We start from the raw sequence: 57,639 nt of genomic DNA, 5'->3' as shown, positions 1-57,639 counted from the left end.
TAAAGTTGATCCAGACACTGGCAAAATCACAATCCCAGCTGACAAAATAGAAGACGGCTCAGAAGTTACAGCTAAAACAGAAGACAAAGCTGGTAACGTTTCAGATGAGGGTAAAGTAGTAGCAGGTAGTGGCATAGAATTTAGCCCAGCTATCACAAGCGTGGTTGATGATGTCAATACAAATGCAAAAGACTCAACTGGCGATGTTAAAGGTGCTAAGACAAACGACAATAAACCTGAAATTAAAGGCAATATCGGCGTTGAAAAATCTGGCGTTGAAGTAACAATCTACGACAACGGCAAAGAGCTAGGCAAAGCCACTACAAACGACAAAGGCGAGTTTAGCTTTACACCAAGCACAGCTTTAACAGACGGCAAACACGAATTCGTAGCAAAAGCTACCGATGAGAAAGGCGAGAAGTCATCATCTGCTGTTAGCGTAGATGTAGATACACAAGTCATCAGCGACTTAGCAGTAAATGGCATTTCAGGCGACAACACCCTAAATCAAGTTGAAGCTATGTTTGACCAAGTCGTATCAGGCAAAATTTCAGGCGAGTTCAAAGCTGGCGATAAAGTTGAAGTTACAACAGCAAACGGCAAAACATTCTCATCAGCTCTTGATAAAGATGGCAATTTCGCTATCAAAATTCCGGGCGCTGACCTAATCGGCTTACAAAACGGCGAAAAACTACCACTTACACAAGACAAGAATGACATAGCCGTAAATGTAAAAGTAACCGCTCACGACGACGCTGGTAACGAAAAAGTAGTAACAAAAGTTCATAACTTTAACTACGACTTCTACGACCTAGAAGCACCAAAAATTACAGCTATCGTAGATAACGTAGCAGGCGGTAAAACTGGCGAGTTAGCAAATAACGACCTAACAAACGACAGCACGCCAACAATCAAAGGCACTATTTCAGACCAAGTCCTAAATGCGACAAAAGAGATGCAAATTTTTGACGGCGATAAGCTAATCGGCACAGCAACAGCAGTTGAAAAAACTGATACTAACGGCAAACGTTACGGCGAGTTTGAATTCACAAGTCCAGCCCTAAAAGATGGCACTCACAATATCAGCGTAAAAGCTGTTGATGTAAGTGGTAACACTTCAAACGCTTCAAATACATTTACAATTAATGTAGATACAAAAGTAGGCGTAGAAGTAAAACCAGATGGACAGATCATCATCACAAACGCAGAAAACGGTATCAAGCCAACAATCTCAATCGGCGGCAAAGATGTCAGCGTAGTTGAGAAAAATGGTAAATTCTACATACCGACAGAGAGCCTAGCTAATGGTAAAAACGTTATTAACGTAAGCGTAACTGACAAAGCTGGTAATACTGCAAGTGTAGCAACAGAAGCTGACTTTACAAAACACTCTATTGAAATTCCAAGCAATCAGGTTGGATTTACAGGTCATATGTGGTCGTGGGCTGGTGCAGTAAATCAGAGTGATTTTAGAACATTTAACACTGATGTTGAAGCTATTAAGGCAAGTCCAAGTCAAAAGGGCAAATACAATCACGCTGTAAATTTACAAGGTGCTTATGCTATTACAGGTGATCCTCTTGGGACTACGCATAAGTATTTTAAACAAGAAACTAATACGACTTGGAATGATGGTTTAAATCATCAACAGGTCTATTCGTTTAAGGCTACTACATTAATTCAGGGTGCAAAAGTAGTCAATGGCAAAACTAAACTTGTAGCACAGCCTACCCAGTCATTTACTGATGAAAATTATAAATTTGATGCTGGTGATCAAGGTAAGATTAGAGTTGCTATTAAGGTTGATGGACAGCTTCTATACAATAGCGACTGGATATATAAAAAGACATATATTGATTTGCCTATTGATTTAAATGGCAAACATAATGTTGAGATTATTATCGGATTGGATAACTCTGACCTTAGAGGTGCTGTCGGTATAGCAAATGAAAAAGGCGAATACTCAATCTTTGGTAAAGATAACGGCTCACTAGACTTTAATACTTATACAAAAGATTTCAGTCAAAATAGTGGCGTAGTCTATGATAGCACTTCAAATACATTTGTAAAAGAAGTATCTTCACAAAGTGCATTCAAAGCCGTTTCAAGCAAAACTGCTCACGACATTGACGGCACAGACGGCGTTGAAACAATCAACGGCACAAACGATGGCGACTACATTGACGCAAAAGGCGGTGCTGATACAATCAACGCTGGTAAAGGCGATGATGTCGTTGTATTTGATACAAAAGATGTCAAAGTTGATGGCGGAGATGGTAGAGATACGCTTCTTGTTAAAGAGAGCATTGACTTTACAAAAATCCAAAATCTTGACAGCAAGGTTGAGAATTTTGAAGTCATCTCACTTGGCGAAAAAGCGACTGATAGCGTAAGTATCACGCTTGATAAGGTAAATGTAGCCGACATACTTGATAATCAAGTAGTAAATGGCAAACCAACAAACAATGTCCTTGAAATCATCGGCGACAGCAACGATAAAGTAACGCTAAAAGGCTTTACAGAAGTTACTGATAGCCTAAAAACTGGCGTCAATGGCTTTGAAAAAGTAACTGATGCTAGTGGCAGGACAAACGACACAGCAGACGGCGCAAATGTAAGTGCTGAGCCAGTTGGTGCGTTAAATAACCAAGCTGACAAGCTAAGCAAACTGCTTGATACCGAAACAAATCGTGTCTTTAAAACCACTACAAGTGATGGACAAGACCTATATGTTGAAGTTAATAAGCTAATTGATGTCAAACTAGAAGACAATCAATAACACACAAAGGCGGGGGCAACCCCGTCTTTTAAAATCCCCCATAAAATGCTATAATCCCCAAAAGGATAAAAATGTCAAAATTAGATGAAGCAAAAGAGCGGTTACTTACGTTAAGGTTTTGGCTTAGTATCGCTGTTGGTTCTTTTCTTGCTATTGTAGGTTGGATAGCAAATAACTATAAAGAAGCCGAAAATATATTGATTATTTCAGCATTTTGTTCTCTGGCACTTTTGATAATTGCAATTTTGATTATTAACAGAGCCATTGATAAGAAAAGCACAGATATAGGCAAACTCAAAAAATAAGGATAAAAAATGGATACTTTCGTAATTATAGGTTTGATTTTGTGTTTCATAGGTTTTGCTTACGCTATGATTGATGGCATTATCACAAACTCAAAATTTGACATAAAATAATCCTAGTGATTATGCCCTAAATGTCCGTTGCTATCGCCCTTTAAATCGCAAATTAGCTCATCTTTGCAGTCATTTTGTGCGGTTTCAAGCTGTATCGTTTGGTGCGTGATATTTAGCTTTTTTAGTGCATTTTCAATGTTTTTTACTATCTCTTGCCCATCTTTTATGCTTAAAGTGCTATCAACGACCACGTGAGCACAAAGCGCATTTATCCCACTGCTAATGCTCCAAATATGTAAGTCGTGGATTGATTTTACCCCATTTACGCCTAAAATCGCCGTTAAAATTTCATCGCTATTTACATTTACTGGCGATCCCTCCATTAAGATATGAAAAGTCGCTTTTAACAGCTCCCAGCCACTCTTTGCGACCAAAATCGCAACCAAAACACTCACGATAGCATCAGCGATAAAAAGATTAAAAAATATCATCAAAAGTCCAGTCACAACAGCCCCAGCCGAGCCAAGCAGGTCGCTTAAAACGTGCAAATACGCACCTTTTAAATTCACATTTTCGCTCACATCTGCCTTTTTTAGCATATAAAATGCCACGACTAAATTAACCAAAAGTCCGACAAAACTCACCGCTAACATACCAAAAGTGGCAATCTCTGGCGGATTTTTAAAGCGACTAATCGCCTCAAAAACTATCCAAACAGCAATCGCTAAAAGCGTGATAGAGTTTAAAAACGCCACTAAAATTTCAACCCTTTTATAGCCAAATGTGTGGCGTAACGTGCCGTTTTTCTCGCCGATTTTAAACGCTAAAAGTGCCAGCGCTAGGGCTAGGGCGTCTGAGAGCATATGGGTTGCGTCCGAGAGCAGGGCTAGGGAGTTTGTTACAAATCCGCCGATAACTTCAACCACCATAAACAAAAATATAATGAAAAATGAAATTTTTAGCACCCTTTTGTTGCTCGTGTGAGCGTGGCTATGGTCGCATTCGGCGTGGTTGGCGTGTTGTTTGTGTTCGTGGCTGTGCGAATTTTTAGCGTGATTTTTGCAATTTAAACCATTAAAATTTTCGTTTTCACGCTCGGTTTGGTCGTGTGCTTCGTGATTTTTGTCGTGTGCGTGATTTTTTATTTCGTGGTCGGCGTGTAAATTTTCATCGTGGCTGTTCATTTCGCACTCGCCGTGTGCGTGATTTTGTGTTTCGTGGTCGTTTGCGTGGTCGTGAGTGTGTGAATTTTCGCCTTTATCGTGTAGGTTTATGCCTGAAAATTCGCATTTTTCGTTTTTGTCGTGGCTGTTTGTTTTGTTGTCGCCGTGTAAATTTTTATCGTGTCCGTGTCCGCAATCGGCGTGGTCGCCGTGAGTGTGTGAATTTTCACGCTCAAAGTTTTCATTTTCGTGCAAATTTTTATCCGCATTTTTGCCTAAAACAAACGCAAAATCATCTAAAAATTCTCTATTTTTCATCAAAATCCTTACAAATCATCGCTAATTTCGGTGCTAACTCTGCTACTTATATCTTTAAGTTGCGAGAAGTGTTGAAGCAGTCTAGGCACGTCATCAAGGCTAATGCAAAGCGTCCAAAGGTAGGTCATCACAGAGTAGATATGCCCTGCGTTTGCATTTTGGCTTGAAAGTGTGATGATAGCCACGCCAAAGAGCAAAAACGCAAAAATGCCGATGATTAGGTATCCAAGTGCCTCTTTGTTTGAGATAGCAATACGAAATAGCGAGGTCAGCTCATAGTGGCGTTTTGTGCCGTTCTCATCGTGATTTTCTATCACAAAGACGTCCTTTTCAAGGCGGTTATTTAGCCTAAAATACAGCCTATCGTTGGCACGGATAAACCCACGTAAATTTAGCCATAAAATCAAAATTCCAACAAACGAAGCCACGCCCACAACTGGCTCAATCACTAAAAGCATACAAAATGAGCCGACAATAGAAACAGTCGTGGTAAAAAGCGTCGGCAGGTGCTCTTCAAAAAAGCTAATTAGCTCACGAGATAGAGCCACTCTGGCTGAAATTTTTGACGTGTCGGTGGATTTTTTTCGCTCGCTCATTATCACTTTTACGCATAAATTCGCATAAATCGTGGCAAAAACCTGCGTGTCAATCTTACGCCTAGCCGCACCTAAAACCCAGCCAAGAAGCACGATTATTGCGTAGCTTAGGGCTAAGAGCGTCTCGCCACTAATTATCTTATTAATCGCCCAACCAGCAATGAGCGGATAGAGCGTAAAAAGCACGTTTTCGGCTAAAACCAGCCAGAACGTGCCAAGTAGCTTTTTGTAGTTTTGCGTGGCAATTTTTTTAATGGCGTAAAATGCGTTTTTATTCATCAAAATCCTTAAAAATTTGCAATTTTAGCCAGTTTTTGTAAATGAACGGATTTAAAAATTCATCTCATTTAGCCGTTTTATCCGCTCATTCGTGCTTGGGTGCGTGCGAAATAGCGATGAGAGCGTGTCCTTAACTCCACTAAATGGGCTAATGATGAAAAGATGAGCGGTTTGGGCGTTTGCGTTTTGTAAATTTTGTGAGTAATTTTGCAGTTTTGCCAGGGCAGAAGCCAGATGATGAGGTTTTTTTGTCATCATTGCTGCGCCCTTGTCGGCTTTGTATTCACGCTCACGCGAGATTGCCATTTGAATGATTAGTGCAACCACTGGCATTATGATACTTGCTATTAAAATTAGTGCTGTATTTTTTCTATTTTGGCTAGAAATGGCGCTAAATTTGGCAAAATTTGCAATCATCGCAATCGCACCAGCAAACACGGCAACAATTGAGCCAGTTAAAATATCGTAGTGGCGGACGTGGCTTAGCTCGTGAGCGATGACGCCCTCTATCTCATCTGGTGTAAGCAGATCTAAAAGCCCCTCGGTTACGGCGACGGCTGAATTTTTGGGGTTTCTGCCAGTGGCAAAGGCGTTTGGCGTCTTATCAGGTATGATATAAACGGCTGGGAGTGGGGTGTTTGAACGCTCACAAAGGCTTTTTACGATATCTAAAAGCCCCTTTGCGTTACTCTCATCAACTCGCACGGCGTTGTAGTGTTTTAGCACGAGCGTGTCGCTAAAAAAGTAGCTAAAAAAGTTAGTGGCAAGCGCGATTAAAAGCGCGATAAAAACGCCCTGTGTGCCACCTATCATCGCTCCAAAAAATACAAAAATCAGGGCTAGGGTCGCCATTAAAAAGGCGCTTTTAAAAATCTCCACGAATTGCCTCCCTAAAAATCGCAACATCAACACCAAGATAGGCTAAAATCGCAATCTCCGCCTCATCATCAATCACACAAGCGATTTTGCTATCAAACAGATAAAACTCAGCCATTTTTGCAAAATTTTTTGCGTTTTTAATATCGCAGATGATAAATTTAGCACCGCTAGCGTTTGCTAAAATTGCCTTAGTTAAATCATCGCAAACTACGCTAAACTGGGCGTTTTGCTCTTTTGCTTTTTTGATTAATGCTTTGTCAAACTCAAAAAAGCAGTTTTCATAAATTTCATCTTTTGTGAAAATTAACGGCTCGTAAGCGATCAAATCGTGTCCTAAAATTTGCATTCTAACCCCTTAAACAATCACGGCAAAAGTGCTTGCCGTTGCTTAAAATCGTGCTTTTTAAAGGCACGAAAGTCCCGCATTTTTCGCACTCAACGAAATTTTCAATCTCCTTTTCATCTTTTGGTTTATCTAGCTTTTTAAACTTAAAAAAGATGAGATAAACGACTGCTAAAATCGCAATTAGAGTTAAAATTTTGCCTAGCATAATCCGTCCATTAAAATGTAATTTCTATTTTTTTTGTTAAAAATTTCAGCCCTAAAATCGCCAAGCTCATCTTTAACACTACTGCCTTTATAAAGCAGAAATTTCGTGCTTTTATCATAAAATCCACTGCAAATTTTCACAAAATCAGGGATTTTCATCAACGCCCTTGATGTGATTAAATCGGCTTTAAATTTAGGACAAAGCTCAATTTTTTGGCTGTGAATTTTTATGTTTTCTAAACCAAGCTCAACTTTGATGAAATTTAAAAACGCCGATTTTTTGGTATTTGGCTCAAAAAGATACCACGAAATTTCAGGCGTTTTAAGTGCTAAAAAAATCGCTGGAAACCCAGCTCCACTGCCAACGTCAATCGCCGTTTTAAACCTGCTAAAATCTAAAAATTCAAGCGGAGCAAGGCTATCAATGACCTGTTCGTTGATATTTTTATAATTTGTTAGGCTATGGATTTGATTAAATTTAGCCAAAATTTCAGCAAATTTTGCCACATTTGTTTCAAAACTACTCATCGTTTAGCATATGCCCCATTTGCTCTTTTTTGACCTTTAAATACTCTTTGTTAAACTCATTTGCTTTTGTTTGTATTGGCACACGAGATACGATCTCTACGCACTTTAAGCCACTTAATTTTTCTGGATTATTTGTTAAAAGATTGATTTTTTTAATGCCAAAATGACTTAAAATTTCATCAACGATTTCGTAAGTTCGCTCATCAGCCTTAAAGCCAAGCTGATGATTTGCCTTAATCGTATCAAAGCCCTGATCTTGCAGGCTGTAAGCGTTTATTTTGTTTAAAAGCCCGATATTTCGCCCCTCTTGGCGAAGATAAATAACCATACCGCCGTGATTTTCAATGTATTTTAAACTCGCTTCAAGCTGATCCCTGCAATCGCATTTTAAGCTGCCAATGGCATCGCCAGTTAGGCACTCTGAGTGGATTCGCACATTTACGACCTCGCCAAACGGCTCTTTATAGACCGCTAAATGCTCCTTTTCGCCCTCTTTAAACGCCTTTAATTTATAGCTCCCAAAGCGAGAGGGCAAATTTGCTACGTTTGAAATTTCAATTTTCATTTTAAATTTACTCCGATTGTGTTAAACTTAGGGCATTTTAACAGATTAAAGGCAAAATTATGTTTAAACGATTTAGACGACTTAGAACGAGCGAAAATTTAAGGGCGATGATGAGAGAGACTACGCTTAGCGTTGATGATTTTATCTATCCGCTTTTTGTGGTTGAGGGTGTTGGCATTAGGCGTGAGATCGCTTCAATGCCGGGCGTTTTTCAGCTTAGCGTTGATGAAATTTTAAAAGAGTGCGAAGAGATCATAAATCTAGGCATAAAATCAATCATCTTGTTTGGAATTCCAAGCGTCAAAGATAGTATCGGCTCTGACGCCCTAAGCGATGACGGCATAATAGCAACGGCGTTAAGGGCGATAAAGGCGAAATTCCCAAGCCTTTTTGTGGTAACCGACCTTTGCTTTTGCGAATACACCGACCACGGACACTGCGGGATACTTGATCACGTTTGCGGTTCGGTGGATAACGACGCCACGCTTGAAATTTCAGCCAAACAAGCCTTAATCCACGCCAAAAACGGCGCTGATATGATAGCACCAAGCGGTATGATGGACGGCATAATCGCCACTTTAAGAAACGCGCTTGATGAAAACGGCTATGAGAATTTACCGATAATGGCGTATTCAACCAAATTTGCCTCGGCTTACTACGGGCCATTTCGCGATGTAGCCGAGAGCACTCCGAGTTTTGGCGATAGAAAGAGCTATCAAATGGACTTTGCAAATCGCCTTGAAGCGATAAATGAGAGCCTTGAAGATGAGAGGCAGGGTGCTGATATTTTAATGGTAAAACCAGCTCTTGCCTATCTTGACGTGGTGCGTGAGATTAAAAATTTAACGCTCACACCGCTTTGCGTTTATAATGTAAGTGGCGAATACGCTATGCTAAAAGCAGCCGCCAAAGCCGGTGTGATTGATTACGAAAAAGTGATGCTTGAAACGCTTTTAGCGTTTAAAAGAGCGGGTGCGAGTTTAATCATAACCTATCACGCAAAAGAGGCAGCGAAAATTTTGCGTGGTTAAACGGCTTGTCTCGCGAGTGTCTTTTGCGGAGCTTGAAATTTTAAGTCGGCGATAGGCTGTGTGCCTTATCTTGACTTAAAATTTCTACGCAACCACAAAATCATCTTGCGATACTACGCCTTTTTTGTTTGAAATTTAAAATAAGGAGCAAAAATGCGACATTTTTTGACATTAAACGATTTTAGTAAAGATGAAATTCTTGAAATTCTAGACCTTGCAAAAAAGATAAAGGCAAAGGCAAAGGCTGGTAAATTTAAAAAGTATCTAAAAAATCAAAAACTAGCGATGATTTTTGAGAAAAGCTCGACTAGGACGCGAGTTAGCTTTGATGTGGGTATGAATGAGCTTGGCGGACACGCTCTGTTTTTAAGCTCAAACGACATACAAATCGGACGCGGAGAGCCGATAAAGGACACCGCAAGGGTTTTAAGCCGAATGTGCGATATGATAATGGCTCGTGTAAATAGCCACGAAACGCTAAATGAACTAGCCAAATTTTCATCGGTGCCAGTGATAAACGGACTAAGCGATATGTTTCATCCAGTGCAGATTATGGCGGACTTTTTAACGATGATGGAGCATAATAAACTAGGCGCGGTCGCTTACGTTGGGGACGCAAATAACATTACAAATTCGTGGCTAATGCTAGCTTCTAAGCTCGGCTTTGAGCTAAGAATCGCCACGCCAAAGGACTACGCTCCGCTAAAAAGCGTGCTTGATTTAGCCTATGAAAACGCCAAAATCTCAGGCGCTAAAATCATCATCACAAACGACATAAAAGAGGCGGTAAAAGACGCAAAGGTCGTAACCACCGACACTTGGGTATCAATGGGGCAAGAGAGCGAGAAAGAAAAACGCATTAAGGATTTTGCTGGATTTTGCGTAGATGAGAGCGTGATGAGCCTAGCAGACAAGGACGCTATGTTTTTACACTGCTTGCCGGCTTACAGGGGTTATGAAGTGAGCGAAGCGGTCTTTGAAGCGCACGCTGATGAAATTTTTGATGAAGCCGAAAACCGCCTACACGCACAAAAAGCGATAATGGTTTGGCTTGATAGAAAAAGGACACGCACGTGAGAGAGATAAGCATAAAAACGGACATCAGCGATGAGGTCTTAGAAATTTTAAAAGCCGTCGTGCTAGTTTCTGACCCAAATGCGGTGTTTAGTTGCAACGAACAGAGCATTAGCGATGATGATGAGCGTGATTTTGCTCAAATTTTAAAGCAAAGAGATGAGGGCAAACTTGATTTTATCGCCTTTGATGATATGCAAAAATACCTAAATAGCGTTATTGAAGGCGTTAAGTGAATATAAAAATTTTGGCAATTTACAGCAAAAATAGGGACAATGATGAGTAACAAAAAAGACGCTTTGGCACAAATAGAGCAAATCAGCCAAGATTTTGGCATTAAAGATGATGAGCGGACGATTTTTGAGATTGTGCCGACGGAGAATAAAAACGAGAAATTTTTAAACCTAAAAAGTGGCTCGTGGGACGGCGTGGAGCCGTGGTTTGGCATTGATGAGAAGCAAAATCTACACACTATGGTATCCATTAAATCGCTCTCGGCGTTAATTGAGGCGTTTAGGCGACTTCAAAAGGAGAATTTTGAGCTTCGGCTTGAAAAGGCGATTTGGCAAAATGTGCCGATTGATTTTGGCGATGTTTGGGCAGTTGCGATGAGCGAGATAAGGTCGCAAAAGCAGGGCGGCGACATTGATTTGGATAAAATTTTACGCAAAATCAAAAAGGCGCACCCAAATTTATTTGTAGATATTAAAGAGATGATGAGAATAAGAGGTAATGCAAATGATTGATTTTGACGCATATGTTAAGTATTCGCGCCCTGGTCCAAGATATACAAGCTATCCGACGGCGCTTGAATTTAGCGGTGATTTTAGCTACGAAAGCTACATAAACGAGCTAAAAAACCGCGATAAAACTCGCCCTTTATCGCTTTATTTTCACTTGCCGTTTTGTCGCTCCGCCTGTTATTTTTGCGGCTGTAACGTGATTTACACGAGCAAAGAGGATAAAAAAGAGCGTTATATCGGCTACTTAGAGCGTGAGCTTGAAATTTTAAGCTCTCATCTTGACACGACCTCGCCTGTTTTACAGCTTCATTTTGGCGGCGGCACTCCGACATTTTTTAGCGCCGCCCAGCTTGATAAAATCATAAAATTAATCAAAGCCAAATTTACAAATTTCAGCGAAGACGCCGAAATTTCGTGCGAGATTGACCCGAGATTTTTAAATGAAGATCAGATAAAAGTGTTGACCTCTCACGGCTTTAACCGCATAAGCTACGGCGTTCAGGATTTTGATGAAAAAGTCCAAGCCGAAATTCACCGCATTCAGCCTTATGAAATCACGCAAAATGCGGTAAATTTAGCAAGGCGTTACGGCATAAAATCCATAAATATGGACTTAATTTACGGCTTGCCATATCAGAGTTTAGAGAGTTTTAAAAACACCCTAAAAATGGCACTCACTCTTAGCCCAGACCGCTTAGCGATTTTTAACTACGCACACGTGCCGTGGATAAAAAAATCAATGCGAAAATTTGATGAAACGACCTTGCCAAGCCCAAAAACAAAGCTTGAAATTTTAAAATTTACAGCCGGGTTTTTAACCCAAAACGGCTATAAAATGATAGGAATGGATCACTTTGCAAAGCCAGATGATGAGCTGTTTAAAGCCCTAAACGACGGCACTTTGCACCGAAATTTTCAAGGCTATACGACAAAGGGCGGCGCTGATTTAATCGGCGTTGGGGTTACAAGTATCGGCGAGTTAAAACGTCACTACGCGCAAAATTTCAAAGATTTAGACGAATACGAAAACGCCATTGACGCTGGGCGTTTGCCATATTCTAGGGGCGTTTATCTAAGTGATGAAGACCTGCTTAGAAAGGCGGTGATTATGAGCTTAATGGCAAATTTCACGCTTGATATTAAAGCCATTGAGCGTGAGTTTGGCGTGAGCTTTAAAGAGCATTTTAAAGCCGAGTTAGATGAGCTTAAAAATTTAAGCGAATTCGTTCAAATCACCGATGACAGGCTTATCGTAAATGAAACCGGCGCAATGCTAATTCGCAACATTGCAATGTGTTTTGATGAGTATATGGTTAAATTTAAAGACAGCAAAAATAGCTTTTCAAAGACGATATGATGATAAATTTAAAAGAAATTTCAGATAAATGCGTAAAGTGTGGCAAGTGCATTCAGGTTTGCACGATTTATGATATAAACCGCGATGAAACGACCAGCCCACGTGGATTTTTAGACCTTGTGGGCGCTTATGAAAGGGGCGAGTTAAAGCTTGATAAAACGGCAAAAAACATCTTTGAGAGCTGTTTTTTATGCACGAACTGCGTAAGCGTCTGCCCATCTTCGCTTAGGGTTGATAGCGCCATTGAGCAGGTTCGCTACGATATCGCCCAAAAATACGGCATTGCGTGGTATAAAAAGGCGTTTTTTTACCTGCTTAGACACCGCAAGATTATGGATTTTTGTGCCAAAATGGGCTACGTTTTTCAAAGTTGTGCCTTTAAGATAAAGGACAGGGCGATGAGCCCTAGATTTAGCCTACCGCTCGTAAAAAAAGAGCGACTTTTGCCCACAGCTAGTAAGAGCAGTTTTTTAAACGCAAATGCCGAATTTATAGACAACGGCGGCGAAAAATCGGTGGGAATTTTCATCGGCTGTATGGCAAATTACGCCTACACCGAGATTGGCGATGGGCTTTTAAAAATTTTAAAGACGCTAAAAATCAACGCCCATTTGATGAAAAAACAAGCCTGTTGCGGCGCTCCGGCGTATTTTACCGGCGATTTTAGCAACGTTGAAGCTTTGGCTAAAAAAAATATAGTTTATTTTGAAAAAATGCTTGAAAGCTTAGATGCCATAATCATCCCAGAAGCGACCTGTTCGGCGATGATAAAGGTTGATTATGAGCATTTTTTCGCACAAGATAAGGAGTGGCAAGAAAGGGCAAAAAATGTCAGTAAAAGGATATTTTTAGCCACCGAATATTTTGAGAAATTTACGAATTTAAAAGAAATTTTAGCCAAAAACGCCAAAAATCAAACGCTTGTAACCTACCACGACCCCTGCCACGCTAGAAAAATGCAGGGCGTTTTTAAAGAACCGCGAAATTTATTGGCTCAAAATTTCACGCTCGTTGAGATGAGCGATCCGAATGCTTGTTGCGGTTTTGGCGGAGTTACGATGCAAAGCGAGAAGTATCATCTAAGCCGAAAAGTCGGGCAAAATAAAGCCGTGATGATAGAAAATAGCGGCGCAAATATCGTAAGTGCGGAGTGTAGCGCGTGCAAAATGCAACTCTCAAACGCACTTCACATTAAAAATTCCAAAATCGCTGTAAAAAATCCGATTGAGTTAATCGCAAATTCATTGTAAAAATCCACAAAAATGGGGAAGATAGCGCGTTAAATTTGATTTTTAAACAATTTTTGGTTAAAATCGCAACATTTTTTATTCTATTTAAGAAGGAATTTTGTTATGAAAAAGATTGTTTCTGCTAGTATTTTAGCAGCTTTAAGCATTGCAAGTGCAAATGCCGAAGGGTTTAATTACCGAATTTTTGTCGGCACATTTGGAGAGGGCAGAAGCGATACTTCTGTTAATAAAGTAGCTCAAAAACTTCAAAACGATATTGAAGGTATTGCAAATTTAATTGAGGTTGATAGCTACATTTCTGATAAAAAAGAGAAGGTACTTTTTATTGACACCAAGCCAATTTCAAGAGCAGAAGCGGACTCTCTTTTAGCCAAGGTTAAACAGATAAAGGGTCATAGCGACTCATTTATGAAGCTAAAAACCGAGCAAGACTATCTAATTGTAACTGAAAATCAAAAGGCAAGAGCAAGTGGCAAAATGGCTCCGCTAAATATTGAGCAGGTTTTAGCAGGCGATGAGGTCCCTGAAATGCCAAAACAAGACCCAGTCGTGCCAGCTAGTGAGACACAAGCCACTGGCAACGCTCTAACACTTGAAAGCGTCGTAAAGAGCATTTTAAGCGAAAATCCAAACATAAAACAGGCAGAATTTACATATTTACAAGTCGGCAAAGACCTAAATATCGCTAAAAACGCCTACTATCCGACACTTGATGCAAGTGGCTATGTCGGCTATGAGAAAAAACGCCTAGATGACGGCGTATCAACAAGAACTGGCGACGGCAGAATTTCAGGTGCAAACCTAACTCTAACTGAAAATTTATACAACGGCGGCGCTGATAAACACCGCATAAATTCACAAAGCGCTAGACTTGACTCAACAGCCTACACCCTAGCACAAACAGCCGATAGGCTCGTTTTACAGGCTGTAAATGCCTATTTAGAGCTTATTAAAACTAAGAAAATTCTTGACATTGAGGCTGATTCTGTTAAGAGCCACGAGCAAATTTATAATCAAATCAAAGACCGAGCGCAAGCTGGTTTTGGCGTAGCCTCAGAAGAACGCCAAGCTGGTTCAAGATACACCCTAGCCCAGTCAAATCTAATCGCAGCTGAAAACAATTACGAAGACGCTATCTCTACATTTGAAAAGCTTTATGGACGTAGAGTGACAGCGGCTGATTTGGTTATGCCAGAGTTTGGCTTAGCACTACCAAATTCTGAAAAAGAGGTTTATGATAAAGCTATGCTTTGTAACCCATCTTTGCTAGTGCAAAGGGCAAATATCGCAATGGCTGAGTCTGTCGTAAAAGAGAAAGACGCTCCATTTAGACCAAAGCTAGACCTTGAAGTTTCAGGTAATTACGAGCATACAAATGTCCTTTATGATAACTACGAAGAGGCGACATTTGATACGCTTTTAAGATTACGATATAACCTTTATAACAAAGGCACAGATAAGCTAGAAAAAGAGAAAAGCCAGCTAGCCACATCAGCCGAGCAACAAACTCTTGATGTTTTAACAAGAGATTTAACAGAGAGCCTAAAATTTTCGTGGCAAAACTACACACTTGAACAGAAAAAAATGGCTTATCTAAATGAGCACGTTGAGTTTGCAAAAGCGACACTTGACTCATATCAAGATGAATTTAGAATCGGCAGAAGAGATCTAATCAACCTACTTGACGCCGAGAACGAATACAACACAGCGTTAAAAGAGATTATCAACACCGAAACAGCACTTTTATACGCAAAATATAGACTGCTTGATAATATGGGTATGATCTCAGATAGCTTTGAGCCGGGATTTGCTAAGAAGTATATCCAAGGTGCTTGTAGCATAGCAAACGATTTAAGGTAAAATTTTAAATATGCCCACAAATAAGGGTAATTTTATATTTAGGGCGATCACTCTCGCCCTTTTGTTTTTTTTAGCTCTTTATGGAGTTGATTATATTAAATCTTCTACAATCGCACAACTTGAAAAAAGATATGGCGAGGGTGCTAGAAGACGAGCAGTAGCCTTAAATGCTCTAATGGTTTCACTGCAAAATGCGAGCGAACAAGAAAAACTTATAAAGGTAAATAACTTCTTTAACTCGCTAAGGTGGGCTGATGATATGGAGGTTTGGGGCAAGAAAGATTATTGGGCGACTAGAATGGAATTTTTAGGCAAGGGTGCTGGCGACTGCGAAGATTATGTCACAGCAAAATACTTCACGCTAAAACAACTCGGCGTTTCCACTGATAAGCTTTATTTTACTTATGTAAAGGCATTAAGATATAATCAAGCCCATATGGTGCTTTCATATTATGAAACGCCAAAATCAATTCCACTTGTTTTAGATAATATTAACGGAAATATCAAAATCGCCACACAAAGGACAGATTTGGTGCCTGTTTATAGTTTTAACGGCGATTCACTTTATTTAGCCAAGCAAGAGGGGTTAGGGCAAGTCGTGCCGGGCGGAAATAAAAAACAAAATCCAAAATGGATTGAGTTAATTGATAGAATGCAAAAAGAGGGATTATGACACTTTTTCAACGTATTATGGGAGCTATTATAGCTTTTGGTATTTTGATTTTTATCGCAGTTGGTTATTTAAATTTTAACAGCCTAAATAGCTACATAAACGACCAGTTAGGCATAAATGCAAGGCACACGGCAAATTCACTAGGGCTTTCGCTTAAATCTGTCGTTGATACAGAGGATTTATCAATGGCTCAAACGATGATAAATTCTATGTTTGATAGCGGTTATTATCAGATGATTAGACTTGATGATGTTGATGGCAAAGTGCTTATTGAGAGCAGAGAAAAGCTCGTGGTTGATGATGTCCCAGAGTGGTTTTTTAAAGTTGCAAAGCTTAACGCTCCGATTGAAAATAGCGAGATTATGACTGGCTGGACAAAATTTGGCACACTTTACGTTCAAAGTAGCACTGGACGTGCATATTACGAGCTTTATACTGGTATGATAGGTATTTTAGGCACCCTTGTTTCAATATTTTTAGTGATGATTTTATGTGTTTATCTTGTGGTAAAATTAATATTATCTGAGCCACTTGATAAAATGCAAAAACAAGCCGAAGCGATACTTGAACATAAATTTATAACCCAAGATAAAATCCCGTCTGCAACCGACCTAAAACAGATGGCTTTGGCGATGAATGCGATGGTTAAAAAGGTTGAAGATATCTTTGAACAAGAGAAAAAAACGCTTAATAAAAACCAAGAGCTACTTTATAAAGACAGCGATAGCGGACTTTATAACAGGCGGTATTTTCAGACAAAATTTGAGGAGTATGTCGCTAGCGAGGAGTATTCAAGCGGTGCTATCGTGCTTGTTAGCTTTACTGATCTTATCTCGCTTAAAAAGACACTCGGCTTTGAACGCCTTCAAAGCTTGATTACCAAAATTTCACAAACCCTGCAAGATAGCGTCAATCAAAGCAAGGTTACATCCTTTGTTGCAAGGCTAAATGACAACGACTTCGTGCTTTTACACACCGGCGTTTTATCTGAAAATTTAAGGGGCGAGATTGAAAAAATCAATGAAAATCTGCGTGAAATTTTTAGCTCATTTGATATAACTGATCAGTGTGGCTTAAACATTGCCGTGGTTGATTATGATCACCAGAGCGATTTAAAAACAACACTCACACGCGCCGATGTTACGCTAGTTTCAGCTAGAAGTGCTGGTAATTTTGAGTATAAAATTTTCACTGAGGGCTCACAAGCAATAGTGCTTGGCAAAGAGCAATACAGGGATTTAATCACAAAATCAATGCAAAATGATATGTTTAAATTTGCTGCCCAAAGGGTCGTTAGCGATGATAGCGATTTAGAGCATAGAGAGCTTTATTTAAGGCTAGTTGATGATGGTGGCAAATGGCAAATGGCAAGCTATTTTATGCCTATGGTAAATGAGCTTTCGCTAAGTGCCTCGCTTGATATTTACGTGCTTGAAAGGGTCTTAAATATGCTTTTAAACGGCAGTTTAATCAACGACACCCTAGCCATAAATTTAAGTAAAGATGTCATAAACGAAGATGAAAATTTCACTCGTTTAACGGCGATTTTAAAGAAAATCAGCACTGCTTCAAAGCATAAAATTTACATTGAAATTCCAGACAGAGATGATATAAGCGTGGCTAATACAGCAAAACTCATTGATACGCTTAAAAAACACGGCTTTGGCTTTGGTTTTGACCACTTTGAGTTTAATCAAAACAGTATTGAAAAGCTTAAAGAAATTTCACCAAATTACGTTAAAATCAGGGCTGCAAACATTACTGATTTCTTTAAAGACAAAGATGTTGATGAGAGCAGAAAGTCGCTTGATGTGATTATGAATTCAAAAGGCATTAAAATCATCGGCATTGGCGTTGAAAACGAGGAGCAAAAACGCCGATTGATTGAGCTTGGCATAACAAGTATGCAAGGAATTTACATTGATGATACTAAAAATATTGGATAAATTATGGCACAAGTAGATAAAAAAGACCAACTCTTAGAGTGTTTAGTAATCTTTACTAAACTTCACAATAACCCCTACACAGCGGACGCTTTAACGATTGGTTTGCCTGTTGAAGAGGGCGAGAGCGTTGAGCTGTTTTCGCTTAATGGCTCAAAGTCGCTATTTTCACGAGCGGCGATGAGAGCTGGATTTGCATCCACTCTTATTAAAAAGCAGATTGATGAAATTTCGCCTCTTGTTTTGCCCTGCATTTTGATGCTTCGTGGCAAAAGGGCTTGTATTTTACAAAGCATAAGTAGCGACGGCAAAAGTGCAAATATCATCACGCCAGAAATTCCAAATGGCGAGAGCGTGATTGATATTGAGAAGCTAAAAGATGAGTATCTAGGCTACGCTTACTATTTAAAGCGTGAGTTTGCGCCCGATGAGCAAAACGCCTCTCATCTGCTTGAAAATACAAAAGAGCATTGGTTTTGGGGCACACTTAAAAAATCAAAGAAAATTTACATTGATGTTGTTTTAGCGAGTTTGATTATAAATTTATTCGTTTTAGCAAGTCCGCTTTTTACGATGAATGTCTATGACAGGGTCGTGCCAAACAACTCCGTTGAAACGCTCTGGGTCTTAGCCATTGGCGTTTTAGTCGTTTATTTGATTGACTTTTTCTTAAAATTTGTCCGCTCATATTTTCTTGAAATTGCTGGCAAAAAGAGCGATATCATAATGAGCTCAATGATTTTTGAGCGTGTTATGGATATGAAGTTATCAAACAAGCCAAAATCAGTAGGCTCATTTGCAAGTAATTTAAAAGAGTTTGACACGATTAGAAATTTCTTCTCATCAGCCTCGCTTGCTGCCATTGTGGATCTGCCATTTGCCGTGATTTTCCTACTCACCGTTTATTTTATCGGTAGCTACCTAGTTTTTGCTCCGATTGTGATAATGTTTATAATCTTAATCTATACATTTTCAATCAAAAATCCACTTCAAAACGCCATAAAAAGCACCTTTGAAGCAAGTGCAGCAAAGAATGGAATTTTAATTGAGAGCCTAAACGCCCTTGAAACGATAAAGACAATGGGTGCTAGCGGGCACGTCCAGTGGAGCTGGGAGGAGGCGACTGGCGAGATTTCAAACAGAAGCATAAAATCAAAGATGATAACGACCTCAATAAACACCGTTACAGCCTTTTTAATCCAGCTAAACACAATCGCTATCGTCGTAGCTGGTGTTTATATGATAAAAGATACAGAGCTTACAATGGGTGGGCTTATTGCAGTTGTTATTCTTTCAAGTCGTGCTATTGCACCAATGGGACAGGTTGCAGCCCTAATCTCAAACTACGAACAGACAAAAACAGCCTATCAAAGCGTGGATAACATAATGAATATGTCGGTTGAACGCCCAGATGGCAAGAAATTCGTGCGTAGAAATTCATTCTTAGGCAAGATTGAGTTTAAAAACGTGAGCTTTACCTACCCAGAAACCGTTAAAGGCTCGCTTGATAGGGTAAATTTCACGATAAACGCTGGCGAAAAAGTAGGCATTATTGGCAGAAATGGCTCTGGCAAAACGACGATTCAAAAGCTAATCCTAGGGCTTTATGCCCCAACCGAAGGCTCGGTTTTAATTGATGGTATTGATATAAATCAGATTGACCCAGCCGACTTACGCCGAAATATCGGCTACGTGCCACAAGATATCTTGCTTTTTAAAGGCACCGTGCGTGAAAATATCGTGCAAAAAGCACCATATGCTGATGATATGCAAATCATTCGTGCCTCAAAGATTAGCGGTGTAGATGAGTATGTCAATATGCACCCGCTTGGCTTTGATATGCCGGTTTTAGAGCGTGGGGACGGCATTAGTGGCGGTCAAAGGCAGAGCATAGCGCTTGCTAGGGCGTTTTTGCTTGATAGTCCGATTATTTTGCTTGATGAGCCGACAAACTCGCTTGATAACACCGTTGAAAACAGGCTAAAAGCGAATTTAAAGGCAAATTTAGGCGGTAAAACGATGATTTTAGTTACTCACAAGACCTCAATGCTTGATTTGGTTGATAGGCTAATTGTCGTTGATAACGGCAAAATTTTAATTGACGGCGAGAAAAACGAAGTCCTTAAAAAACTAGGGGGCAATTAATGCAAAACAACACAGAAAATTTAGAAAAAACCCCACTTGATATCAGCACCCAAGAGAGCGTGAGTAATGAAATTTACGCTAACACAAAAAATATACGAACGGCGTTAAAAAACAAAAACTACGACGCTTACGACATTCGCTTTATGTCAAGCCTTTCAGAAGCGGTTTTGGCAAAAGCCCCTTCAAATTCGCGTAAAATTTTATACGCCATTGTCGTAACCGTGGCTTGGCTTTTGGTTTGGGCAAGTTTTGCTCAGATTGATGAGATTACTCGTGGTAGCGGTAAGATTATCCCCTCTGGCAAAAACCAAGCCGTGCAAAATTTAGAAGGCGGTATTGTTGAGCAAATTTTAGTAAAAGAGGGCGATGAGGTCAAAAAAGACCAAGTCATTTTAAAGATAGATAATAAGAATTTTTCAAGTAGCTACGGCGAGTCACAGCTAAGACTTGAAGAGCTTCAAGCAAAATTCCTACGCCTAAATGCCGAAGCCAACGATGAACCGTTTGCCTTTGATGAAAAGCGCGATTCAAACAACAGCAAAGCCATAATGTATGAGCTAAGCCTACACAACTCAAACATTGCCCAGCTTGATGAGCAAGTGAGAATTTTAAACGAGCAACTTCGCCAAAGAGAGAGCGAGCTAAACGAGCTTAGAAGTAAAATTTCACAAACTCAGGGCAGCTACTCACTAGCCCTAAAAGAGCGTGATATTATGGAGCCACTCTTTAAAAAAGGGCTTGTAAGCGAGGTTGAGTTTTTACAGCTTCAAAGGCGACTAAACGACCTAAAAGGCGAGCTTGACGCTGCTAGGCTATCGGTGCCAAGGATTGACTCAACCATAAAAGAGGTAAAAAATAAAATTTCAGAGACAAAACTCGCCTTTAAAAATAACGCAAAACGTGAGCTAAACGAAGTTTCAGGCGAGATGGCTCGTATAAACGAATCTCAAATAAATCTAAGCGACAGGGTTGAGCGGACATTTGTTAGAAGCCCAGTAAATGGTATTGTTAGCAAGCTTATGGTGCATACAATCTCTGGCGTTATTAAGCCTGGCGAGAGCATAGCTGAGATCGTCCCGCTTGAAGATAAGCTAGTTGCCGAAGTTAAGGTAAAACCAGCCGATGTTGCCTTTTTACGCCCCGGACTTGACGCTGTTGTGAAATTTACAGCTTACGATTTTAGCATTTATGGCGGACTTCACGGCAAGGTTACGCAAATTTCAGCCGATACTCAAACCGATGAGAAAACTGGCGAGAGCTACTATCTAATCAGGGTTGAAACCGATAAAAACTATCTTGGCAACGAGCAAAAACCGCTTCGTATCAAGGTCGGTATGATAGTAAGTGCCGACATTATCACTGGCAAAAAGACAATTTTAGATTATCTTTTAAAGCCGATTTTAAAGGCAAAAAACAACGCCTTAACGGAGCGATAATGAGTAGTGTTGCAACGTATAGCAAAAATTTTGACGCATATTTCATCAAAAAACTTGATGATTATGATATGATTTTAGTTGATGATGGAATTTGTTCTGACGTGCTAAATAGCGACATAAAGGAGCTTATTTTTAGCGACACGACTAAGAATTTTCACGAGCTTTTAGGGGCGAATGAAGATAAAAATACGCTAATTATTGATGAAAATTTTAGCCATTTAGCAGACATTAGTGTTATTAGGCTCATCGTTCGTGGATATGATGAGAGCCTTGATAGGCTGAGTTTTGACGCTGGACTTTTAAATTTATCAAAGCCATATAAATACTCAATCTCAGACGGCGGGATTGAGATTAGGCTTGATATTATCGCAAAAGATAGCGACATTAACGGATTTTTATCCACGATAAAATATGAGTATTTTAGCACCGAATTTAGCAGTGATAGGACGATTTTTGTCTACGCCGATGCGGATTTGGTATTTACAAAAAGGCTTAAAGTAAGCAAAAAGGATCAAATATGAAAACGATTTTATTTACTCAAAACAACTCACTTTATAATTTGTGGCTAAGCTACAAGCTAGATGACGTGCAAATTTTAACAAACAAGAGCGAATTTTTTAAGCTTTTACGAAACACAAAGGAGTGTATCGTAGGCGTTGAATTAAGCGTCGTTAGCGAGCTTAGTGCTACAATTAGTGCCATTTTTAACGAAAATGCAAATGCTAAAATTTTAATCCTTTCAAACGAGCCAAATTTCAACGAGGGTAAGTTTGCGTTAGCACTTGGCATTAAAGGCTATGCCAACTCACATATGCAAGAGATTCACTTCAAAGACGCCCTAAAAACAATCAAAAGCGGTCAGGTTTGGCTCTATCCAGAGTTTATCCAGCAGATGATTAGCCAGATTACACAAAATAGCGAAAATTTAGCCGAGCAGAGCAGTGCTTTTGGCGAGCTAAGCAACAGAGAAAAAGAGATCGCAAACCTTATAAAAAAGGGCTACACAAATAAAGAAATAGCCGAAATTTCAGGTATTACGCTACGCACCGTTAAGGCTCACACAACGGCGATTTACAACAAGGTCGGGGTAAAAGACAGGATAGGCTTGGTGCTTTTAATGCAACAAAATGGTTAGAATTCTCATCTACCTTTTTTTGCTCGTGGTGGCGTTAAACTCAGCCACCTATGAGCTTTCAAATGAAAATTTAGCGAGGTGCGGGAGTAATGAAATTTGCAAAAATGTCCTAAATCACTACGCAAATTTTATGAAAAAAACGCAAACCCAGAGCGACTGGCGTAAGATTGAGCTTGTAAATTCTTACATTAATACAATCAAACCAAGATACGATGATTTTTATAACAAAAACGTTGATGTTTGGAGCACGAGAGGCGAGTTTTTACGGAGTGCTGGTGGCGACTGCGAAGAGTATGCAATCAGCAAAAAAGAGAGCCTAAAAGATTTAGGTGTAAATAGCAAAACCTGCCTTTTGGTGGTAAAAGAGAAGCTAATTAGTAAGGGCGGATACCATATGGTCTTAGCCCTTTGGCAAAGGCAGGGCGATGAGCCAGTCATCCTTGATAATCTTAGCTTTCGTGTCCTGCCGCTATCAAAACGATACGATTTAGAGCCACTTTACTGCCTAATGGACGCAAAATATTACAAACTAAAAAATAATGGCAAAATTTTAGAGCCACTAAATATCAGAATGCAAACCTACGAAAGCCTACTTCAAAAAGAAAAAGTAGAGAAATTTTGGCGTTAATCCTCTAAATCAACATCAATTTTCGTTAAATTTTGAGTATTTTTTTCAATACTTAGCTTGTTTTTCTCAATCAAACTGCGATTTTGCTCAATGAGTTTTCTATTTTCTTGGATATTTTCGCTGTTTGTTTCGATGATTTTTGTGATTTTTTCAATCTTTTTTTCGTATCTTATCATCAAAGAGTAGATGACAAAAACGAGCAAAATGATGACTATCCACGGCAAAATTCCCATTTTAAAATCCCTTGTGAGTTAAATTTAGCTGTAATTATAAAACTCAAAATTTTAAAACAAAATAAAATTAAGAAATTTTATAAAAAACCTTGACATTTATTTTTATTTGAGATATAATCGCACTTTCAATTATCGGTGCTGGTGTAGCTCAGATGGTAGAGCTACTGCCTTGTAAGCAGTAGGTCGGCGGTTCGATTCCGTTCACCAGCTCCATTTTTTGTAACAGTGTTTGACCAGAAATACCAAGCAATATTTTTAATGTTAAAAGGGTGAGATACTCAAGCGGCCAACGAGGGCAGACTGTAAATCTGCTGACTATGTCTTCCGTGGTTCGAATCCACGTCTCACCACCAGCTATTGCGGGAGTAGCTCAGTTGGCTAGAGCATCAGCCTTCCAAGCTGAGGGTCGCGGGTTCGAGCCCCGTTTCCCGCTCCAAAAAAGGTTTTGGATACTAAACTGGGAGCTGTATGGTATGTTTTATCTGCATTTCAGTTTTATCCGTAATTAGTTGAATTTGTATTGTTATCGCTATATATCGTCTCTGCCAAGAGTTGTTATGCTCATATGGCTCAGAGGTAGAGCACTTCCTTGGTAAGGAAGAGGTCGCGGGTTCAAGTCCCGCTATGAGCTCCACTGGTTTATACGATTAAAGTCATAAAAATACAAATTTTTTAGTTTAAGTCACATATTATAATGGAGGACAAGATGGCTAAAGAAAAATTTTCACGCAACAAGCCACACGTAAATATCGGAACCATTGGTCACGTTGACCACGGTAAAACTACTTTGACAGCTGCTATTTCTGCTGTTCTTTCAAGAAAAGGTCTTGCTGAGCTTAAAGACTATGACAACATAGACAACGCACCAGAAGAGAAAGAGCGCGGTATTACTATCGCTACTTCACACATTGAGTATGAAACAGAAAATCGCCACTATGCACACGTGGATTGCCCAGGTCACGCAGACTACGTTAAAAATATGATTACTGGTGCTGCTCAAATGGACGGTGCTATCCTAGTTGTTTCAGCAGCTGACGGCCCAATGCCACAAACAAGAGAGCACATTCTACTATCTCGCCAAGTTGGCGTCCCATACATCGTTGTATTTATGAACAAAGCTGATATGGTTGATGACGCTGAGCTTTTAGAGCTAGTTGAAATGGAAATCAGAGAGCTTTTAAGCACTTATGACTTCCCAGGCGATGACACACCTATTATTTCAGGTTCAGCTCTTCAAGCACTTAACGAAGCAAAAGCCGGCACAGACGGCGAATGGTCAGCAAAAGTTCTTGACCTTATGGCTGCTGTTGATAGCTATATCCCAACACCAGTTCGTGCTACTGATAAAGACCTTCTTATGCCAATTGAGGACGTTTTCTCAATCTCTGGTCGTGGAACGGTTGTTACAGGTAGAATTGAAAAAGGCGTTGTAAAAGTTGGTGACACAATTGAGATCGTAGGTATCAGAGATACTCAAACAACAACAGTTACTGGCGTTGAGATGTTTAGAAAAGAGATGGATCAAGGCGAAGCTGGCGACAACGTTGGTGTTCTTTTAAGAGGCACTAAAAAAGAAGACGTTGAGCGTGGTATGGTTCTTGCTAAGCCAAAATCAATCACGCCTCACACAAAATTTGAGGGCGAAGTGTATATTCTAACAAAAGACGAAGGCGGTCGCCATACTCCGTTCTTTAACAATTATAGACCACAATTCTATGTTAGAACAACAGACGTTACAGGCTCAATCACATTGCCAGAGGGCACAGAGATGGTTATGCCTGGCGATAACCTAAAAATCACCGTTGAGCTAATCGCTCCAATCGCTCTTGAAGAAGGCACACGTTTTGCGATCCGTGAGGGTGGTAGAACAGTTGGTTCAGGCGTTGTTTCTAAGATACTAGCGTAATTAAAATTTTGGCGGGGCAACCCGCCTTTTTACAAGGAAATTTATGGCAAAAAGTAATAGTAGAGTTAAAGTAGGGCTAAAATGTGCTGAGTGTGGCGATATAAACTACACTACAACAAAAAATAGCAAGACTACGACAGAAAAATTAGAGTTAAACAAATATTGTCCAAGACTTAAAAAGCACACCGTGCATAAAGAAGTTAAGCTAAAAAGCTAGTGGGCTAATACCATTAGGGCAATAGCTCCAACGGTAGAGCGCTGGATTCCAAATCCAATGGTTGGGGGTTCGAATCCCTCTTGCCCTGCCACGATTAAGGTTAAAAATGGAAAAATTTATAAATTATTTAAGGCTTTCTAAGGTTGAAATTTTAAAGGTTATCTTTCCTACAAAAGAGCAGATTAGAAATGCTTTTATTACCGTTTTTATAGTTGTTTTGGTCGTATCGTTGTTTTTAGCTTTGGTTGATGCTATTATGTCTTTTAGTCTTTCAAAGTTGATATAAGGGGTAGATATGGCACATAAATGGTATGCTATTCAAACCTATGCTGGTAGCGAGATGGCAGTTAAAAGAGCCATTGAAAATTTGGTTAAAGACCACGGCATAGAAGAGCAGCTAAAAGAGGTTATAGTCCCTACCGAAGATGTTATTGAGATAAAAAACGGAAAACAAAAGATAAACGAGAGAACTCTTTATCCCGGTTACGCTTTTGCTAATCTTGATCTTGACACAGCTTTATGGCATAAAATTCAGTCTTTGCCAAAGGTTGGTAGATTTATTGGCGAGTCAAAAAAGCCGACGCCTTTAACGGATAAAGATATAAACACGATTTTAGAGAAGGTGCAAAAACGTGCCGCTCCTAAGCCGAAAATTTACTTTGAGGATGGCGAGAGCGTGCGTATAATAGATGGTCCTTTTGCGAACTTTACTGGTATCGTAGAGGAGTATGATATGGTTCATGGTAAGCTTAGACTAAATGTTTCAATCTTTGGTAGAAGCACGCCTGTTGATATTTTGTATTCACAAGTTGAGAAGATAATTTAAGGAGATAGTTTATGGCTAAGAAAGTTATAGGCGAAATAAAATTGCAAATTGCTGCAACAAAAGCAAATCCAAGCCCACCTGTTGGTCCAGCTCTTGGTCAGCAAGGCGTTAATATTATGGAATTTTGTAAAGCATTTAACGAGAGAACAAAAGATATGGCAGGTTTTAATATTCCTGTTGTTATCACTGTTTATGCCGATAGAAGCTTTACATTTATCACAAAGCAACCACCAGCGACTGATTTAATCAAAAAGGCAGCTGGAATTTCAAAAGGCACTGATAATCCTTTGAAAAACAAGGTTGGCAAAATCACAAAAGCTCAAATTTTAGAGATAGTTGAGAGAAAAATCGTTGATTTAAACACAACTGATAAAGAGCAGGCTGCTAAGATTATAGCTGGTTCTGCTCGTTCAATGGGTGTCGAAGTTATAGACTAATGCCCTTACCGCCGGGCTGAATTTCAGAAGGCGGAAGCACTTTATATGCGGAGATATTGATGGGAAAAACTACTAAAAGATTTCAAGAGTTATTAAAAAAGATAGATGAGAATAAAATTTACAGCATTAGCGAAGGCATTGATGCGGTAAAAACATTAAAGTCAGCAAAATTTGACGAAACCGTTGAGATAGCACTTAAACTTAACGTTGATCCAAGACACGCTGACCAAATGGTTCGTGGCTCTGTTATTTTACCAGCTGGCACAGGCAAGAAGGTTCGTGTTGCTGTTATAGCAAAGGACGCAAAGGCTGATGAGGCTAAAAATGCTGGTGCTGATATTGTTGGTAGCGATGATTTGGTTGATGATATTGCAAAGGGCGTTATAAATTTTGATGTTTTAATTGCCACTCCAAATTTAATGGGTCTAGTTGGTAAAGTTGGTCGTATCCTTGGTCCAAAAGGCTTAATGCCAAACCCAAAAACTGGCACCGTTACAATGGATGTTGCACAAGCGGTAAATAACGCAAAAAGCGGTCAGGTAAATTTCAGGGTTGATAAACAGGGCAATATCCACGCTGGACTTGGCAAGGTAAGTTTTAGCAAAGAGCAGTTGAGCGAAAACATCTCAGCCTTTATCAAAGCCATAAACAAGCACAAACCAGCTGCTGCAAAGGGCAGATATGTAAAAAATGCGGCTTTATCTTTGACAATGAGCCCTTCTGTGTCACTTGATACACAAGAAGTTATGGATTTAAAATAAAAATTTTGAGCCTAAAAATGGCTCAAAATTTAAATTCTAAGGTAAAAGTTTGAGCTTAGCGGAGCTTAAAATTTTATCTTAGATTAGAGATAGCGGAGGTCTTTTGACTTAATTGAGCCGACTCGCTCTGCTTGAAATCACTGGTCGGAAAGGAGAGAAATTGACACGTAACGAAAAATCAGAAGTTATAGCCAAACTACAAGCCGAGTTTAAAGAAGCACAAGCTATTGTTGTTTGTGATTATCGTGGTCTTAGCGTGAAAAAACTTGAAGTTTTAAGAAACGCAGCAAGAGAACAAGGTGTTAAAGTTCAAGTTGTTAAAAACACTTTGGCTAAAATCGCTCTTAAAAACGTTGAAAAAGAGGGTATGGATCTTAAAGATACAAACATCTACGTTTGGGGCGAAGATCAGTTAAATGTAACAAAAGTTGTTGCTAAATTTGAAGAGACAAATCAAGATTTCTTTAAAATCAAAACAGCTTACATTGACGGCGAAGTTGCGAGCGTTGAGAAGGTTAAAGCTCTATCTAAAATGCCAAGTCGCGATGAGCTTATTGCAATGCTTTTGCAGGTTTGGAATGCGCCAATTCAAAATTTCACAATTGGATTAAATGCGCTTAAAGAGAAAAAAGAACAATCAGCATAATAAAAGGATAATAAAATGGCAATTACAAAAGCAGATGTATTAGAGTTTATCTCTAATCTTTCAGTATTAGAACTTTCAGAACTTGTAAAAGAGTTTGAAGAGAAATTTGGCGTTAGTGCAGCTCCTGTAATGGTAGCTGGTGTTGGCGGTGGTGCAGCGGCTGAGGCAGCTGAGGAGAAGACTGAATTTAACGTTGTGCTACTTGATGGTGGCGATAAGAAAATCAACGTTATTAAAGTTGTTAGAGCTCTTACTGGTCTTGGTCTTAAAGAGGCAAAAGATGCAGTTGAGCAAACTCCTTCTGTTCTTAAAGAGGGCATTAGCAAAGACGAAGCAGAAGCAGCTAAAAAAGAGCTTGAAGAAGCTGGTGCAAAAGTCGAGCTTAAATAATTTCATTTTTATGAAATTTGTAGAGAGGGCTGGTGTCCTCTCTTTTTTAAATTTAGATGCCTTTAATAAGGCTCAATACTTTTCTTTCAAAATTACCACGAGGTAGATGCAATGTTAAATAGCTTATACTCGGGAAATCGCCTAAGAGTTGATTTCTCAAATGTTGTTAAAGAGATAGACGTCCCAAATTTATTACAATTACAAAAAAAGAGCTTTGATAACTTCTTAAATTTAGATAATTCACAATCAGAGAGTGGCATAGAAAAAGTTTTTAAATCAATATTTCCCATTCACGATGCCCAAAACCGCCTAAGCTTAGAGTATGTCAGCTCAGAGATTGGTAAGCCAAAATACACAATCAGAGAGTGCATTGAGCGGGGTCTTACTTACTCTGTAAATTTAAAGATGAAAATTCGCCTAATAGTTCACGAAAAAGATGAAAAAACTGGCGAAAAAATCGGCGTAAAAGATATAAAAGAACAAGAAATTTTCATCCGTGAAATTCCACTTATGACGGATAGAATTTCATTTATAATAAACGGCGTTGAGCGTGTTGTCGTAAATCAACTTCACAGAAGTCCGGGCGTTATTTTCAAACAAGAAGAGAGTGCAACGGTCGTAAATAAACTAATCTACACCGCTCAAATTATACCAGATCGTGGCTCTTGGCTATACTTTGAATACGACACAAAAGATGTGCTTTATGTGCGTATTAATAAACGCCGAAAAGTGCCAGTAACGATACTTTTTAGAGCATTAGGATATAAAAAACAAGATATTATTAAACTATTTTATCCTATCCAAACGATATATGTCAAAAACAATAAATTCTTAACCGCCTTTAATCCAGATGATTATATCGGCAGGGTTGAGTATGATATCAAAGATGAAAACGGCAACGTAATCCACCAAGCTGGAAAACGCCTTACTAAGAAAAAAGCGGATAAATTTATAGAAGATGGCGTAAGTATGGTTGAATACCCAGCCGAAGCACTCGTAAATCGCTATCTAGCAAGTCCATTAATAGACAATGAAAGTGGCGAGGTCGTTTATGACACCCTTGCTCAGCTTGATGAGAATCGCTTGGTTAAAATTCTAAACGACTACAAAGAGATTGAGATTATAAACAACTCGGCACTTGGCGTTGATGATGCGATTATTAACTCATTTATTGCCGACGCTGAACCGCTAAAAATTTTAAAGCAAACCGAGGGCATTGATGATGAAAATGACCTATCTGCTATTAGAATTTACAAGGTTATGCGTCCGGGCGAGCCAGTCGTTAAAGAGGCGGCAAAGGCGTTTGTAAATGACATTTTCTTTAACCCAGAAAGATACGATTTAACAAACGTAGGTCGTATGAAAATGAATCACAAACTAGCCCTTGAAATCCCTGAATATGTAAGCGTTCTTACAAATGAAGATATTATTAAAACTGCAAAATATCTAATTAAAGTTAAAAATGGACAGGGGCATATTGATGATAGAGATCACTTAGGCAACCGCCGAATTCGCTCTATTGGCGAACTTTTAGCAAACGAACTTCACCTTGGCTTTGTTAAAATGCAAAAGGCGATTCGTGATAAATTCACAGCCCTAAGTAACAACATTGATGAAGTTATGCCTTACGATTTAATCAATCCAAAGATGATAACAGCGACAATAATGGAATTTTTCACCGGCGGCCAGCTAAGTCAGTTTATGGACCAAACTAATCCGTTAAGCGAAGTTACTCACAAACGCCGCCTTTCAGCACTTGGCGACGGCGGTTTGGTTAAAGAAAGGGCTGGTTTTGAGGTGCGTGACGTCCATCCTACTCACTACGGACGAATTTGCCCAGTTGAGACGCCAGAGGGTCAAAATATCGGTCTTATCAACACCCTTTCAACCTACGCAAAGGTAAATGATTTAGGTTTTGTTGAAGCGCCTTATAAAAAGGTCGTTGAGGGCAAGGTGACAAACGAAATCGTCTATCTAACCGCAACACAAGAAGAAAACAACGTCATCGCCCCAGCCTCAACCAAGCTTGATGAGAAGGGTTATATCGTTGAGGATTTGCTAGAAGTTAGGCGTGAGGGCGAAATGGTTCTTGCGCGCCGTGAAGACGTTACATTAATTGACCTTTGTTCTGGTATGATAGCTGGTGTTGCAGCCTCTCTTATCCCGTTTTTAGAGCACGATGACGCAAACCGCGCTTTAATGGGCTCAAATATGCAACGCCAAGCCGTGCCGCTACTACAAGCCACAGCACCGATTGTAGGCACTGGTATGGAGAGTGTTATCGCTCGCGATGCTTGGGAGAGTGTTAAGGCAAAGCGTGCTGGTATGGTTGAAAAGGTAGATAATAAAAATATATTCATTCTTGGCGAAGATGAAGCTGGTCCATTTATAGACCACTACTCGTTGGAGAAAAATTTACGCACAAACCAAAACACCACATTCTCTCAACATCCTATCGTTAGAAAGGGAGAATTTGTAGAAAAAAATCAGATTATCGCTGATGGTCCAAGTATGGAGCGTGGCGAGTTAGCAATCGGCAAAAACGCCCTAATCGCATTTATGCCGTGGAATGGCTATAACTACGAGGACGCCATTGTAATTAACGAAAAGATGATCCGTGAAGACGCATTTACTAGCGTTCATATTTATGAAAAAGAGATTGAAGCGCGTGAGCTAAAAGACGGCGTTGAAGAGATTACAAAAGATATACCAAATGTCAAAGAAGAGGAGCTTATGCACCTTGATGAGAGCGGTATTATTAAGATTGGCACAGAAGTAAAACCTGGTATGATCTTAGTCGGTAAGGTTTCGCCAAAAGGCGAGGTTAAGCCTACGCCAGAAGAGCGTCTTTTACGTGCTATTTTTGGCGAAAAAGCCGGACACGTGGTAAATAAATCACTCTACGCCACAGCTTCGTTAGAAGGCGTTGTTGTTGATGTTAAAATTTTCACCAAAAAGGGCTATGAGAAAGATAATAGAACACATAAAGCCTACGAAGAGGAGAAGGCAGAGCTTGAAAAAGAGCACCACGACAGGCTTTTAATGCTAGATCGTGAAGAGATGCTAAAAGTTACTGCACTTTTATCTAAAAACCCGCTAAGCACAGCCCAAACAATCGGTAAAAACGAATACAAAAAAGGCTCATTTATTGATAAAGATGAGTTTGAAAACATCAACCGCTTTACGCTAAATTCTATCGCAAAGGGCTTCTCAAAAGATATCCAAAAAAGATACGATGAGATAAAAAACCACTTTCAAAACGAAAAGAAAAAGCTAAAAGAAGAGCACGATGTTAAGATTGAAATTTTAGGCAAAGATGACATTTTACCAAGCGGTGTTGTAAAGCTTGTTAAGGTCTATATCGCCACAAAACGCAAATTAAAAGTCGGCGATAAAATGGCTGGTCGCCACGGCAATAAAGGCATCGTTTCAAACATCGTCCCAGAGGTTGATATGCCTTATTTGCCAAGCGGACAGATTGTTGATATCGTTTTAAATCCGCTAGGCGTGCCAAGCCGTATGAATATCGGTCAAATTTTAGAGAGCCACCTTGGACTTGTTGGCTATCGTTTGGGCGAGCAAATCGCTGAAATTTTTGAGAGCAAAAAGGGCGAGTGGGTTAAAAATTTACGCACTAAGATGATAGAAATTGCAAGCGTTTCAAAGCTAATGGACGCAAAAAAAGCCCTAAAAGATATGAGCGATGAGAAGCTTATTGAATACGCAAGGGATTGGAGCAAGGGCGTTAGGTTTGCCACGCCGATTTTTGAGGGCGTTAAACCAGATGAGTTTGCAAAGCTATTTGAAATGGCTAAGATTGACAGCGACGGCAAAACAGAGCTTTATGACGGCAGGACTGGCTCAAAAATAAGAGAGAGAGTAAATGTTGGTTGTATGTATATGCTTAAACTTCACCACCTTGTTGATGAAAAAGTCCACGCCCGCTCAACCGGCCCATACAGTCTTGTAACACAACAGCCAGTCGGCGGTAAGGCACTATTTGGTGGTCAGAGATTTGGAGAGATGGAGGTTTGGGCATTAGAGGCTTATGGTGCTGCCCACACGCTTCGTGAGATGCTTACCGTTAAATCAGATGATGTTGAGGGACGTTTATCGGCTTATAAAGCCCTAACTCGTGGCGAAAACGTGCCAGAGACCGGAATTCCAGAAACCTTCTTTGTTTTAACAAACGAGCTAAAATCACTAGCACTTGATGTTGAGATATACGATGAGGACGAAACAAATGAATAATTTAAAACCTATTGAGATAAAAGAAGAGCAAAGACCTCGTGATTTTGAAGCATTTCAGCTTCGTTTAGCTAGTCCAGAGCGGATAAAGTCGTGGAGTTATGGCGAGGTTAAAAAGCCTGAAACCATAAACTACCGCACCTTAAAGCCAGAGCGTGACGGACTATTTTGTGCTAAAATTTTTGGTCCAGTTAGGGATTATGAGTGCCTTTGTGGTAAATACAAAAAAATGCGTTATAAAGGCATTAAGTGCGAGAAATGCGGTGTTGAAGTTACTAGCTCAAAGGTTCGCCGCTCACGTATGGGGCATATTGAGCTTGTTACGCCAGTAGCTCACATTTGGTATGTAAATTCTATGCCTTCACGTATCGGCACACTTCTTGGTATAAAAATGAAAGATTTAGAGCGTGTGCTTTATTACGAGGCGTATATTGTTGAGAGCCCGGGCGAAGCGTTTTATGATAATGAAAACTCAAAAAAGGTTGAAAAATATGATGTTTTGAACGAGGAGCAGTATCAGCTTTTAGCATCAAGATACGAAAATAACGGATTTGTGGCAAAAATGGGTGGCGAGGTCATTCACGATATGCTTGCAGAGCTTGATTTGACTGAAATTTTAGTAACGCTAAAAGATGAAATGGCATCAACAAATTCAGAAGCAAAGAAAAAAACTATCGTAAAACGCCTAAAAATCATTGAGAGTTTCTTAAATTCAGGTAACCGCCCTGAGTGGATGATGATTACAAACCTGCCAGTTTTACCACCAGATTTAAGACCGCTTGTTAGCCTTGACGGCGGTAAATTTGCAGTTTCTGATGTTAATGACTTGTATCGCCGTGTGATAAACAGAAATAGTCGTTTAAAAAGGCTAATGGAGCTTGACGCGCCAGAGATTATTATTAGAAATGAAAAGCGTATGCTTCAAGAAGCCGTTGATGCGTTGTTTGACAATGGTCGCCGTGCCAATGCCGTAAAAGGTGCAAACAAACGCCCGCTTAAATCACTTTCAGAGATTATTAAAGGTAAGCAGGGTCGCTTCCGCCAAAACCTACTAGGTAAGCGTGTGGATTTCTCTGGTCGTTCGGTTATCGTTGTTGGCCCAAGACTTAGAATGGATCAGTGCGGTCTGCCTAAAAAAATGGCGTTAGAGCTATTTAAACCGCACCTTTTAGCACGTCTTGAAGAGAAAGGTTACGCAACGACCGTTAAACAAGCTAAAAAGATGATTGAAGATAAAACAAACGAAGTTTGGGAGTGTCTTGAAGAGGTGGTTAAGGATCACCCAGTTATGCTAAACCGCGCCCCAACGCTTCACAAGCTTTCAATCCAAGCCTTTCACCCAGTGCTAGTTGAAGGTAAGGCAATACAACTTCATCCGCTAGTTTGTGCCGCATTTAACGCCGACTTTGACGGCGACCAAATGGCTGTTCACGTGCCACTATCACAAGAGGCTATTGCTGAGTGTAAAATTTTAATGCTTAGCTCGATGAATATCCTTTTACCAGCAAGTGGTAAAGCTATAACCGTGCCTAGCCAGGATATGGTTTTAGGAATTTACTACCTAAGCTTGGAGCGAACAGATGAGATTGGTGCAAATAAAATTTTTGCATCAGTTGATGAGGTTATGATAGCAGAAGAGGCACACTCGCTAGGACTTCACGCTAAGATTAAGACGATAGTTGATGGTCACACGATATTTACGACTGCTGGACGCTTGATTTTACGCTCAATCATACCTGATTTTGTCCCTGAAAATTTATGGAATAAGGTTATGAAGAAAAAGGACATTTCAGCACTTGTTGATTACGTTTATAAAAATGGCGGACTTGAAGTTACGGCTGAATTTTTAGATAAGCTTAAAAATTTAGGCTTCCGCTACGCTACAAAGGCTGGAATTTCAATATCAATCGCCGATATTATCGTGCCTGAAAACAAGCAAAAGTACATTGATGAAGCAAAGAAAAAGGTGCGTGAAATTCAAAAACAATATGGCGGCGGTTTGCTAACAGATAGCGAAAGATACAACAAAATCGTTGATATTTGGACAGATACAAACAACACCGTTGCTAGTGAGATGATGAAGCTTGTTCAAAACGACAAGGGCGGATTTAACTCAATTTATATGATGGCTGACTCTGGTGCTAGGGGCTCGGCTGCTCAAATTAGACAGCTAGCCGGTATGCGTGGTCTTATGGCAAAACCAGATGGCTCAATCATTGAAACCCCAATCGTTTCAAACTTCCGCGAGGGGCTAAATATGATGGAGTATTTCATCTCAACTCACGGCGCTAGAAAGGGTCTTGCTGATACGGCTTTAAAAACGGCAAACGCTGGTTATCTAACACGTAAATTAATTGATGTCGCACAAAACGTTAAGGTTACAATGCACGATTGTGGCACTCACGAGGGCGTTGAGATTACCGAGATTACAGAAAACGGCGAGTTGATTGAGAGCCTTGAAGAGCGAGTTTTAGGCAGGGTTTTAGCCGATGATGTGATTGACCCGATTACAAATGAAATTTTATTTAGCGAAGGCACACTAATTGATGAAGAAAAGGCAAGAGTGCTAAGCGAGAGTGGCATAAAAGCCGTAAGCATTAGAACGCCAATTACCTGCAAGGCTGCAAAGGGCGTTTGTGCTAAGTGCTATGGCATAAACCTTGGCGAGGGCAAACTTGTTAAGCCGGGCGAGGCTGTTGGTATCATCTCAGCCCAGTCAATTGGCGAGCCGGGCACCCAGCTAACGCTAAGAACGTTTCACATCGGTGGCACCGCTTCAACAGAGCAACAAGACCGCCAAGTTGTAGCCACAAAAGAGGGTTTTATACGCTATTACAACCTAAACACCTACGAAAATGGTGGCAAGATGATTGTAGCAAACCGAAGAAGTGCAGCCGTGCTTTTAGTTGAGCCAAAAATCAAAGCACCATTTAGCGGCAAAATTGAGATTGAGATCGCTCACGAGGATATAAATATCGTAATTAAGGGCAAAAAAGATGAAGCCAAATACACTCTTAGACGTGGCGATTTAGCCAAGCCAAACGAACTAGCTGGTGTTAGCGGTAAGATTGAGGGCAAACTTTATATACCTTATGCAAGTGGCGATAGCGTTAGCGAAAATGAGAGTATCGTTGAAGTGATAAAAGAGGGCTGGAATGTGCCAAATCGTATCCCATTTGCAAGTGAGCTTAAAATCACAGACGGCGAGCCAGTAACGCAAAAAATTACAGCAAATGCCGAGGGTGTGATAAAATTCTTTATCCTAAAAGGCGACTATTTAGAGCGTATTAAAGAGATTAAAAAGGGCTACAAAGTAGAGCAAAAGGGCTTATTTGTCGTGGTTTCAGACAAGGATGGCAGAGAGGCTATCCGCCACTACATACCTAGAAATTCTATAATCCAGCTTGATGATAACGAGAGCGTAACTGCAAAATCAGTCATTGCCCTACCAGAAAGTAGCGATAAACTAGTCATCGCAGAGTGGGATCCATACTCAACCCCAATCATAGCCGAAGAGGCTGGCGTGGTTAGCTTTGAAGATGTTGAGCCCGGTTATAGCGCCTCTGAGCAGTTTGATGAGGCGACTGGTCAGAGCCGTTTGGTTATTAATGAATACCTGCCAAGCGGTGTTAAACCAACAATCATCGTTGCCACTCCAAACGGCGGACTTATCCGTTATCAGCTTGACCCAAAAACGGCGATTTTCGTTAATGATGGAGCGAGCGTGGCACAGGCTGATATTTTGGCTAAAACTCCAAAAGCGGTCGCAAAATCAAAAGATATCACCGGCGGTCTGCCACGAGTTTCTGAGCTATTTGAGGCTAGACGCCCTAAAAATACGGCTATTGTAGCTGAGATTGACGGCGTTGTTAGATTTGATAAGCCACTTCGTGCAAAAGAGAGAATCATTATTGAAGCAGAAGATGGCACAAGTGCTGAGTATCTAATTGATAAAACACGCCAAATTCAGGTAAGAAACGGCGAGTTTGTCCACGCTGGTGAGAAGCTAACAGACGGACTTATTTCAAGCCACGATATTTTAAGAATTCTAGGCGAGAAAGCACTTCACTACTACCTAATCAGTGAAATTCAGCAAGTTTATCGCCGCCAAGGCGTTGCCATTGCTGATAAGCACATTGAGATTATCGTATCTCAAATGCTAAGACAGGTTAAAATCGTTGATAGCGGTAATACAAATTTCATCGTTGGCGATATGATTTCACGTGCGAAATTTAAAGAAGAAAACGAGAAAATTATGCGAATTGGTGGCGAGCCAGCCATTGCTGAGCCGATACTCTTAGGCGTTACTCGTGCTGCTATTGGCTCTGATAGCGTCATCTCAGCAGCATCGTTTCAAGAAACGACAAAGGTTCTAACCGAAGCATCAATCGCTGCTAAATTTGACTACCTAGAAGATCTAAAAGAAAACGTGATTTTAGGTCGTATGATACCTGTTGGCACTGGACTTTACAAAGATCACGAGGTTAAGATTAAATCACTTTAAGGGGTATTTACCCCTTTTTTGATTTTAAAATAAAAATCAAACCTTAGATTAATTAAAATTTTGCTACCATAGCTCATTTTTAGAAAAAGGGGTTAAAAATGAGCTTTTTAGATGAGTATAAAATTCACGTAGATGAGCGAAAAGCACTTGGTGTGCCGCCACTTGCGTTAAATGAAACACAGACAAAAGAGCTAGTAAATCTACTAAAACAAAACGATAAAAACCAAGATGAGCTTATTAAAATTCTAGCCACTCGCATAAATCCGGGCATTGATGAGAGTGCGAAAATCAAGGCTGAGTTTTTAAACGAAATTATAAACCACGAGTTAAAAATTTCTGGTATTGATAAAATCACAGCCATTAAAATGTTATCAACTATGCTTGGCGGATACAATGTCATCGTGCTAATCTCAGCCCTGCAAAATGCCGATAAAAACGTAGCAAGCGAGGCTTGCAACGCACTTAAAAACACCATTTTTGTCCATAGCTATTTTGATGAAATTTTAGAGCTTTCAAAGCACAATGAATTCGCACTTGAAATTTTAAAATCGTGGGCAAATGCCGATTGGTTTAAGGCTAAAAAACCGCTAAATGAGCGTATAAAAGCCGTTGTTTTTAAGGTCAGTGGCGAAACAAACACCGATGATTTAAGCCCAGCAGGCGACGCCTTTACTCGCTCAGACATACCACTTCACGCAAATGCAATGCTTAAAAATCGCCTCCCAGACGCTCTTAGCAAAATCAAAGAGCTTAAAGAGCGTGGTTTAGCACTTGTTTATGTTGGCGATGTCGTTGGCACTGGTTCAAGCAGAAAAAGTGGCATAAACTCAATCCAGTGGCATTTTGGCGATGAGATAAATGGTGTGCCAAATAAAAAAACCGGTGGCGTGGTCATTGGCACGACTATCGCTCCGATATTTTTTAACACAGCACAAGATAGCGGTGCCTTGCCGATTGTGGCTGATGTTAGTTTGCTTAATATGGGCGATGAGATTGAAATTTTGCCTTTTAGGGGCGAAATTTTAAAGGACGGCAAGGTCGTTAGCACCTTTAAACTCACGCCAAATACGATAACTGATGAGCTAAGAGCTGGTGGCAGGACGACTTTGATGATAGGCAAGGCTCTTACACAAAAGGCAAGAGAGGCGCTAAATTTAGAGCCTGTAAGTGATATTTTTATAAAAAATGCCGACGTTTTGGCTGACGATGAGAGCGGATTTACCTTGGCTCAAAAAATGGTCGGCAAGGCGTGTGGCGTAAGTGGCATTAGGGCTGGGCAGTATTGTGAGCCTTTAACTCTAACCGTTGGCAGCCAAGATACCACTGGCCCAATGACAAGGGACGAGATAAAAGAGCTTGCTAGTCTTGGATTTGGTGCTGATTTTGTGCTTCAAAGCTTTTGCCACACCGCTGCTTATCCAAAGCCAAGCGATGCGATTTTACACAAAACTCTGCCAAAATTTATAAACTCACGTGGTGGCGTTAGCTTAAAGCCGGGGGATGGCGTCATACACTCGTGGCTAAATCGTATGGTTTTACCAGACTCCGTTGGCACTGGTGGCGATAGCCACACACGCTTTCCTATTGGCATTAGCTTCCCAGCTGGCAGTGGTCTTGTGGCGTTTGCAGCGGTGCTTGGGTCTATGCCACTAAATATGCCAGAATCCGTGCTGGTGCGTTTTAGTGGGAATTTAAAAGAGGGCATAACACTTAGGGATTTGGTAAATGCCATACCTTACTACGCCATAAAACAGGGGCTTTTATCGGTTGATAAAAAGGGTAAAAAAAATGTCTTTGCAGGGCGAATTTTAGAGATTGAAGGGCTTAGTGATTTAAAAGTAGAACAAGCTTTTGAGCTTAGTGATGCAAGTGCCGAGCGTTCGGCTGCTGCTTGTGCCATTGCCTTAAATACCGAACCAGTTATTGAATACATAAAATCAAATATCACGCTAATTGATGAGATGATAAAGGCTGGTTATAACGACGCAAACACGCTAAAAAGACGCCGTGAAAAGATGAGCGAGTGGCTTAAAAATCCGACCCTTTTAAAGGCTGATAAAAACGCAAAATACGCCTATACAATTGAGATAAATCTAGATGATATAACCGAGCCAATCCTAGCCTGTCCAAACGACCCTGACGATGTTGCAACGCTATCTGAAATTTTAAGCGATGATGGGCGTCCTAAAAACATTGATGAGGTCTTTGTGGGTAGCTGTATGACAAATATCGGGCATTACAGGGCGCTTGGCGAGGTGCTTCGTGATAAGGGTCAGCTAAAAACTCGCCTCTGGGTCGTGCCACCAACGAAAATGGATAAAGATAAGCTAACTAGCGAGGGCTACTACTCGGTGTTTGGGGCGGCTGGGGCTAGGATTGAGGTGCCGGGCTGTTCGCTTTGTATGGGTAATCAAGCGAGAGTTGCCGATAACGCCGTGGTCTTTTCAACTTCAACAAGGAATTTTGACAACCGAATGGGTATGGGCGCAAAGGTCTATCTAGGCAGCGCCGAACTTGCCGCTGTTTGTGCGATTTTGGGGCGAATTCCAAGTGCTAGTGAGTATTTTGAGATTATTAAAAATACAATAAATAATAAAACGGATAAAATTTATCAGTATCTAAATTTTAACGAACTAAGCGAGTTTTCGTTATAAATTTGTTAAAATATCAGTTTTAAAAGGAGGCAAACGTGAAAAAGTTACTTTTTGTTGTTTTTTTGTTTGCAAATTTTGCCTTTGCTAGTTGCGATTTAGACAAGCTTAGCCCAAAAGAAATTTTAAACTGCGATGATACGATTTTAGCTATCGCCCCCATAAAAAGCCTACTTGAAGTTAGCAGACAAATTAGGGGCGAGAGCGTGAGTTGCGTTGGCAACGCCCAAGTTAGCACTAGTTTTAAGCAATTTTTATCCGTGCTAATAAACGCCTCTTATGAGCCAAATTCATACGCCAAAACCCTACCTGACGCCCAAAGTGCCGATGAGTTAAGGGAGGCACAGCGTGGATATTTTCGCTACTGGGCGTATAGTGCGTTTTATAATTTTAATAAATTTCGCGAATTTTGGGGCTTTTTTAATGAAGCACAAACTCCGCTTGTGAAATTTTATGAAAAAAAGGGCTATGAAACACTTGAAGCCGCCTACTACGCAACAGCCGTTTTAAACGAGTTTTTAAACTACGCCGTTGGTGGATACGCCGAGCTTTTAAGGATAAAGCCAGATATTAGCGAGGCACAAAAAATTCTTAGCTCAAATGCCACTTTTGAGCAGGTTATGTCGCTACTTTACTCTAAAAATTTAAGCAAATTTGAGCTAAGTGCGATTTTAAACACGGCACTTTTGTTCAACAAAGATGAGGCGATTTTAAACGAAATTTTAAAACGTGGAGCAGACTTGGAATTTGGCGATGAAACGGCTATCTTTTTTGCCTTAAAAAGCCAAAAAAACGTGGAGTTTTTAATCAAAAACGGCTCAAACGTAAATCACAAAAATGCCTTTGGTAAGAGTGCGATTTTTTATGCCGTTGAACTAAAAGACACGGAGCTTGTTAAAATTTTATTAAAAAATGGTGCAAATGTAAATGACAGCTACATTGATCAAAATACAAAGACAGCGCTTTTAAATTTAGGGCAAAATTTGCCGTTTTACCTTGATATGTGCGGTTTAGAGCACACCAAACGCACACTTTTTATGCACGCAGCCGCTCACGCTACGCCTGAAATTTTAAAGCTCCTGGTACAAAATGGGGCGAAAATAGACGCTGTTGATGAGATTGGCTTTAATGCAGTTGATTATGCAAATATGACACAAAACGCCCAAAACGTGAAATTTTTAGAAAATTTAGGGCTAAATGCAAATACATTTTTAGGGGTTGATGATGAAAAATAGTGCTTTTATCACCGGTGCGACATCTGGTTTTGGCAGGGCGATCGCTAAGAAATTATCGCTTGAAGGGTATAAAATTATCGCGCTTGGACGCCGAGAAGATAGGCTAAAAAGCCTTGCCGATGAGCTTGGCAATACGCATATAATCGCTTGTGATATCAGGGATAAAGACGCCGTTTTTAACGCCGTAAAAAACCTGCCAGAAAATTTTAAAGACATTGAAATTTTGGTAAATAACGCCGGACTTGCACTTGGGGTTGATGGCTTTAACGAGGCTAGTTTAGATGATTTTGAAGTGATGATTGATACGAATATTAAGGGGCTAATTTACGCTACAAAGGCGATTTTGCCGATTATGAAAGAGCGAAAATCTGGCTATATTTTAAACATCGGCTCGGTCGCTGGGTCGTGGCCTTATGCTGGCGGCAACGTTTATGGCGGCACGAAAGCGTTTGTAAAACAGCTTAGTTTTAATTTAAGAAACGACGTTAGAGGGCTAAATATCAGGGTTACTGACATTGAGCCGGGGCTTTGTAAGACCGAGTTTAGCGAGGTTAGATTTAAGGGCGATAAGGCAAAAGCCGACGCCGTTTATGAGGGCACAAAGTATCTAAGCGCCGATGATATCGCACAAGTCGTGCTAAACTGCATAAGCTTGCCAAAGCACGTAAATATCAACCGCCTTGAAGTTATGCCAGTTACGCAGAGCTGGGGCGGACTTTATGTTTTAAAAGATTAATTTAAGGGGATTTAATGAGTAGAAAATTTCTGTTTTCGTTGTTAGTTTTGCCGATTATGGCGTTTAGCGACCCTGCTAAAAATGCCGAAATTTTCGGTCTTTGGACGCTTTTACCGCCAGCTATTTCAATTATTTTGGCGTTTATTACAAAAGATGTGATTTTATCGCTTTTTATCGGCGTTTTTAGCGGGACGTTTCTTATAAATATCGTAAATGAAAACGTCTTCGTATCCGTAGTAAAGGGCTTTACCGGCATTGTTTCAAGGGTGGTTAGCTCTATGGCTGATAGCTGGAATGCTGGCATTATGCTTCAAGTGCTTTGTATCGGTGGCGTGGTGGCACTTGTTACAAAAATGGGCGGCACGAAGGCAGTTGCGCTTTGGCTTAGCAAAAGGGCGAAAACTGGCATCGGAGCGCAAATTTCAACGTGGTTTATGGGGCTTTTAGTCTTTTTTGACGATTACGCAAACGCTCTAATCGTCGGCCCAATAATGCGTCCGATAACGGATAAATTTAAAATCAGCCGTGAAAAACTAGCCTTTATCATTGACGCCACAGCCGCGCCTATCGCTGGTATCGCTATCATCTCGACTTGGGTTGGACTTGAAATTTCACTCATTAAAAACGCTTACGAGCTTGTAGGTATCACCGATATTAACGCTTATGGCGTGTTTATTGAAACTATCCCGTATAGATTTTATAATATTTTCATTCTATTTTTCATCGTTTGCACCGCATTTATGGGGCGTGAGTTTGGCTCAATGCTAACGGCTGAGCGTCGCGCTAGAAGTGGCGAGGTGCATAGCGGGCGAGTGAGTATGGCTGATATTGAAGATAAGACATTAGAGCCAAAAGAGGGCATTAGGCTTCAAGCTTCAAACGCCATTGTGCCGATATTTGTGCTAATCATCGGCGCCTTTGTGAGCTTTTATTTTAGCGGTCTTTCATCGCTTGAAGGCGAGGCGTTAAAACTAGCCAAAGAAAATCCATTTACATTTAATACATTTCGTGAGACTTTTGGTGCCGCTGACGCTTCGGTCGCACTTTTTCAGTCGGCACTTTTAGCTACGATTGTAGCGATTACAATGGGCGTTTGGCGTAAAATTTTCTCGCTAAAAGAGGCGATTGATACGTGGGTGAAGGGCTGGAAAACGATGATTATCACGATTGTGATCTTGCTTCTTGCTTGGTCGCTTAGTTCGGTGATTAAAGAGCTTGGCACGAGCAGGTATTTAGTGGATATGCTAAGCCAAAGCACACCAAAATTTATCCTGCCGACAGCCGTTTTTATACTTGGGTCGTTTATTAGCTTCTCAACTGGCACGAGCTACGGCACGATGGGCATTTTAATGCCTCTTGCCATACCGCTAGCTAGCGCTGTGGGCGTTGGCGTGGGACTTAGCGGAGATGAATTTCACAATTATATGATAGTAAATATCGCCGCCGTGCTTACTGGCGCCATTTTTGGCGATCACTGCTCGCCGATATCAGATACTACGATTTTAAGCTCAATGGGCGCTGGGTGTAACCACATTGACCACGTCCAAACACAAATGCCTTACGCCCTAAGCGTGGGCATTATCGCCGTTTTACTAGGCTTCGTGCCGACAGCCTTTGGGCTTAGTGTGTGGGTCGCCTTGCCAGTCGGCTTGGTCGCTACTTGGGCGCTTGTTAGATTTGTGGGTAAAAAGGTTGAGGCTTAGTGGAGTGCCTACATTTAAGGGAGTGCGGTAGTTGCACTCTTTTTTCGCCTTATGATGAGCAGGTTGAGTTTAAGCTAGATTTTTTACGTGAGAATTTTAGCGAGTTTTATAAGGGCGATTTTGAGTTTTTTAAAAGCCATAAGAGCCATTACAGAACTCGCGCCGAATTTGGCATTTGGCACGAAAATAACGCTATTTCATACACGATGAACGGCGTAAATGGCAATAAAATTTTAATTAAAAACTGCCCGAAGGTAAGCTTTGAAATTTATGATTTTATGCCAAAGTTAATTGAGATTCTAAATCAATTTGAGAGCTTAAAATCAAGGCTTTTTGGGGTTGAGTTTATTGATAGCACAAGTGAGCTTTTGTGCGTTTTGCTCTATCACAAAAGGCTTGATGAGAGCTTTAAAAATGAGCTTGAAATTTTAAAATCGGCGTTTAAAAACGTAAATTTTATAGCCAGAAGCAAGGGTGTAAAAATCGTTTTAGATGAGCCAAATTTAAGCGATAAGCTAAAAATTGATGATAAAATTTACACGCTAAACTACGATGAAAACGCCTTTATCCAGCCAAATAAAAAGGTAAATGAAAGTATGATAGGCTGGGCTAAAAGTTGCGTTAAAAACGGCACTGATTTGCTTGAACTCTACTGCGGACACGGCAATTTTACATTGCCTTTAAGTGAGAAATTTAGGGCTGTTTTAGCCACTGAAATTTCAAAAAGCTCGATTAAAAATGCCACGAAAAACTGCAAGTTAAACAATATAAAAAATATAAATTTCGTGCGACTTAGTGCTGATGAGCTAATGAGTGCGTTTAACCACGAGCGTGAGTTTAACCGCCTTAAAAACTTAGACATTTTTAGCTACGATTTTAGCCATATTTTAGTTGATCCTCCACGTGCCGGGCTAAGCAAAAACGTGATAGAGTTTATCAAAAACTATGAAAATATCATCTATATTTCGTGCAACCCGTCCACGCTAAAAGAGAATTTGTGTGAGTTAGCAAAGACGCATAAAGTAGTGCGGTTTGCGGGGTTTGATCAGTTTGCCAATACGCATCACCTAGAATGCGGAGTTTTGTTAACACGAAATTTTGTTTTTTAGTCCTGCTTGTCTTTTTGATTTATACTTCGTTGCGGTCAAAAAATCAATACTCACGTATTTAATATACGCTCCGTTTGATTTTTCGCCCACGCCTTGTCTAAATCAAAAATACTTCACGATTTGAACTGAAAAATTTGTGATTTATCCTGCTTGTCTTTTATATTTAAATTAAGTGCGTGGAGCTTAAATAAATATTTTTCACAACTCCAAAAGGCTAATTTGTAGCCTTTTTTAGGTTATTTATTTTCGCCCCACGCCCTTAAAATATATCAATTTTGAAAATATGGTTGTTTCAAATAAAGTTGTTTTTTTCATTTATACTTCACGATTTAAACTGAAAAATTTTTATCTTGCTTATCCTTTTTGTTTATGCTTTGTTAAAGTTTGGTGTGCGGTTACGTATAGCTTTTTGCTTCGGTTTAAAACGCTAATGTTTTAAAATGCCTTTGCTCACCTGCTTGCTTTGGCTCATTTCCAAGTAGCCACGACTTTTTGCCTCACTCCTACTTACAACCCACTCGGTCGCTCCACTTTAAAAGGCTCGTCCGCGCCCAGCTTAGATGTGTGATGCTTCACGATATTTAACTTCGTTGTAAAATATCTTAAAAATACACTAATACATTTAATAAATATGAGCTACAAAAACTTGTTTTTAGTCTTGGATTTATATAAAAAAACATTAATCATATGAGAGCGATAAGCTAATTTGTATATGTGAGTTTATCTTGTTGCTTCCAATAGTGCTTGTGTCTGACAATCCTTTTAAATTCGTTAGAAATTTTTGTTTTTTATGCATTCAAGTGTCAATACATAGTCTTTATACGGGTCTAAAATAGAAATGTAACTGCTTTTTGTATGATTTTGGCTTTATTTGTTTGTTGAGATAAATATTATTATATACCCCCCCCCCTTTTTTTTTTACTTATTAAGCCAGTCTCCTAAAATCGCATTTAAGAGATAATGTTAAAAATTAAATGGTGCATTTGGTGAGGTATTTAATAATCACATATTTAATCGGCAAAATTTATTGTAGTCTTGCGGTATTCCTATGTCAATAAAATAATCATCAAATACTTTTGCTGTGGATTTTAGTGATAAAAAATTGTCTTGAAAAAACTCTTCAAATGAAAATTTACTAGGTAGATTAAAGGTGTTAAATATATCTTTGCTTATTAGATAAATCCCACCATTAATAAATCCATTTTTTGTAAATTTTTTCTCATTAAAAGATGTTATGTAGCCATTTTTTTCTATACTTACGCTTGCATATCTGTCAAAATCACTCATATGTTTAAGTGCTACGCAAATTTTACTATCATTTAAATTTAATTTAGCCAGTGCGATATCAAAAAACGTATCGCCGTTTAACACATAAGAGCTACTATTTTTTATCATCTTTAACGCCTTGACGATTGCACCGCCAGTTCCTAATGGAGTATCTTCTATGCTATAAATTATATCCATACCAAGATAGTTATCGCCAAAAAAATTTTGTATTACCTCATATTTGTAGGATACTGCTAAAACAACCCTTTTTATTTCTTGTTTTTTTAAGAATTTTAGCACAAAAGCTAAAAATGGCTCATCGCCTACCGGTGCCATTGGCTTTGGGATGTCCTTAATGACACTTTTTAGGCGAGTGCCTAGACCGCCACATAAAACTATGGCTTCATTTACAAGCATTTAAAACCCTTGCCAAACAGCTCTTCTTCTACAATAGCACAGATAATGTGACCTATAAGAATATGAGATTCTTGTATCCTTGGGGTGCAATCAGAAGGCACTTTTATGCAGTAATCACATAAATCTGCCATTTTGCCTCCACTTTTTCCAGTAAGTCCTACACTTATAATGCCTTTTTCTTTGCATATTTTTAATGCCTCTATGATATTTGTGCTATTTCCGCTGGTTGAAATACCGATAAATACATCACCTTTTGTGCCTTGTGCTTGCACCTGTCTTGAAAATAGTTTATCGTACCCATAATCATTGCCAATAGCTGTTAAAATACTTGTGTCGGTCGTAAGTGCAATACTAGAAACACCCGGTCTATCAAAGTAAAATTTACTTACAAACTCCCCAGCGATATGCTGTGCATCCGCTGCACTTCCGCCATTACCTGCTAAGAGTGTTTTATTGCTATTTTTGTAAGCTTTGGTTGTTTCTAATGCTACTTTTTGTATAAGCTCTATTAGCCCTGTATCGCTTAAAATTTTATTTTTAACTTCAATTGAATCAGCAAAATGACCTTTAATATAATTATTTATAGCTTCCACGACTTTGCTCCTTCTTTGGTAAATGAGAAATCTTGCACATAACCTTGTTGCGTATTTAGTGTCTTGACTAAATTATATTTTTTAATAGGATCAACTAAAAAGAACATAAAGCCACCAGCACCAGCACCACTGGTTTTGCCGCTATATGCACCATTTTGCATAGCTAGATTATAAATTCTATCTAGCTCATCATTGCTTACAATTTCTGATATTATCTTTTTTGATTGCCAAGATTTTCCTAAAATTTTAGCAAACATGTCAAAATCAGCTTTAAAAAGCGTCTCTTTCATCGTGATTGCATCTTGTTTAATAGCGTGCATAGCTTCAAGTGATTTTTGATCGCCTAGTTTTCCTTTTTTATGCTCTTCTATATCTTTTGCCTCTCTGGTAATATTAGTAAAATATAAAACTATCCTAGATTCAAGTTCGCTTACAATCCAGTTTTTAATTCGCAAAGGATTTACGATTACTCGTTTATTATCGTAAAATTCCATAAAGTTAAAACCGCCAAATGTAGCTGCGTATTGATCTTGTGCTCCACCAACTATACCTAAATCTTCACGCTCAATTTCATAGGCAAGTTTAGCTATGTCATATTCGCCAAGTGGTAAATTTAGCCACTCTGCAAAAGCACGTATCACGCCAACGACTAAGGTTGAGCTTCCGCCAAGCCCACTTCCGCTAGGCACATCTGAGTATGTATGAAGTGAAAAACTAAGTGGCTTGTGCGTAAAATCTTTAACAAGGCGGTTATAAATTGCTTTAAAAATATCTAAATTTCCATCATTCTCTAATCTCTGACTGCTTGGATATTTGGCGTAAGCACCGGTATCTGGCGAATCAAAAATAATCATATCATCATCTCTTTGAATGAGTGTGCAATGCACATATAAAGAAATTGTAGCATTAAGCACGTAGCCTACGTATTTATCACAATATAAATTTATATCCGTTCCGCCACCAGCAAGTCCTAGCCTAAGCGGAGTTTGAGAGCGTATAATTTTTGCCATAATTTATCCTAAATTTATCTATTTAGTGGAATTCTGCCTCGTTTAATCTCATCTCTCCAATGATTTAGCAGATCTTTAAACATTATTCTAGCTGGAATTTCTGGTTTCCAATCAATAAAGCTTCTTATTTTGGTATTATCAAACATCTGATAATCTGCATCAATAGGGCGAAGTCGCTCGCTGTCTTCTTGCACTTTTATATCATTTCTAGTAGAAAATCCTAGTAAAATTTCAATAACCTCAGGTAGTTTAAAAGCCTCTTCGCCAGCAATGTTAAACGCTTCGCCACAAGGTACATTGCCCTTTTGGCTCTCAACAGATAGCAGATAATACGCCCTTATAGCATCACGACAATCCTGAAACGTCCTAACACTTGATAAGTTGCCGACTTTTATGATTGGCTCTTGTAAGCCAGCTTCAATAAGGGCAATCTGCTTAGCCACAGTGCTTTCAAAAAACACATCACTGCGTCTTGGACCACTATGGGTCCCCATTCTAGTTACATATGTCTTAATCCCATACGCTTCGCCGTAAAATCTGCCTAGATAATCTGTCCCTATTTTACTAATACTATATGGACTTGCTCCGTGAAATGGCGTATCTTCATTTAATTTAACGCCAACCTTTGCTCTGCCATAAACTTCGCTAGAACTACATATATGCACAACTGGGTCGTAACCATCTTTTTGTTTTAATAACCTAATATTTTCTAAGATATTTGCTGTGCCGATAATGTTAGTGTGTAGAGTTTCAATTGGGATATCAAAGGATGTTTTAGGGAAAGATTGTGCTGCTAGATGAAAAATAACATCTGGTCGCTTTGTTTCAAAAAGCTTGTAAATGCTAGAATAATCGGTCAAATCAGCATAAAATACGCTTATTCTATCTTTTTTATTTATTCTATTACTTAAATGATATACATTATCCATAGGTTCTTGCCAACGCATCATACCGATGACATTATAATCCGTATTTTCAAGTAAAAAATCAGCCATTTGTGAGCCAACTTGTCCAGTAAAACCAGTAATTAAAGCTAACACCATTTGATCCTTAAAAATAAATTTCTTGTGATTATATCATTGGTTTAATTAATTATAGATTTTTTTGATTGTAAAGTTCTATCATTTTTTTAAGGCCATCTTGAATTGAAATTTTATTTTTAAAACCGAGTTTATTAAATTTCTCTACACTCATTGTTTTTGCTAATGTGCCATCATCTTTGCTTAGTTCATTTTGAAAAATCAGTTCTCCTTTGTAATTCATAAGTTTAGCAATTAAAAACGATAACTCCTTAATGTTTATAGGTGTGCCATCTGTGAAATTTACAAAAGAGCTTATTAGATTGCCGTTTTCATCATATTCGCAAAGGTCTTTAAAATTAATATTACAAGCAAGATGTATGCAAAAATTTGCTAAATCCTTAGCGTTAGCAAATTCTCTTGCCGCTGTGCCTGTGCCTAGCATTTTAATGTGAGTATCAAATATGCCGTGTTTTTTACAAAATTCTAATGCTAAGTCCTTTTGCATATTCAAATCCTTACAAAGCATATCCATATTGCCCTCATTTAGCTGTTTAGCAAGGTAAATTTTACGAAAAATTCCAGCTTGGACGTGCGAATTTTCAATGTCAAAATTATCATTTTCTCCATAAATGCTAGTGGGTGCTACACATAAAAAATTTGTATTTTTCTCTAAATTTAGATACTCACATAGCTTTATGCCAGCGACCTTGCCAATGGCGTAACTCTCATTATTTGGCTGAAACGCTCCACTTAGCATATAGCTCTCTTTTAATGGCAAAGGTGCGTCTTTTGGATACACACAAGCTGAGGCTATGTAGATGAGCTTTTTTGTGTCATTTGTGGCAGCAGCGTGTATAACGTTATTTTGCATCATTATATTGTTGTATAAAAATTCAGCCGGATACTTTCTTTGTTTAATAAAACCTCCCACAAAGGCGGCCGAAAAAAACACATATTCTGGTTTTTGTTTTTTAAAAAAATCATTCACGGCACTTTGGTTTATTAAATCTAGCTCATCGTGAGTTTTATAGATTAAATTTGTATAGCCCTGACTTTGCAACTCTTGCAAAATGGCACTGCCAACTAATCCTTTATGCCCTGCTATGTAAATTTTTGAGTTTTTATGCATTTGCACTCCTTTTAAGAGTGCAGTGATTTGGAGTAAATTTAGGGTTATTTACTGGTTTTAAATATGGGCTATACCCCCCCCCATTTTGATACCATTCATACATCATTTTTATGCCTTGTTCTAAATTTATTTTGTGTTTCCAACCAAGGGAGTGGATTTTAGATACATCCATAAGCCTATCCATAGTAGAATCGGGTCTAGAAGCATTAAATACAAGCTCGCCTTTAAATCCAACTATATCCTTTATCATATTTGCAACTTCGGCTATGCTGTATGCTACTCCCGAACCTATATTTATGTGTGTGTTCTGTGGATTTGGCTGTAATATTAAATCTTTAAAATTTATATTTTGCATAACAAAAATACTAGCCTGTGCTAAATCATCGCTGTGAATAAACTCTCTTTTAACCTTGCCATTTCCCCATATCTCAACGCTTTTGCTAGATATGCCAAAATCATTTAATAATTTTTTTGCTTCATTTTCGCCCATATTTAAATCATCTAAAACGGCTTTGAAATTATTTTCTTCAAGTAGCTTAGCAAGATGAAATTTACGTATTAATGCTGGCAATACACGACTTTTGCCAAATTCAAAATTTGCCTTTGTGCCATATAGATTATTTAAGGCTAGACATAAAAAATTTGTCCCATACTGGATATTGTATGCTTCACACATAGCAGCTCCGGCTATTTTGGCAATCGCAAATGTATAAGCCCCATACTCTAAATTCCCTTCAAGCATAAAACTCTCTTTTAATGGGTTTTGTGCCAAATATGGATACATATATCCAGAACCATAACAGATTAGTTTTTTTACTGAATTTAAATATGAATGATGAATAACATTGTTTTGTAACATTAAATTTTCATATATAAAATCAGCTCTTTGTGCGACATTTGCTGCTCCACACGGCAAAACAGCACATAAAAATACATACTCTGGTTTTGAAGTAGCAAAAAAATTAGCTACTTCTTTTTGATTGGTTAAATCTAGCTCCTGTCTAGTTTTTAAAATTAAATTATTAAAACCCATTTGTTTTAAATTTTTTACCAAAGCTGTCCCAGCTGTGCCTTTATGTCCTGCTATATAAATTTTTGAGTTTTTATCCATTAAAATCCCTTTGTGTGGTCTTGTGTCATTGCACTAATGTCTCTATCAGATAAAATTGGCGTATTTGTTGGCCACTCTATGGCTATTTTTGGGTCGTTCCAAGCAAATGTAAATTGCTCATTAGCATCTGGATATTGTCCATTAAAAGCCCATTTGTAATAATACATTGATTCACATTTTGAGCTTACGTATTGGGCATTGCCCATTCTTGGTGGTATTAAAATGAGTTTTTGATTGTCTTGATTGATGATAAATTTTTCCCATTTTAAATAAGTTGGACTATCTTTTCTACAATCTACCACAACAGCGTGAATTTCGCCAGTTACGCAAGTTACTAATTTATAAGATTTATCATCGCCGTGAATGCCCCTTAGGACATTTGGCTTAGAAAGCGTAAATTTATCAAGCACAAATTTTAGACCATTAGGTAAAAGCTTATCTATAATATCGCTTGAATAAGCAGACCATATTTCGCCTCTTAAATCCTGAAATTTGCTAGGGGTTATTATATATACGCCTTTTAGCGTTTTTGATTCTTGAATGTCAAATTCTATCGCCATTACGCAGCCTTTAAGGTGGCTTGGGCGATAGATTTAGATTTTAGGCTATACCCCCCCCCATTTTGATACCATTTATATAACATTCTTACTCCTTGTTCTAAATTTATTTTGTGTTTCCAACCAAAGCTTTTAATTTTTGAAGAATCAAGCATTCTGTCCATTGTAGAATCTGGTTTGTCTGTATTAAATTTAATAACGCCTTTAAATCCAACAATATCTTTAATTAAAAATGCCAACTCTTTAATGCTTAAAAACTCGCCACTGCCGACGTTTAAATGTGTTTCTTGTTCTGATTTTAAGTTATTAAAATCAACATTTTTCATAACAAAAATAGAAGCGTCTGCTAAATCCTTAGCGTGAATAAACTCACGCACAACCTCGCCACTTCCCCAAATTTCAACACTATCTTTGCTGATGCCAAATTTGTCTAAAACAGCCTTTGCTTCACTCTCGTTTAGTTTTAAATCCTTTAAAACCAAGTCAAATCTATCTTCATATAGAAGCTTTGCTAAATGAAATTTTCTAAGTAAAGCTGGTAAAACCTTAGCCTTTGTAAGGTCAAACTTGGCAGTTTGCCCATATAAATTTGCAAGATATAAGGTTATGAAATTGGTGTTGTATTGCAGATTGTAGGCTTCACACATCTTCGTGCCTATGATTTTTGGTAAGCCATATGCCACGGCTTTGGTGTCTAGTTTACCACTTAGCAGGTCTTGTTCAGTGATGGGATTTGTTGCTTTTTGTGGATATGCCCAAGCAGAGCCATAAAATATGAGTTTTTTAACATTATTTTCATAAGCAGAATTAATGATATTTGCTTGAAGCATAATGTTTTCATAAATCACACTAGCGGGCGTAAAAAGCCCCAAAGTATCAAGTTTGGCTGCACATAAAAATACATATTCAGGCTTTTGTGATGCAAAAAATTCAGCCACAGCCATTTGATTTGTAAGGTCTAATTCTAGTCTTGATTTATAAATTAAGTTTGTATAGTTTTGCTCTTTTAGCTCTTTTAATATAGCAGACCCAAGTGTGCCTTTATGCCCCGCTATGTAAATTTTTGAGTTTTTATGCATTTGCACTCCTTTTAAGAGTGCAGTGATTTGGAGTAAATTTAGGGTTATTTACTGGTTTTAAATATGGGCTATACCCCCCCCCATTTTGATACCATTCATACATCATTTTTATGCCTTGTTCTAAATTTATTTTGTGTTTCCAACCAAGGGAGTGGATTTTAGAGCAATCAGTGAGCTTATTCATCGCCCCATTTGGTTTAGTTGCATTAAATACAAGCTCGCCTTTAAAGCCAACAATCTCTTTAATTAGAATTGCTAATTCTTTAATTGTAATATTTTCATTTGGTCCTATGTTTAAGTGAGTGTTTTGAATGTCTTTTAAAGATGATTTTAAATCAGAAAAATTTATATTTTGCATTATAAAAATTACAGCATTAGCTAAATCGCTACTATGCAAAAATTCCCTTGTGGGTGTGCCATCACCCCAAATTTCAACGCTATTTTGACTCACTCCAAAACTAGATAAGTATCTCTTAGCCTCATCAAACGAGCTTAAATTTAGGTTTTTAAGCAAGGTGCTTATATTGTTTTCATTTAAAAGCTTGGCTAGGTGCATTTTTCGTAAAATTCCCGGCACAACGTGGGCTTTTTCTAGGTCAAATTTATCGTTGTTGCCATATAAATTTGTAGGTGTAATAGCAATAAAATTTGTGCCATATTGCAAATTATAAGACTCACAAAGCATACAACCAGCGATTTTGGATATAGCATAAGGTTTGTTTGTGTATTCTAAGTCCCCGGTTAGCATAGCACTTTCAGATGTCGGCAAGGCGGCATTTTTTGGATATACGGTGGTTGAAGCTACAAAAATTAACTTCTTAACTCCGCTTTTATATGCTTCGTGGATTACATTACATTCTATCATTAAATTTTGATAGATAAAGTCTGCTCGTGAAATACTATTTGCCATTATTCCGCCAGCTTTGGCTGCTGATAATATTACATATTCTGGTTTTTGTTTTTTAAAAAAATCATTCACGGCACTTTGGTTTATTAAATCTAGCTCATCGTGAGTTTTATAGATTAAATTTGTATAGCCCTGATTTTGCAACTCTTGTAAAATGGCACTGCCAACTAATCCTTTATGCCCTGCTATGTAAATTTTTGAGTTTTTATTCATTAAAAACCTTAATATAAAATGTTTAACTAAGTTAATAAAATGCAAATTTAAAGATTAGTGATTATATAATTTTTTACTAAATATCTACTTAAAATTTGTATGCTACTAAGCACAAAATATAGGGCTTAGTAGCTTAAAGCAAGGTTTATGTTTTAATGGTTTAGTTTTGCATAGCCAAGATATCTCTTTGAGATAAAATCGGAGTTTGTGTTGGCCACTCTATGCCTATTCTTGGGTCATTCCAAGCGTAGGTAAATTGCTCATCCGCGTCTGTGTATTTGCCTATATATGCACATTTGTAATAATACACGGCACTATCAGAACAGACATAATGTGCGTTGCCAAAACCGGCTGGGACGAGTATCATTTGTTGATTGTCTGCATCAATTGTAAATTTTTCATATTTTAGGTAGGTTGGACTATCCTCTCTACAATCTACAACAACTTGACAAATCTGACCATACACGCAAGTTGCAAATTTATATGTGTTTTTGTCGCCGTGAATGCCACGAATTACATTGTGCTTAGAGTGAATGAATTTGTCGTGGATAAATTTAAGATTATTAGGCAAAAGAGAGTCTATGGCTTCGCTAGTAAATGCTGACCAAATCTCGCCTCTTAGGTCTTTAAATTTATTTGGAGTTATTATATACACGCCTTTTAGCGTTTTTGATTCTTTAATATCAAATTCTATCGCCATTACGCAGCCTTTTGGTTGCCAAAATTGGCGATAGAATTTTTAAATTTAATATTTAGAGCCTTACTGCCCACCCCTATGACGCTATTTAGCAAATTGATTTGTCTGCTAATATCTACTTGGTGATTGCCTACAAAAAAGCCATTTTCGTGTATATATTTTGCATTTTTTAGCTCTTTGTGTATCTCGTAATCAAAATATTTAATAACCTCATTTTGTGTAAAATCGCCAGTGGCAATTGGGCGATATTCAATATTATTTGCTTCTAAGACCTTAATAATGTCGCCTCTTTTTAGTTTTGAGTCTTTGCGGATTATTAAAGAAAAACCAAACCAAGAGCTTAAACCTATCTCTTTTTGCATTATAAAATCAGGGTGATTTTCAAAATATTTACTAAACAACTTTGCATTTTCTCTTCTATGCATTAAAAAATTTGGTAGTTTTTTAAGTTGCTGTATGCCAATAGCACCACTCATCTCCACTGGACGGACATTAAATCCAGGCAACACAAATCTAAAAGCCTCGCTAAACCAGTCATCGTTTTTTGGTGCAACTAAATTATCTTTTGGTAAATTTCTAGTCCAGCCGTGAGCTCTAAGACAAAGCAAAATATGATATAACTCTTCATTGTCTGTAACTACAAAACCACCCTCCATAGTAGCCATATGATGAGAATAAAATGTAGAAAAAGTCCCCATAATGCCAAATGTCCCAGCTTGTTTGCCATTATATTCAGCACCCATTGATTCGCAGTTATCTTCAAGTAAAATGATATTTTTATCGCCTATAATGTCCTTAATCGCATCAAAATCATTTGGATTACCAAGTAGATTTACACACATTATTAACCTAGTGTTATCACTTATAGCGCTTCTTAGTGCTTCTAAATCATAATTTAGCGTATATAGGTCAATATCTACAAATTTAAGCTTCAATCCATACTGATGTAGCGGATAGTAAGTTGTGCTCCAAGACACAGCTGGGACAATAACCTCATCGCCTCGTTTTAACTTGTTATTTTTGGTGTAAAATAACGCAGCTGTGGCAATTAAATTTGCAGTAGAGCCAGAACTTGTCATTACGGCGTATTTTGAGCCTGTAAATGTGGCAAAATCTTGCTCAAACTGAGCTACTTGTTTGCCCATCGTAAATATGTCGCTTTTGATGACTTCATCAATTGCACTTAACTCCTTGTCATCCCAAGTGGATGACGCCAACGAATAACCTTGCATAAAAAATCCTTTATAAAAAATAGACTCAAATTATATAAAAATTTAGTTAAATCTAACTTTGCATATTTTTAACTTAAAATTTTCACAAATTATAAATACTCATCTTTTAGTCTTTTTGCTAAATCAATAGACCTTTTAATGCAAACATCCATATTATAATACTCCCATTCGCCAAAACGTCCGTGAGAGATTAATCCTATTGAATTTAAATAAGAGATAGATTTTTGTTTAGACTTGGTATAGTTTAAATCAAAATGCACATAAGCGTGTTCTGTAACATTGTAATCAATAGGATTTTTTAAGAAAGGTATTTTTTTACCCTCTTGTGCCAACTTTTCGTACGGCACATTGCCTATGACTTCTGTCGTGCAAAATTTGCCATTTGGCTGGACGATTGAGCCGGTATTGCTAATCCTATGAAAGCCTATTTTTGGGTCTGGGATATAGCCCCACGTAAAATTCAGGCTACCATCTGTCTCCCAAAGTATATTTGTAACTCTGTTAAATTTTAATTTCTTAAACGCACTTAAAGCATCGGCTGGGATATTACTTAATAAATTTGGCATTAAATCCAAAGGTGTTGTATTAATTAAAATGTCATATCTTTTTTCTCCATTAATAACCCACGAATTATTTTCTTTTACTATACTATCAACATTATAATTTGTGATAATTTTTACACCATCCCCTATCGCTTCTATAAAAGTATTTTGGTTATTTGTTTTTGGATAGTAGAAATTTTTATGAACCATATTGTCATTTGGTCTGTTTAATAAGGCATCATAAAATCCTCTTTTGGTTGGGACTGGTAGCTTCATTTGCTTCTCATCTTCTATCCATACACTATCCATATCCTTAGGCGAAATTTGCCATATTTTTGTATTGTATGGGATAAAATACTCTTTTGCCAAAGTCTCCCCAAAGTGATTTATAAACCACTCTTGTAAATTTGCCCCCCCCCTTATAAGAGGCATTAAACATCTCATTTGTGATTTTAAAAGCCAAATCAGAGTCTATTTTATCTATTTGATTAATAGAAAACTCAATTGGGTAGCTAATCCACCTGTCTTTAAAAAGCACCTCTGCTTTTCTAGCGATATGATTCCATTTGTCTTTTGGCAATACTTTATTAAAAACGAAATCTTTAACATCATCATATTTAGAATCAAAGCAGTGACCGCCATTTACGTGATAAGCCATACCTTTTACGTCTCTTGTCCTGGCTATACCGCCCACAACTGATTGTTTTTCTAAGACTTCTACTTCAAAATCATCTTTTAATAGCCTAGCCACAGACATACCGGATATACCAGCACCTAAAATGCCTATTTTCATTTTTTACCTCTTTTGATATAAAATTCTAATTATTTATTTGGCTCATTTGAGTTTATTTACTATAAACATAAATTTCACAAATCCACCCTTATACCAGTTTTTGCTAGCCTTTATAAACTCTTCGCCTAGTTTGTATTCAAGGCTATCTTTTATCTTTAAAGCCTCTTTGTAATCTGGATAA

At 38.7% G+C, this 57,639-nt stretch carries 50 protein-coding genes, 5 tRNA genes and 2 pseudogenes; 36 read left to right on the top strand and 21 right to left on the bottom strand.

Going from position 1 to position 57,639, the window contains the following annotated elements; all coding sequences use genetic code 11:
* The coding region (locus NYG85_RS08405; protein WP_284938039.1) for an Ig-like domain-containing protein at nucleotides 1-2,779 on the top strand (2,779 nt) is incomplete at its 5' end.
* Nucleotides 2,780-2,850: 71 nt separating this feature from the next.
* Nucleotides 2,851-3,084 carry a hypothetical protein gene (locus tag NYG85_RS08400; protein ID WP_284938038.1) on the top strand — a complete coding sequence of 78 codons (234 nt, stop codon included), beginning with the start codon at nucleotides 2,851-2,853 and terminating at the stop codon, nucleotides 3,082-3,084.
* A gap of 113 nt (nucleotides 3,085-3,197) precedes the next feature.
* Here NYG85_RS08400 and NYG85_RS12080 read toward each other — a convergent pair whose 3' ends face one another.
* The 7 genes from NYG85_RS12080 to ribA are packed head-to-tail and all read right to left on the bottom strand — an operon-like array spanning nucleotide 3,198 to nucleotide 8,013.
* A complete protein-coding gene (locus NYG85_RS12080) occupies nucleotides 3,198-4,616 on the bottom strand; it encodes a cation diffusion facilitator family transporter (protein ID WP_349252806.1) in 1,419 nt (472 codons plus the stop codon).
* 8 nt (nucleotides 4,617-4,624) lie between these two features.
* Nucleotides 4,625-5,491, bottom strand: a complete 867-nt coding sequence (locus NYG85_RS08390) for an ABC transporter six-transmembrane domain-containing protein (RefSeq protein ID WP_284938037.1) — start codon at nucleotides 5,489-5,491, stop codon at nucleotides 4,625-4,627.
* A gap of 51 nt (nucleotides 5,492-5,542) precedes the next feature.
* Nucleotides 5,543-6,370, bottom strand: a complete 828-nt coding sequence (gene htpX / locus NYG85_RS08385; protein WP_284938036.1) for a zinc metalloprotease HtpX — start codon at nucleotides 6,368-6,370, stop codon at nucleotides 5,543-5,545.
* Complete coding sequence (locus NYG85_RS08380; RefSeq protein WP_284938035.1) at nucleotides 6,357-6,716, bottom strand: hypothetical protein; 360 nt, start codon at nucleotides 6,714-6,716, stop codon at nucleotides 6,357-6,359. Before NYG85_RS08380 ends, htpX begins: the two co-directional genes overlap by 14 nt.
* Before the next feature lies 1 nt (nucleotide 6,717).
* Nucleotides 6,718-6,921: a PP0621 family protein gene (locus NYG85_RS08375; RefSeq protein WP_284938034.1), complete on the bottom strand. Its 204-nt coding sequence runs from the start codon at nucleotides 6,919-6,921 to the stop codon at nucleotides 6,718-6,720.
* The gene (gene rsmG / locus NYG85_RS08370; protein ID WP_284938033.1) at nucleotides 6,915-7,448 is read right to left on the bottom strand and encodes a 16S rRNA (guanine(527)-N(7))-methyltransferase RsmG; all 534 of its coding nucleotides are present in this window, start codon (nucleotides 7,446-7,448) and stop codon (nucleotides 6,915-6,917) included. The genes NYG85_RS08375 and rsmG overlap by 7 nt, the downstream gene beginning before the upstream one ends.
* On the bottom strand, nucleotides 7,441-8,013 hold the full coding sequence (ribA, locus tag NYG85_RS08365; protein ID WP_284938032.1) for a GTP cyclohydrolase II: 573 nt from the start codon (nucleotides 8,011-8,013) through the stop codon (nucleotides 7,441-7,443). Before ribA ends, rsmG begins: the two co-directional genes overlap by 8 nt.
* 59 nt (nucleotides 8,014-8,072) lie before the next feature.
* Here ribA and hemB point away from each other — a divergent pair, with 59 nt between their 5' ends.
* The 14 genes from hemB (at nucleotide 8,073) to NYG85_RS08295 (ending at nucleotide 23,288) form a co-directional block, all read left to right on the top strand.
* Complete coding sequence (hemB, locus tag NYG85_RS08360; protein WP_284938031.1) at nucleotides 8,073-9,044, top strand: porphobilinogen synthase; 972 nt, start codon at nucleotides 8,073-8,075, stop codon at nucleotides 9,042-9,044.
* A 153-nt stretch (nucleotides 9,045-9,197) separates the two neighbouring features.
* Nucleotides 9,198-10,121: an ornithine carbamoyltransferase gene (argF, locus tag NYG85_RS08355; RefSeq protein ID WP_284938030.1), complete on the top strand. Its 924-nt coding sequence runs from the start codon at nucleotides 9,198-9,200 to the stop codon at nucleotides 10,119-10,121.
* Entirely contained in the window at nucleotides 10,118-10,354 is a 237-nt protein-coding gene (locus NYG85_RS08350) for a hypothetical protein (RefSeq protein ID WP_284938029.1), read from the top strand. Before argF ends, NYG85_RS08350 begins: the two co-directional genes overlap by 4 nt.
* Before the next feature lie 42 nt (nucleotides 10,355-10,396).
* A complete protein-coding gene (locus NYG85_RS08345; protein WP_432264855.1) occupies nucleotides 10,397-10,864 on the top strand; it encodes a DUF2603 domain-containing protein in 468 nt (155 codons plus the stop codon).
* Nucleotides 10,857-12,218: an oxygen-independent coproporphyrinogen III oxidase gene (gene hemN / locus NYG85_RS08340; RefSeq protein ID WP_284938027.1), complete on the top strand. Its 1,362-nt coding sequence runs from the start codon at nucleotides 10,857-10,859 to the stop codon at nucleotides 12,216-12,218. Before NYG85_RS08345 ends, hemN begins: the two co-directional genes overlap by 8 nt.
* Nucleotides 12,219-12,220: 2 nt before the next feature.
* On the top strand, nucleotides 12,221-13,468 hold the full coding sequence (locus NYG85_RS08335; protein ID WP_284938041.1) for a (Fe-S)-binding protein: 1,248 nt from the start codon (nucleotides 12,221-12,223) through the stop codon (nucleotides 13,466-13,468).
* A gap of 102 nt (nucleotides 13,469-13,570) precedes the next feature.
* On the top strand, nucleotides 13,571-15,328 hold the full coding sequence (locus NYG85_RS08330; RefSeq protein WP_284938026.1) for a TolC family protein: 1,758 nt from the start codon (nucleotides 13,571-13,573) through the stop codon (nucleotides 15,326-15,328).
* Between the two features lie 10 nt (nucleotides 15,329-15,338).
* Complete coding sequence (locus tag NYG85_RS08325; RefSeq protein ID WP_284938025.1) at nucleotides 15,339-16,001, top strand: transglutaminase-like cysteine peptidase; 663 nt, start codon at nucleotides 15,339-15,341, stop codon at nucleotides 15,999-16,001.
* Complete coding sequence (locus tag NYG85_RS08320) at nucleotides 15,998-17,947, top strand: bifunctional diguanylate cyclase/phosphodiesterase (protein ID WP_284938024.1); 1,950 nt, start codon at nucleotides 15,998-16,000, stop codon at nucleotides 17,945-17,947. Before NYG85_RS08325 ends, NYG85_RS08320 begins: the two co-directional genes overlap by 4 nt.
* Nucleotides 17,948-17,950: 3 nt before the next feature.
* A complete protein-coding gene (locus NYG85_RS08315) occupies nucleotides 17,951-20,089 on the top strand; it encodes a type I secretion system permease/ATPase (RefSeq protein WP_284938023.1) in 2,139 nt (712 codons plus the stop codon).
* Nucleotides 20,089-21,525 (top strand): HlyD family type I secretion periplasmic adaptor subunit, encoded by a 1,437-nt coding sequence (locus NYG85_RS08310; protein WP_284938022.1) that lies wholly within the window; start codon nucleotides 20,089-20,091, stop codon nucleotides 21,523-21,525. Before NYG85_RS08315 ends, NYG85_RS08310 begins: the two co-directional genes overlap by 1 nt.
* Nucleotides 21,525-22,046 carry a DUF5416 family protein gene (locus NYG85_RS08305; protein ID WP_284938021.1) on the top strand — a complete coding sequence of 174 codons (522 nt, stop codon included), beginning with the start codon at nucleotides 21,525-21,527 and terminating at the stop codon, nucleotides 22,044-22,046. Before NYG85_RS08310 ends, NYG85_RS08305 begins: the two co-directional genes overlap by 1 nt.
* Nucleotides 22,043-22,660, top strand: a complete 618-nt coding sequence (locus NYG85_RS08300; protein WP_284938020.1) for a response regulator transcription factor — start codon at nucleotides 22,043-22,045, stop codon at nucleotides 22,658-22,660. Before NYG85_RS08305 ends, NYG85_RS08300 begins: the two co-directional genes overlap by 4 nt.
* A complete protein-coding gene (locus NYG85_RS08295; protein WP_284938019.1) occupies nucleotides 22,653-23,288 on the top strand; it encodes a transglutaminase-like cysteine peptidase in 636 nt (211 codons plus the stop codon). Before NYG85_RS08300 ends, NYG85_RS08295 begins: the two co-directional genes overlap by 8 nt.
* Here the strand turns inward: NYG85_RS08295 and NYG85_RS08290 are convergent.
* The gene (locus tag NYG85_RS08290; protein ID WP_284938018.1) at nucleotides 23,285-23,521 is read right to left on the bottom strand and encodes a hypothetical protein; all 237 of its coding nucleotides are present in this window, start codon (nucleotides 23,519-23,521) and stop codon (nucleotides 23,285-23,287) included. The genes NYG85_RS08295 and NYG85_RS08290 overlap by 4 nt on opposite strands.
* 137 nt (nucleotides 23,522-23,658) lie before the next feature.
* On the opposite strand from NYG85_RS08290, the gene NYG85_RS08285 reads away from it, so the two are divergent.
* The 20 genes from NYG85_RS08285 to trmA all read left to right on the top strand — a co-directional run bounded on the left by NYG85_RS08285 (nucleotide 23,659) and on the right by trmA (nucleotide 44,890).
* Nucleotides 23,659-23,734 (top strand) — tRNA-Thr (locus NYG85_RS08285).
* 55 nt (nucleotides 23,735-23,789) lie between these two features.
* Nucleotides 23,790-23,874 (top strand) — tRNA-Tyr (locus NYG85_RS08280).
* A 6-nt stretch (nucleotides 23,875-23,880) separates the two neighbouring features.
* Nucleotides 23,881-23,957 (top strand) — tRNA-Gly (locus tag NYG85_RS08275).
* A gap of 123 nt (nucleotides 23,958-24,080) precedes the next feature.
* Nucleotides 24,081-24,155, top strand: a tRNA-Thr gene (locus NYG85_RS08270).
* Nucleotides 24,156-24,227: 72 nt separating this feature from the next.
* On the top strand, nucleotides 24,228-25,427 hold the full coding sequence (gene tuf / locus NYG85_RS08265) for an elongation factor Tu (protein WP_284938017.1): 1,200 nt from the start codon (nucleotides 24,228-24,230) through the stop codon (nucleotides 25,425-25,427).
* A gap of 43 nt (nucleotides 25,428-25,470) precedes the next feature.
* Nucleotides 25,471-25,644, top strand: coding sequence for a 50S ribosomal protein L33 (rpmG, locus tag NYG85_RS08260; protein WP_284938016.1), 174 nt, complete (start codon nucleotides 25,471-25,473; stop codon nucleotides 25,642-25,644).
* Between the two features lie 15 nt (nucleotides 25,645-25,659).
* Nucleotides 25,660-25,735: transfer RNA gene (locus tag NYG85_RS08255), tRNA-Trp, on the top strand.
* A 15-nt stretch (nucleotides 25,736-25,750) separates the two neighbouring features.
* On the top strand, nucleotides 25,751-25,930 hold the full coding sequence (gene secE, locus NYG85_RS08250) for a preprotein translocase subunit SecE (RefSeq protein ID WP_284938015.1): 180 nt from the start codon (nucleotides 25,751-25,753) through the stop codon (nucleotides 25,928-25,930).
* 9 nt (nucleotides 25,931-25,939) lie between these two features.
* Nucleotides 25,940-26,470 (top strand): transcription termination/antitermination protein NusG, encoded by a 531-nt coding sequence (nusG, locus tag NYG85_RS08245; protein WP_284938014.1) that lies wholly within the window; start codon nucleotides 25,940-25,942, stop codon nucleotides 26,468-26,470.
* A gap of 11 nt (nucleotides 26,471-26,481) precedes the next feature.
* Nucleotides 26,482-26,907 carry a 50S ribosomal protein L11 gene (gene rplK / locus NYG85_RS08240; RefSeq protein WP_284938013.1) on the top strand — a complete coding sequence of 142 codons (426 nt, stop codon included), beginning with the start codon at nucleotides 26,482-26,484 and terminating at the stop codon, nucleotides 26,905-26,907.
* Between the two features lie 59 nt (nucleotides 26,908-26,966).
* Nucleotides 26,967-27,668 (top strand): 50S ribosomal protein L1, encoded by a 702-nt coding sequence (gene rplA, locus NYG85_RS08235; RefSeq protein ID WP_284938012.1) that lies wholly within the window; start codon nucleotides 26,967-26,969, stop codon nucleotides 27,666-27,668.
* A gap of 160 nt (nucleotides 27,669-27,828) precedes the next feature.
* Complete coding sequence (rplJ, locus tag NYG85_RS08230; protein WP_284938011.1) at nucleotides 27,829-28,314, top strand: 50S ribosomal protein L10; 486 nt, start codon at nucleotides 27,829-27,831, stop codon at nucleotides 28,312-28,314.
* A 15-nt stretch (nucleotides 28,315-28,329) separates the two neighbouring features.
* Nucleotides 28,330-28,704 carry a 50S ribosomal protein L7/L12 gene (rplL, locus tag NYG85_RS08225; protein ID WP_169763433.1) on the top strand — a complete coding sequence of 125 codons (375 nt, stop codon included), beginning with the start codon at nucleotides 28,330-28,332 and terminating at the stop codon, nucleotides 28,702-28,704.
* 111 nt (nucleotides 28,705-28,815) lie between these two features.
* On the top strand, nucleotides 28,816-32,955 hold the full coding sequence (gene rpoB, locus NYG85_RS08220) for a DNA-directed RNA polymerase subunit beta (protein ID WP_284938010.1): 4,140 nt from the start codon (nucleotides 28,816-28,818) through the stop codon (nucleotides 32,953-32,955).
* On the top strand, nucleotides 32,948-37,456 hold the full coding sequence (gene rpoC, locus NYG85_RS08215) for a DNA-directed RNA polymerase subunit beta' (protein ID WP_284938009.1): 4,509 nt from the start codon (nucleotides 32,948-32,950) through the stop codon (nucleotides 37,454-37,456). Before rpoB ends, rpoC begins: the two co-directional genes overlap by 8 nt.
* A gap of 98 nt (nucleotides 37,457-37,554) precedes the next feature.
* Entirely contained in the window at nucleotides 37,555-40,110 is a 2,556-nt protein-coding gene (locus NYG85_RS08210; protein ID WP_284938008.1) for a bifunctional aconitate hydratase 2/2-methylisocitrate dehydratase, read from the top strand.
* A 35-nt stretch (nucleotides 40,111-40,145) separates the two neighbouring features.
* The gene (locus NYG85_RS08205; protein WP_284938007.1) at nucleotides 40,146-41,342 is read left to right on the top strand and encodes an ankyrin repeat domain-containing protein; all 1,197 of its coding nucleotides are present in this window, start codon (nucleotides 40,146-40,148) and stop codon (nucleotides 41,340-41,342) included.
* Nucleotides 41,332-42,078: an SDR family NAD(P)-dependent oxidoreductase gene (locus NYG85_RS08200; RefSeq protein WP_284938006.1), complete on the top strand. Its 747-nt coding sequence runs from the start codon at nucleotides 41,332-41,334 to the stop codon at nucleotides 42,076-42,078. Before NYG85_RS08205 ends, NYG85_RS08200 begins: the two co-directional genes overlap by 11 nt.
* 56 nt (nucleotides 42,079-42,134) lie before the next feature.
* Nucleotides 42,135-43,781, top strand: coding sequence for a Na+/H+ antiporter NhaC family protein (locus NYG85_RS08195; RefSeq protein ID WP_284938040.1), 1,647 nt, complete (start codon nucleotides 42,135-42,137; stop codon nucleotides 43,779-43,781).
* Nucleotides 43,781-44,890 (top strand): tRNA (uridine(54)-C5)-methyltransferase TrmA, encoded by a 1,110-nt coding sequence (gene trmA, locus NYG85_RS08190; RefSeq protein WP_284938005.1) that lies wholly within the window; start codon nucleotides 43,781-43,783, stop codon nucleotides 44,888-44,890. The genes NYG85_RS08195 and trmA overlap by 1 nt, the downstream gene beginning before the upstream one ends.
* A 1,002-nt stretch (nucleotides 44,891-45,892) precedes the next feature.
* Here trmA and hddC read toward each other — a convergent pair.
* The 13 genes and pseudogenes from hddC to NYG85_RS12255 form a co-directional block, all read right to left on the bottom strand.
* Complete coding sequence (gene hddC / locus NYG85_RS08185) at nucleotides 45,893-46,573, bottom strand: D-glycero-D-manno-heptose 1-phosphate guanosyltransferase (RefSeq protein ID WP_284938004.1); 681 nt, start codon at nucleotides 46,571-46,573, stop codon at nucleotides 45,893-45,895.
* Nucleotides 46,564-47,166 (bottom strand): D-sedoheptulose 7-phosphate isomerase, encoded by a 603-nt coding sequence (gmhA2, locus tag NYG85_RS08180; RefSeq protein ID WP_284938003.1) that lies wholly within the window; start codon nucleotides 47,164-47,166, stop codon nucleotides 46,564-46,566. Before gmhA2 ends, hddC begins: the two co-directional genes overlap by 10 nt.
* A complete protein-coding gene (hddA, locus tag NYG85_RS08175) occupies nucleotides 47,154-48,176 on the bottom strand; it encodes a D-glycero-D-manno-heptose 7-phosphate kinase (RefSeq protein WP_284938002.1) in 1,023 nt (340 codons plus the stop codon). The genes gmhA2 and hddA overlap by 13 nt, the downstream gene beginning before the upstream one ends.
* A 14-nt stretch (nucleotides 48,177-48,190) precedes the next feature.
* Nucleotides 48,191-49,219, bottom strand: a complete 1,029-nt coding sequence (locus NYG85_RS08170; RefSeq protein ID WP_284938001.1) for a GDP-mannose 4,6-dehydratase — start codon at nucleotides 49,217-49,219, stop codon at nucleotides 48,191-48,193.
* Between the two features lie 49 nt (nucleotides 49,220-49,268).
* The gene (locus NYG85_RS08165) at nucleotides 49,269-50,327 is read right to left on the bottom strand and encodes an NAD-dependent epimerase/dehydratase family protein (RefSeq protein ID WP_284938000.1); all 1,059 of its coding nucleotides are present in this window, start codon (nucleotides 50,325-50,327) and stop codon (nucleotides 49,269-49,271) included.
* The gene (locus NYG85_RS08160) at nucleotides 50,320-51,438 is read right to left on the bottom strand and encodes a GDP-L-fucose synthase family protein (RefSeq protein ID WP_284937999.1); all 1,119 of its coding nucleotides are present in this window, start codon (nucleotides 51,436-51,438) and stop codon (nucleotides 50,320-50,322) included. Before NYG85_RS08160 ends, NYG85_RS08165 begins: the two co-directional genes overlap by 8 nt.
* Nucleotides 51,438-51,998: a dTDP-4-dehydrorhamnose 3,5-epimerase family protein gene (locus tag NYG85_RS08155; protein ID WP_284937998.1), complete on the bottom strand. Its 561-nt coding sequence runs from the start codon at nucleotides 51,996-51,998 to the stop codon at nucleotides 51,438-51,440. The genes NYG85_RS08160 and NYG85_RS08155 overlap by 1 nt, the downstream gene beginning before the upstream one ends.
* The gene (locus NYG85_RS08150) at nucleotides 51,998-53,074 is read right to left on the bottom strand and encodes an NAD-dependent epimerase/dehydratase family protein (protein ID WP_284937997.1); all 1,077 of its coding nucleotides are present in this window, start codon (nucleotides 53,072-53,074) and stop codon (nucleotides 51,998-52,000) included. Before NYG85_RS08150 ends, NYG85_RS08155 begins: the two co-directional genes overlap by 1 nt.
* Nucleotides 53,067-54,194, bottom strand: coding sequence for a GDP-L-fucose synthase family protein (locus NYG85_RS08145; RefSeq protein ID WP_284937996.1), 1,128 nt, complete (start codon nucleotides 54,192-54,194; stop codon nucleotides 53,067-53,069). Before NYG85_RS08145 ends, NYG85_RS08150 begins: the two co-directional genes overlap by 8 nt.
* A 160-nt stretch (nucleotides 54,195-54,354) precedes the next feature.
* Nucleotides 54,355-54,894, bottom strand: coding sequence for a dTDP-4-dehydrorhamnose 3,5-epimerase family protein (locus NYG85_RS08140; protein WP_284937995.1), 540 nt, complete (start codon nucleotides 54,892-54,894; stop codon nucleotides 54,355-54,357).
* Nucleotides 54,894-56,123, bottom strand: coding sequence for a DegT/DnrJ/EryC1/StrS family aminotransferase (locus NYG85_RS08135; protein ID WP_284937994.1), 1,230 nt, complete (start codon nucleotides 56,121-56,123; stop codon nucleotides 54,894-54,896). The genes NYG85_RS08140 and NYG85_RS08135 overlap by 1 nt, the downstream gene beginning before the upstream one ends.
* Nucleotides 56,124-56,212: 89 nt before the next feature.
* Nucleotides 56,213-57,458 (bottom strand): annotated as a pseudogene (locus tag NYG85_RS08130) (protoporphyrinogen/coproporphyrinogen oxidase).
* 42 nt (nucleotides 57,459-57,500) lie between these two features.
* A pseudogene (locus NYG85_RS12255) lies at nucleotides 57,501-57,639 on the bottom strand (alpha-2,3-sialyltransferase); the annotation flags it as partial.

This window comes from Campylobacter gastrosuis (assembly GCF_030249845.1).
GTDB lineage: Bacteria > Campylobacterota > Campylobacteria > Campylobacterales > Campylobacteraceae > Campylobacter_A > Campylobacter_A gastrosuis.
Note: the sequence above shows the minus strand (reverse complement) of the source record. Positions and strands in the feature narration are given on the sequence as shown.

What these genes read in the sequence shown, in the direction of transcription:
- NYG85_RS08300 (WP_284938020.1), top strand. Translation starts at nt 22,043, where the DNA reads ATGAAAACGATTTTATTTACTCAAAACAACTCACTTTATAATTTGTGG.
- hemB (WP_284938031.1), top strand. Translation starts at nt 8,073, where the DNA reads ATGTTTAAACGATTTAGACGACTTAGAACGAGCGAAAATTTAAGGGCG.
- hemN (WP_284938027.1), top strand. Translation starts at nt 10,857, where the DNA reads ATGATTGATTTTGACGCATATGTTAAGTATTCGCGCCCTGGTCCAAGA.
- hddA (WP_284938002.1), bottom strand. Translation starts at nt 48,176, where the DNA reads ATGGCAAAAATTATACGCTCTCAAACTCCGCTTAGGCTAGGACTTGCT.
- NYG85_RS08170 (WP_284938001.1), bottom strand. Translation starts at nt 49,219, where the DNA reads ATGGTGTTAGCTTTAATTACTGGTTTTACTGGACAAGTTGGCTCACAA.
- rplL (WP_169763433.1), top strand. Translation starts at nt 28,330, where the DNA reads ATGGCAATTACAAAAGCAGATGTATTAGAGTTTATCTCTAATCTTTCA.
- nusG (WP_284938014.1), top strand. Translation starts at nt 25,940, where the DNA reads ATGGCACATAAATGGTATGCTATTCAAACCTATGCTGGTAGCGAGATG.
- NYG85_RS08400 (WP_284938038.1), top strand. Translation starts at nt 2,851, where the DNA reads ATGTCAAAATTAGATGAAGCAAAAGAGCGGTTACTTACGTTAAGGTTT.
- NYG85_RS08145 (WP_284937996.1), bottom strand. Translation starts at nt 54,194, where the DNA reads ATGAATAAAAACTCAAAAATTTACATAGCAGGGCATAAAGGATTAGTT.
- NYG85_RS08160 (WP_284937999.1), bottom strand. Translation starts at nt 51,438, where the DNA reads ATGGATAAAAACTCAAAAATTTATATAGCAGGACATAAAGGCACAGCT.
- rsmG (WP_284938033.1), bottom strand. Translation starts at nt 7,448, where the DNA reads ATGAGTAGTTTTGAAACAAATGTGGCAAAATTTGCTGAAATTTTGGCT.
- rpmG (WP_284938016.1), top strand. Translation starts at nt 25,471, where the DNA reads ATGGCAAAAAGTAATAGTAGAGTTAAAGTAGGGCTAAAATGTGCTGAG.
- NYG85_RS08325 (WP_284938025.1), top strand. Translation starts at nt 15,339, where the DNA reads ATGCCCACAAATAAGGGTAATTTTATATTTAGGGCGATCACTCTCGCC.
- NYG85_RS08305 (WP_284938021.1), top strand. Translation starts at nt 21,525, where the DNA reads ATGAGTAGTGTTGCAACGTATAGCAAAAATTTTGACGCATATTTCATC.
- NYG85_RS08195 (WP_284938040.1), top strand. Translation starts at nt 42,135, where the DNA reads ATGGCGTTTAGCGACCCTGCTAAAAATGCCGAAATTTTCGGTCTTTGG.
- rpoC (WP_284938009.1), top strand. Translation starts at nt 32,948, where the DNA reads ATGAATAATTTAAAACCTATTGAGATAAAAGAAGAGCAAAGACCTCGT.
- NYG85_RS08375 (WP_284938034.1), bottom strand. Translation starts at nt 6,921, where the DNA reads ATGCTAGGCAAAATTTTAACTCTAATTGCGATTTTAGCAGTCGTTTAT.
- argF (WP_284938030.1), top strand. Translation starts at nt 9,198, where the DNA reads ATGCGACATTTTTTGACATTAAACGATTTTAGTAAAGATGAAATTCTT.
- NYG85_RS08310 (WP_284938022.1), top strand. Translation starts at nt 20,089, where the DNA reads ATGCAAAACAACACAGAAAATTTAGAAAAAACCCCACTTGATATCAGC.
- tuf (WP_284938017.1), top strand. Translation starts at nt 24,228, where the DNA reads ATGGCTAAAGAAAAATTTTCACGCAACAAGCCACACGTAAATATCGGA.
- rplA (WP_284938012.1), top strand. Translation starts at nt 26,967, where the DNA reads ATGGGAAAAACTACTAAAAGATTTCAAGAGTTATTAAAAAAGATAGAT.
- NYG85_RS12080 (WP_349252806.1), bottom strand. Translation starts at nt 4,616, where the DNA reads ATGAAAAATAGAGAATTTTTAGATGATTTTGCGTTTGTTTTAGGCAAA.
- NYG85_RS08330 (WP_284938026.1), top strand. Translation starts at nt 13,571, where the DNA reads ATGAAAAAGATTGTTTCTGCTAGTATTTTAGCAGCTTTAAGCATTGCA.
- NYG85_RS08165 (WP_284938000.1), bottom strand. Translation starts at nt 50,327, where the DNA reads ATGCATAAAAACTCAAAAATTTACATAGCAGGGCATAAAGGATTAGTT.
- NYG85_RS08345 (WP_432264855.1), top strand. Translation starts at nt 10,397, where the DNA reads ATGAGTAACAAAAAAGACGCTTTGGCACAAATAGAGCAAATCAGCCAA.
- rpoB (WP_284938010.1), top strand. Translation starts at nt 28,816, where the DNA reads ATGTTAAATAGCTTATACTCGGGAAATCGCCTAAGAGTTGATTTCTCA.
- NYG85_RS08210 (WP_284938008.1), top strand. Translation starts at nt 37,555, where the DNA reads ATGAGCTTTTTAGATGAGTATAAAATTCACGTAGATGAGCGAAAAGCA.
- secE (WP_284938015.1), top strand. Translation starts at nt 25,751, where the DNA reads ATGGAAAAATTTATAAATTATTTAAGGCTTTCTAAGGTTGAAATTTTA.
- NYG85_RS08390 (WP_284938037.1), bottom strand. Translation starts at nt 5,491, where the DNA reads ATGAATAAAAACGCATTTTACGCCATTAAAAAAATTGCCACGCAAAAC.
- ribA (WP_284938032.1), bottom strand. Translation starts at nt 8,013, where the DNA reads ATGAAAATTGAAATTTCAAACGTAGCAAATTTGCCCTCTCGCTTTGGG.
- rplK (WP_284938013.1), top strand. Translation starts at nt 26,482, where the DNA reads ATGGCTAAGAAAGTTATAGGCGAAATAAAATTGCAAATTGCTGCAACA.
- NYG85_RS08290 (WP_284938018.1), bottom strand. Translation starts at nt 23,521, where the DNA reads ATGGGAATTTTGCCGTGGATAGTCATCATTTTGCTCGTTTTTGTCATC.
- hddC (WP_284938004.1), bottom strand. Translation starts at nt 46,573, where the DNA reads ATGCTTGTAAATGAAGCCATAGTTTTATGTGGCGGTCTAGGCACTCGC.
- NYG85_RS08315 (WP_284938023.1), top strand. Translation starts at nt 17,951, where the DNA reads ATGGCACAAGTAGATAAAAAAGACCAACTCTTAGAGTGTTTAGTAATC.
- NYG85_RS08295 (WP_284938019.1), top strand. Translation starts at nt 22,653, where the DNA reads ATGGTTAGAATTCTCATCTACCTTTTTTTGCTCGTGGTGGCGTTAAAC.
- NYG85_RS08135 (WP_284937994.1), bottom strand. Translation starts at nt 56,123, where the DNA reads ATGCAAGGTTATTCGTTGGCGTCATCCACTTGGGATGACAAGGAGTTA.
- NYG85_RS08200 (WP_284938006.1), top strand. Translation starts at nt 41,332, where the DNA reads ATGAAAAATAGTGCTTTTATCACCGGTGCGACATCTGGTTTTGGCAGG.
- NYG85_RS08380 (WP_284938035.1), bottom strand. Translation starts at nt 6,716, where the DNA reads ATGCAAATTTTAGGACACGATTTGATCGCTTACGAGCCGTTAATTTTC.
- NYG85_RS08140 (WP_284937995.1), bottom strand. Translation starts at nt 54,894, where the DNA reads ATGGCGATAGAATTTGATATTAAAGAATCAAAAACGCTAAAAGGCGTG.
- NYG85_RS08155 (WP_284937998.1), bottom strand. Translation starts at nt 51,998, where the DNA reads ATGGCGATAGAATTTGACATTCAAGAATCAAAAACGCTAAAAGGCGTA.
- NYG85_RS08320 (WP_284938024.1), top strand. Translation starts at nt 15,998, where the DNA reads ATGACACTTTTTCAACGTATTATGGGAGCTATTATAGCTTTTGGTATT.
- NYG85_RS08150 (WP_284937997.1), bottom strand. Translation starts at nt 53,074, where the DNA reads ATGCATAAAAACTCAAAAATTTACATAGCGGGGCATAAAGGCACACTT.